At 70.1% G+C, this 44785-nt stretch carries 34 protein-coding genes and 2 pseudogenes (1 of these 36 only partly in view); 11 read left to right on the plus strand and 25 right to left on the minus strand.

The features are described from left to right. Both ACIA8X_RS10460 and ACIA8X_RS10465 read right to left on the minus strand, forming a co-directional pair. A protein-coding gene (locus tag ACIA8X_RS10460; protein ID WP_393445396.1) for a response regulator crosses the window boundary here: on the minus strand, positions 1-549 show its 5' portion. Its footprint begins 141 nt before the window's first position; 549 of the gene's 690 nt are visible here — the first part of the coding sequence; it begins with the start codon at positions 547-549; the stop codon falls past the left edge of the window. A 36-nt stretch (positions 550-585) separates the two neighbouring features. Next, on the minus strand, positions 586-1689 hold the full coding sequence (locus tag ACIA8X_RS10465) for a sensor histidine kinase (protein ID WP_399458181.1): 1104 nt from the start codon (positions 1687-1689) through the stop codon (positions 586-588). A 167-nt stretch (positions 1690-1856) separates the two neighbouring features. Between ACIA8X_RS10465 and ACIA8X_RS10470 the strand changes: the two genes are divergently transcribed. Continuing rightward, complete coding sequence (locus ACIA8X_RS10470; RefSeq protein WP_399458182.1) at positions 1857-2864, plus strand: carboxymuconolactone decarboxylase family protein; 1008 nt, start codon at positions 1857-1859, stop codon at positions 2862-2864. A gap of 150 nt (positions 2865-3014) precedes the next feature. Beyond that, positions 3015-3683, plus strand: a complete 669-nt coding sequence (locus tag ACIA8X_RS10475; RefSeq protein ID WP_393445403.1) for a hypothetical protein — start codon at positions 3015-3017, stop codon at positions 3681-3683. 69 nt (positions 3684-3752) lie between these two features. Here ACIA8X_RS10475 and ACIA8X_RS10480 read toward each other — a convergent pair whose 3' ends face one another. From ACIA8X_RS10480 to ACIA8X_RS10520, 9 genes are all read right to left on the minus strand, one after another. Continuing rightward, a complete protein-coding gene (locus ACIA8X_RS10480; RefSeq protein ID WP_393445405.1) occupies positions 3753-5300 on the minus strand; it encodes an NCS1 family nucleobase:cation symporter-1 in 1548 nt (515 codons plus the stop codon). A gap of 162 nt (positions 5301-5462) precedes the next feature. Continuing rightward, the gene (locus tag ACIA8X_RS10485) at positions 5463-6485 is read right to left on the minus strand and encodes a TIGR03842 family LLM class F420-dependent oxidoreductase (RefSeq protein WP_399458183.1); all 1023 of its coding nucleotides are present in this window, start codon (positions 6483-6485) and stop codon (positions 5463-5465) included. Between the two features lie 11 nt (positions 6486-6496). Continuing rightward, a complete protein-coding gene (hydA, locus tag ACIA8X_RS10490; protein ID WP_393445409.1) occupies positions 6497-7900 on the minus strand; it encodes a dihydropyrimidinase in 1404 nt (467 codons plus the stop codon). Between the two features lie 127 nt (positions 7901-8027). Further along, on the minus strand, positions 8028-8870 hold the full coding sequence (locus ACIA8X_RS10495; RefSeq protein WP_393445411.1) for a nitrilase-related carbon-nitrogen hydrolase: 843 nt from the start codon (positions 8868-8870) through the stop codon (positions 8028-8030). Positions 8871-9025: 155 nt separating this feature from the next. Next, entirely contained in the window at positions 9026-10618 is a 1593-nt protein-coding gene (locus ACIA8X_RS10500) for a PucR family transcriptional regulator (protein ID WP_393445414.1), read from the minus strand. 31 nt (positions 10619-10649) lie between these two features. Next, a complete protein-coding gene (locus tag ACIA8X_RS10505; RefSeq protein ID WP_393445416.1) occupies positions 10650-11933 on the minus strand; it encodes an aspartate aminotransferase family protein in 1284 nt (427 codons plus the stop codon). Beyond that, positions 11930-12772 (minus strand): nitrilase-related carbon-nitrogen hydrolase, encoded by an 843-nt coding sequence (locus ACIA8X_RS10510; RefSeq protein WP_393445418.1) that lies wholly within the window; start codon positions 12770-12772, stop codon positions 11930-11932. The genes ACIA8X_RS10505 and ACIA8X_RS10510 overlap by 4 nt, the downstream gene beginning before the upstream one ends. Before the next feature lie 238 nt (positions 12773-13010). Beyond that, positions 13011-14705, minus strand: a complete 1695-nt coding sequence (locus tag ACIA8X_RS10515) for a hypothetical protein (RefSeq protein WP_399458184.1) — start codon at positions 14703-14705, stop codon at positions 13011-13013. A gap of 132 nt (positions 14706-14837) precedes the next feature. Further along, positions 14838-15098 (minus strand): helix-turn-helix domain-containing protein, encoded by a 261-nt coding sequence (locus tag ACIA8X_RS10520; protein ID WP_393445422.1) that lies wholly within the window; start codon positions 15096-15098, stop codon positions 14838-14840. A gap of 32 nt (positions 15099-15130) precedes the next feature. Here ACIA8X_RS10520 and map point away from each other — a divergent pair, with 32 nt between their 5' ends. Continuing rightward, positions 15131-15898, plus strand: a complete 768-nt coding sequence (map, locus tag ACIA8X_RS10525; RefSeq protein WP_399458185.1) for a type I methionyl aminopeptidase — start codon at positions 15131-15133, stop codon at positions 15896-15898. A gap of 944 nt (positions 15899-16842) precedes the next feature. Continuing rightward, on the plus strand, positions 16843-19398 hold the full coding sequence (locus ACIA8X_RS10530; RefSeq protein ID WP_399458186.1) for an ATP-dependent Clp protease ATP-binding subunit: 2556 nt from the start codon (positions 16843-16845) through the stop codon (positions 19396-19398). 73 nt (positions 19399-19471) lie between these two features. On the opposite strand, the gene ggt is transcribed toward ACIA8X_RS10530, so the two are convergent. Next, entirely contained in the window at positions 19472-21271 is a 1800-nt protein-coding gene (gene ggt, locus ACIA8X_RS10535; RefSeq protein ID WP_399458187.1) for a gamma-glutamyltransferase, read from the minus strand. 142 nt (positions 21272-21413) lie between these two features. Between ggt and ACIA8X_RS10540 the strand changes: the two genes are divergently transcribed. Next, on the plus strand, positions 21414-22172 hold the full coding sequence (locus ACIA8X_RS10540) for a hypothetical protein (protein ID WP_399458188.1): 759 nt from the start codon (positions 21414-21416) through the stop codon (positions 22170-22172). Positions 22173-22288: 116 nt separating this feature from the next. Continuing rightward, entirely contained in the window at positions 22289-23857 is a 1569-nt protein-coding gene (locus ACIA8X_RS10545; protein ID WP_393445433.1) for a CocE/NonD family hydrolase, read from the plus strand. Positions 23858-24166: 309 nt separating this feature from the next. Here ACIA8X_RS10545 and ACIA8X_RS10550 read toward each other — a convergent pair whose 3' ends face one another. Next, the gene (locus ACIA8X_RS10550; RefSeq protein ID WP_093905695.1) at positions 24167-24574 is read right to left on the minus strand and encodes a DUF6278 family protein; all 408 of its coding nucleotides are present in this window, start codon (positions 24572-24574) and stop codon (positions 24167-24169) included. 255 nt (positions 24575-24829) lie between these two features. On the opposite strand from ACIA8X_RS10550, the gene ACIA8X_RS10555 reads away from it, so the two are divergent. Beyond that, entirely contained in the window at positions 24830-26596 is a 1767-nt protein-coding gene (locus ACIA8X_RS10555; protein WP_393445436.1) for an SGNH/GDSL hydrolase family protein, read from the plus strand. Between the two features lie 105 nt (positions 26597-26701). Here the strand turns inward: ACIA8X_RS10555 and ACIA8X_RS10560 are convergent, their stop codons facing one another. From ACIA8X_RS10560 to ACIA8X_RS10600, 9 genes and pseudogenes are all read right to left on the minus strand, one after another. Continuing rightward, positions 26702-27481: an exodeoxyribonuclease III gene (locus ACIA8X_RS10560; RefSeq protein WP_393445438.1), complete on the minus strand. Its 780-nt coding sequence runs from the start codon at positions 27479-27481 to the stop codon at positions 26702-26704. A 56-nt stretch (positions 27482-27537) separates the two neighbouring features. Beyond that, positions 27538-28173 carry an MBL fold metallo-hydrolase gene (locus tag ACIA8X_RS10565; protein WP_393445440.1) on the minus strand — a complete coding sequence of 212 codons (636 nt, stop codon included), beginning with the start codon at positions 28171-28173 and terminating at the stop codon, positions 27538-27540. A gap of 92 nt (positions 28174-28265) precedes the next feature. Further along, positions 28266-29564: a 4-carboxymuconolactone decarboxylase gene (gene pcaC, locus ACIA8X_RS10570; RefSeq protein WP_399458189.1), complete on the minus strand. Its 1299-nt coding sequence runs from the start codon at positions 29562-29564 to the stop codon at positions 28266-28268. An 869-nt stretch (positions 29565-30433) separates the two neighbouring features. Beyond that, on the minus strand, positions 30434-31288 hold the full coding sequence (locus ACIA8X_RS10575; RefSeq protein WP_399458190.1) for an urease accessory protein UreD: 855 nt from the start codon (positions 31286-31288) through the stop codon (positions 30434-30436). Next, entirely contained in the window at positions 31285-31974 is a 690-nt protein-coding gene (ureG, locus tag ACIA8X_RS10580; protein ID WP_393445446.1) for an urease accessory protein UreG, read from the minus strand. Before ureG ends, ACIA8X_RS10575 begins: the two co-directional genes overlap by 4 nt. Before the next feature lie 39 nt (positions 31975-32013). After that, positions 32014-32688, minus strand: a complete 675-nt coding sequence (locus ACIA8X_RS10585; RefSeq protein ID WP_393445448.1) for an urease accessory protein UreF — start codon at positions 32686-32688, stop codon at positions 32014-32016. 116 nt (positions 32689-32804) lie between these two features. Beyond that, complete coding sequence (locus tag ACIA8X_RS10590) at positions 32805-34811, minus strand: urease subunit alpha (protein WP_399458191.1); 2007 nt, start codon at positions 34809-34811, stop codon at positions 32805-32807. Further along, on the minus strand, positions 34808-35311 hold the full coding sequence (locus tag ACIA8X_RS10595) for an urease subunit beta (RefSeq protein WP_399458198.1): 504 nt from the start codon (positions 35309-35311) through the stop codon (positions 34808-34810). Before ACIA8X_RS10595 ends, ACIA8X_RS10590 begins: the two co-directional genes overlap by 4 nt. Then, positions 35288-35584 (minus strand): annotated as a pseudogene (locus ACIA8X_RS10600) (urease subunit gamma); the annotation flags it as partial. The gene ACIA8X_RS10595 and the pseudogene ACIA8X_RS10600, both read right to left, overlap by 24 nt. A gap of 424 nt (positions 35585-36008) precedes the next feature. Between ACIA8X_RS10600 and ACIA8X_RS10605 the strand changes: the two are divergent. Both ACIA8X_RS10605 and ACIA8X_RS10610 read left to right on the plus strand, forming a co-directional pair. After that, positions 36009-37589: a flavin-containing monooxygenase gene (locus ACIA8X_RS10605; RefSeq protein WP_393445453.1), complete on the plus strand. Its 1581-nt coding sequence runs from the start codon at positions 36009-36011 to the stop codon at positions 37587-37589. Continuing rightward, a complete protein-coding gene (locus ACIA8X_RS10610) occupies positions 37586-38665 on the plus strand; it encodes a Rieske 2Fe-2S domain-containing protein (protein ID WP_393445456.1) in 1080 nt (359 codons plus the stop codon). Before ACIA8X_RS10605 ends, ACIA8X_RS10610 begins: the two co-directional genes overlap by 4 nt. A gap of 453 nt (positions 38666-39118) precedes the next feature. Here ACIA8X_RS10610 and ACIA8X_RS10615 read toward each other — a convergent pair. From ACIA8X_RS10615 to ACIA8X_RS10625, 3 genes and pseudogenes are all read right to left on the minus strand, one after another. After that, positions 39119-40276 (minus strand): annotated as a pseudogene (locus tag ACIA8X_RS10615) (oxygenase MpaB family protein). Positions 40277-40353: 77 nt separating this feature from the next. Beyond that, positions 40354-41406 (minus strand): polyprenyl synthetase family protein, encoded by a 1053-nt coding sequence (locus ACIA8X_RS10620; protein ID WP_393445459.1) that lies wholly within the window; start codon positions 41404-41406, stop codon positions 40354-40356. Then, entirely contained in the window at positions 41399-41677 is a 279-nt protein-coding gene (locus ACIA8X_RS10625; protein WP_369167303.1) for a polyprenyl synthetase, read from the minus strand. The genes ACIA8X_RS10620 and ACIA8X_RS10625 overlap by 8 nt, the downstream gene beginning before the upstream one ends. A gap of 399 nt (positions 41678-42076) precedes the next feature. Here ACIA8X_RS10625 and ACIA8X_RS10630 point away from each other — a divergent pair, with 399 nt between their 5' ends. After that, on the plus strand, positions 42077-42310 hold the full coding sequence (locus tag ACIA8X_RS10630; protein ID WP_393445461.1) for a hypothetical protein: 234 nt from the start codon (positions 42077-42079) through the stop codon (positions 42308-42310). A gap of 456 nt (positions 42311-42766) precedes the next feature. Continuing rightward, the gene (locus ACIA8X_RS10635; protein WP_399458192.1) at positions 42767-44680 is read left to right on the plus strand and encodes a potassium transporter TrkA; all 1914 of its coding nucleotides are present in this window, start codon (positions 42767-42769) and stop codon (positions 44678-44680) included. Positions 44681-44785: the final 105 nt, after the last annotated feature.

Below are 44785 nucleotides of genomic sequence, written 5' to 3' on the forward strand. Positions count from 1 at the left end.
CATGTGCTCGGCGATCTCCTCGTTCGTCAGGCCCCGCGCGGCCAACGCCGTCACCTCGCGTTCGCGACGCGTCAGGCCCTCCAGGCCGGGAGCGGTGGCCCGGTCCGGTGGCCTCGACACGAACTCGCCGATCAGTGTGCGGGTGACCGACGGGGAGAGCAGCGCCTCGCCGCGTGCCACCACCTCGATCGCCTGGAGCAGGTCGGCCGGTTCGGTGTCCTTCAGCAGGAAGCCGCTCGCGCCGGCGCGCAGGGCCTCGAAGACGTACTCGTCGTGGCCGTAGTTCGTCAGGATCACCACGCGGACGGGCTCCAGCGCCGGGTCGGCGGCGATACGGCGGGTCGCCTCGATGCCCGTCATCACCGGCATCTGTACGTCGATCAGCGCGATGTCGGGAACCTGCGCGCGGATCAGCTCCAGGCCCCGCTCCCCGTCCGCCGCCTCGCCGACCACCTCGATGCCATCCTCGGAGTCCAGCAGGGCCCTAAAGCCCGCCCGCATCAGCGCCTGGTCGTCGACGAGCGCCACCCTGATCACGCCGTCCGTCATCCCGTCGCCCCCGCCTTCATCCCGTCGCCCCCGCCCTCATCCCGCCTCCCCCAACGGCAGCCGCGCCCGCACCGCGAATCCGCCCTCCGCGCGTGGGCCGGCGTCCAATGTGCCGCCGAGGGCCGTGACGCGTTCGCGCATGCCGGTGAGACCTATGCCGGGGGTGGGCGGACTGGAAGGGTCGGCCGTACCGTCGTCCTCGACCCGGATCATCAAGTCCCCCTCCCCATACGTCAGTTGTACCGCCACCTTCGCCGGCCCCGCGTGCCGCGCCGCGTTCGTCAGGGCCTCCTGCACGATGCGGTACGTCGCCCGGTCGACCGTCGCCGCCAGGGGCCGCTCCTCCCCTGTCACGGTCAGCTCGACCGCGAGTCCGGCCGCCCGCGCCCGCTCCACGAGGAGCGCGGGTGTGCCGGTCGGCTCGTCCGTGCGCAGCACCTCCAGCGTGGCGCGCAGTTCGCGCATCGCCTCACCGCTCGCCTCCTGGATGGCGAGCAGCGCGGGCGGTATCTCCTCGCCGCGTTTGCGGGCCAGGTGCACGGCGACGCCCGCCTGGAGCTTGACGATCGAGATGCTGTGGGTGAGCGAGTCGTGCAACTCGCGGGCTATGCGCAGGCGTTCCTCGCCCGCCCGGCGCAAGGCCGCCTCCTCCCGGGTGCGTTCGGCCTCCTGGGCACGCTGTTCGGTCTGGCGCAGATACGCCTGCCAGTTGCTGTCGGCCAGACCCGTCACCACCGCGCACAGGAACCAGCCGGCGAGGAGCAGCGCGTCCCGGGCGACGTCCGCGCTCGCCGAGCCCGCCGCCACATAGCCGCCGAGGAAGATGGCGGCGCCCGCCGCGGCCGTGCCCCGGTACCCGGTCCGCCCCGCTGTGTGCACCGCGCCCACGACGGGGACGGCCATGATGGTCGCGGGGCCCGCGTGGACGACCGCGGCGAGCAGGCAGCCGACGGTGACCGCGAGCACGACGCGCGGAGCGGTGCGGTGCGCGGTCAGGGCCAGCGAACCGACCGCCATCAACGCGAGGTCGAGCGCCCCCGCACGGTCGTCGGCCCGGGCGACGAGCACGACGATCACGCCGACCACGACCGCGCAGGCCGCGTCGACGAGCTGTCCGCGGGTGATCCGGTTCCCCCTCATGCCCGCACACTAGACCGCCCCACCGACAGTGACGTCACCCCTGTGGACGGCCTGCGGACTACTCCCCGCGCAGTAGTGCCCGGCACCCGCCGACCCCGCCGGCGCAGCCCCAACTCCCTTCGGCCGTACGACGACCCGGACGGCCCGGACGGCGCACGCTGCTGCCCATGTCCTCACCCTTCCGATACACCGAACCCCTCCCACCCAGGTCGTCCACAGGCACCGTCGCCGAGGTGTACACGCAGATCGCCCTCGACTTCGGCATCGCGGCACCCTCCACCTTCGTGGTCCTGTCCTCCGCCCCCGAACTCCTCGCCCCCACCTGGGCGTTGATGCGCGAGTCCCTCATCGCGGGGGCCGGCAGCCGTACCGGCAAGGAGCTGGTGGCCCTCGGGGTGTCGCTCGCCAACAAGTGCCCGTTCTGCGTGGACGCGCACACCGTGCTGCTGCACGCCACCGGCGACCACGCGCTGGCGGAGCGGCTGGCGCGCGGGGAGGCCCCGAAAGACGAGGAGCACGCGCGCGTGCTCGCCTGGGGACGGCACACGCGCGTGCCCGGCGCCGCCCTGGCCCCGTACCCCTTCCCCCGCGCGCACGCCCCCGCCTACCTCGGCACCGCGCTCTCCTTCCACTTCATCAACCGGGTCGCGTCGGCCCTGCTGACCGAGAACCTGCTGCCGGCGGGCGCCCAGCGGTTCCGCGCGGTACGCAGCCTCGCGGGCCGCACGCTCACCCGGTCCGTGCGCCGCCCCGCCCGCCCCGGCACCGCCCTCGCCCTGCTCGACCACGCCGATCCCGGCGAAGCCCCCGCATGGGCGGGCGGCACAGCGGTCGGCCTCGCATACGCCACGCTGCTCAGGGCGGCCCTCGCGGGCGCCGACCTGCTCGACACCGACGACCAGGACCTCGTGGAGGAGGTCATCCAGGACTGGGACGGGGCGCATCCGCCGCTCGACCTGAGCGGCTTCCCGGACCGACGGGAGCGTCCCGGCGCGCGCCTCGCCCTGCTGGCCGCCCTCGCGCCGTACCGCATCACCGACGAGGACGTGGCGGCCTGGCGCCGGCCCGAGCACACCGACCACTGCCTGGTGCACCTGGTCGCGTATGGGGCGTTCGTCGCCGTTGACCGCATCGAAAGCGCACTTTCCACTCAAATCGGCCATCAGGTGCTGTAACTCGCCCAGGACACCACGTAATTACGGGCCTGCCGTAACGGCGTCAGCACGGAGCGAGTTCGCCCTTCCGCCCCACAGGGAGTCATGTGACACTGGCGTCCCGTCCGCAGTGCGGACTCCCTCCGCACCGTCCCCCACGAAATGTGCGCCGTGCGTTCTCTTCCCTTGCCGCTCGCTCTCACCGCGCGCCTGTCGCCCGTCGTCGTGCTCGCCGCGGCGGGCTGGGCGCTGTCGTCCGGCCCGTACGCCGCGGCGCCGGCCGCCGACGACGGGGCGACGCAGCAGAGCGACGGCGAGTCGCCCACGGCCCCGGCGACGGCGGCGGTGTCGAAGACGTACTCCGCTGCTTCCGCCCCGTGCGACAGCCTGGGCACGAAGACGATCAAGTCGCTGGTGCCGGGCGCCAAGACGGCAGGCAAGGAGATCCCGTCCACCGACTCGAAGCTGCGCCGCACCTGCTCGTGGAACGCGCTCAAGGGCTACGACTACCGCTGGCTGGACGTGTCCTTCGAGATCACTAAGTCCGACGACGCGGCGCGGAAGTCCTTCAAGGAGCGCGTCGCGGCCAAGAGCGGCGGTGGTGACGTCCCCGGCATCGGCGACGCCGGCTACTCCGTCGTGAACCTCACCACCGAGGACAAGCAGCAGACCCGCGAGGGCGTGGTGCTGGTCCGCACGTCCAACGCGCTGGTGTCCATCACCTACAGCGGCAGCGACTTCGAGTCGAAGAAGGCGCCCGACACGGACGAGATCAACAAGGGCGCGATCAAGGCTGCCAGGGAGGCGGTCGCCGCCCTGGAGGACGGCCAGAAGGGCTGAGCCCCTCCGCGACCGCCCTCCACGAACGTCCTCCACGACCACCTTCCCCAGCCGCGCTCCCCCGCGGGATCAGGCTTCGGCGCGCTCCTTACGGCCGCCCATGAGGACCACGTACAGCACCAGCGAGGCGCCCAGGCCCACCGCCCAGCCGTAGTCGGCCAGCGGCTTGAGGAACGGGATCAGTCCGTCGGTCGGGAACGGTCCGCTCTTCGTGCCGTCGGCGCCGACGCCCGAGTACGAGCCGCCGACCGCGAGGATGCCGCCGACCAGGAACGCGGCGATCGCGCGCCAGTTCCAGCCGGACGAGTACCAGTAACGCCCGCCGGGCGTGTACAGGTCGGCGAGGTGCAGGACCGTGCGGCGGATGATCCAGTAGTCGGCGATGAGGATGCCCGCGACCGTGCCGAGCAGGCCGCCGACCACGCCGAGCCAGGTGAAGATGTAGAACTCCGGGGTGGAGATCAGCTTCCACGGGAAGATCAGGATGCCGACGACACCCGTGATCAGCGCGCCGGTACGGAAGTTGATGAGCTTCGGCGCCAGGTTGGCCAGGTCGTACGCCGGGGAGACCACGTTCGCCGCGATGTTCACGGAGATCGTGGCGACGAGCACGATGATCAGCGCGAAGAGCAGACCGAAGGCGCTGTCCGTCTTGGCGGCCAGCGCGACCGGGTCCCAGATCGCCTCGCCGTAGACGACCTCGGAGCCTGAGGTGACCAGCACCGCGAGAACGGCGAAGAGCGTCATGGTCGTAGGCAGACCGAGAGCCTGGCCCCAGGTCTGCGCCTTCTGGCTGGCGCCGAAGCGAGTGAAGTCAGGAATATTGAGGGACAAAGTGGCCCAAAAACCAATCATCCCCATCAGGGACGGGAAGAAGACCGGCCAGAAGTCGGGGCCCCAGCCCAGCTTCGAGGGCTGGTCGAGCAGCGCGCCGAACCCGTCCGCCTTGACCGCGATCCAGATCAGCAGCACGAGGGCACCGACGATCACGAAGGGCGCGGCCCAGTTCTCGAAGTGCCGCAGGAAGTCCATGCCGCGGTAGATGATGGCGATCTGCAGCGCCCAGAAGAGGAGGAAGCAGAGCCACAGCGGCCAGGGGTTACCGGCGATCTTCCCCGCGTTCTCCCAGTGGCCCCCGGTGAGCTTGGAGCCGAGGGCGAAGATGCCGCTGCCCCCGATCCAGGTCTGGATGCCGAACCAGCCGCAGGCCACCGCCGCCCGGATCAGCGCCGGGATGTTGGCGCCGCGCAGCCCGAACGAGGCCCGCGCCAGCACCGGGAACGGGATGCCGTACTTGGGCCCGGCGTGCCCGGTGGCCAGCATCGGCAGCAGCACGATGACGTTGGCCAGGGCGATGGTGAAGACGGCCTGCTTCCAGTCCATGCCGAGGGCGACCAGGCCGGAGGCCAGGGTCCAGCTGGGGATGCAGTGGGCCATGGAGATCCACAGGGCCGCGAAGTTGTACGTCGTCCACTTGCGCTCGGCGACCGGGACGGGACGCAGGTCGTCGTTGGCGAAGGGGCTGTTGGCGGGATACGCCTCGGGGGCGAGCTCGATCCGGCCGTCGGCACCGGCGAACTGGGATATCGGAGACCCCGTAGGGACTGTTTCGGTCATGAGCAGGCCAATCGACAGAGCGGGACGGGATGGAGACAGGCCGTGCGGGGGCCTTGGGCCCTCCCCGGGACGGCGGGGAGGGGAACAAGGTGGGGGGTCTGGTGGAGCGGTGCCGGTGTCTGTGTGTCTGTGTGTCTGCGTCCGTGAACTCGGCGACGAGGATCAGGCGTTGAGCGCGGGGATGACCTTCGAGCCGTACGCGTCGATCACGGCCTCCTGCGCGTCGTGCATGTCGTACACGGCGAACTGGTCGACGCCCAACTCACGCAGCGCGTTCAGCTTCTCGATGTGCTTCTCGACCGGTCCGATGAGGCAGAACCGGTCGACGATCTCGTCGGGCACGAACGCGGTGTCGGGGTTGTCGGCGCGTCCGTGGTGGGAGTAGTCGTACCCCTCGCGGGCCTTGATGTAGTCGGTGAGCTCGTCGGGTACGGCGGCGGAGTGCTCCCCGTACTTGCTGACCAGGTCGGCGACATGGTTGCCGACCATCCCGCCGAACCACCGGCACTGCTCGCGCGCGTGGGCGAGCTTCTCGGGCGAGTCGTCCTCGGTGACGTACGCGGGTGCGGCGACGCAGATCTTGACCTCGGACGGGTCACGGCCGGCCGCGACCGCCGCGTCCTTGACGGCCTTGACCATGTACTCGGTGAGGTACAGGTCGGCGAGCTGGAGGATGAACCCGTCGGCCTCCTCGCCGGTCATCTTCAGGGCCTTGGGCCCGTACGCCGCCATCCATACGGGGAGTTCGGCGCCGGGCTTGATCCACGGGAACCTGACGGTCGTGCCGCCGCCGAGGTCGGCCTCTTGGCCGCTGCCGAGTGCCCGGATGACCTTCATGGCCTCGCTGATCCGGGCCAGGGTGTTGGGCTTGCGGCCGGCGACCCGCATCGCGGAGTCACCGCGGCCGATGCCGCAGACCGTGCGGTTGCCGAACATGTCGTTGAGGGTGGCGAACGTGGAGGCGGTGACCTCCCAGGTGCGGGTGCCCGGATTGGTCACCATCGGGCCGACCGTCAACTTCTCGGTGTTCGCGAGGATCTGACTGTAGATCACGAACGGCTCCTGCCACAGCACGGCGGAGTCGAAGGTCCAGCCGTAGGTGAAGCCGCTGCGCTCGGCGCGCTTCATCAGGCTCACGACCCGCGAGGCGGGCGGGTCGGTCTGCAGGACGAGTCCGAAGTCCATGTGCTCCGCTCCTAGTTGAGGTACTGACAGGTGGAGCGGGGGGTGTAGACGCCGTGCCCGGCGCGACCGGTGTACTCCCGCTCGGTGATGACGAGTTCGCCGCGTGAGAGGACCGTCTCGACCCGGCCGGTGGTCTGCTTGCCCTCGTACGCCGAGTAGTCGACGTTCATGTGGTGGGTGACGGCGGACATGACCTGCTCGGCCTGCGGGTCGTAGATCACGACGTCAGCGTCGGCGCCCGGCGCGATCGTGCCCTTCTTCGGGTACATGCCGAACATCCGGGCCGGGGTGGCGCAGGCGATCTCGATCCAGCGGCGGCGCGAGATGTGGCCGTCGACGACGGCCTGGTGGAGCAGGTCCATCCGGTTCTCGACGCCGGGAAGGCCGTTGGGGATCTTCGAGAAGTCCCCGCGTCCCAGCTCCTTCTGGCCCACGAAGCAGAAGGGGCAGTGGTCGGTGGAAACGACCTGGAGGTCGTTCGTCCTGAGCCCCTTCCACAGGTGGGCCTGGTGCTCCTTGGGCCGCAGGGGCGTCGAGCACACGTACTTCGCGCCCTCGAAGTCCGGCTCGGCGAGGTTGTCGGTGGACAGGAACAGGTACTGCGGGCAGGTCTCGCCGAAGACGTTCAGCCCCTCGTCGCGTGCCTTGGCCAGCTCGGCGACTGCCTCCATCGCCGAGACGTGCACGACGTACAGGGGAGCGCCCGCGACCTGGGCCAGCCTGATGGCGCGATGGGTGGCCTCGGCCTCCAGCAGCGCCTTGCGCACCTCACCGTGGTAGCGCGGGTCGGTCTCCCCCTTGGCGAGCGCCTGCTCGACCAGCACATCGATCGCGATGCCGTTCTCGGCGTGCATCATGATCAGGCCGCCGTTCTCGGCGGAGCGCTGCATGGCGCGCAGGATCTGGCCGTCGTCGGAGTAGAAGACACCCGGGTAGGCCATGAACTGCTTGAAGGAGGTGACACCTTCCTCGACGAGGAGGTCCATCTCCTTCAGCGTCTCCTGGTTCACATCGGAGACGATCATGTGGAAGCCGTAGTCGATCGCGCAGTTGCCCTCGGCCTTGGCGTGCCAGGCGTCGAGTCCCTCACGCAGCGTGTGGCCCACGCTCTGCACGGCGAAGTCGACGATCGTGGTCGTACCGCCCCAGGCGGCGGCCCGGGTGCCGGTCTCGAAGGTGTCGGAGGCGAAGGTGCCGCCGAACGGCAGCTCCATGTGGGTGTGGGCGTCGACACCGCCGGGGATGACGTACTTCCCGGTGGCGTCGATGGTCTGTTCGGCCGTCCAGGCCTCTGCGGCCGGGGTGCCGCTCGCGGCGAGGGCGGCGATACGGCCGTCCTCGATCAGGACGTCGGCGTGCATCTCGTCGGACGCGGTGATGACGAGACCGCCGCGGATGACGGTACGGCTGCTCATACTTAACGCTCCGCTGGGTTGGGGTCGAAATGTGCGGGTCGTTTGTGGCTGGTCGCGCCCACGCGGCGGAAGCCGCATATCGGCACTGCCCCGCGCCCCTTGCGGGGCGCGGGATCCCACGCCCCTACTACGGTGCCGTCAGCGGGCCGTACGCCTCCGGGCGGCGGTCGCGGTAGAACTGCCAGCGGTCGCGGACCTCGCGCAGCTTGGCCAGGTCCAGGTCCCGGACGACGAGTTCGGTCTCCTTGTCGCTCGCCACCTCGCCGACGAACTGCGCCTCCGGGTCGACGAAGTAGCTCGTCCCGTAGAAGTCGTTGTCGCCGAGGTCCTCGACGCCGACCCGGTTGATCGCGCCGATGAAGTACTCGTTGGCGACGGCCGCCGCCGGCTGCTCCAGCTGCCAGAGGTAGCGGGAGAGGCCGCGCGAGGTGGCCGACGGGTTGAACACGATCTCGGCGCCTTCGAGGCCCAACGCCCGCCAGCCCTCCGGGAAGTGGCGGTCGTAGCAGATGTACACGCCGATCCTGCCTACGGCCGTGTCGAAGATCGGCCAGCCCACGTTCCCGGGGCGGAAGTAGAACTTCTCCCAGAATCCCGGCACTTGGGGGATGTGGTGCTTGCGGTACTTGCCGAGGTACGAGCCGTCCGCGTCGATCACGGCAGCCGTGTTGTAGAGGACGCCGGGCTGCTCCTCCTCGTACATCGGCAGCACGAGGACCAGGCCCAGCTCCTTGGCGAGCGCCTGGAAGCGCCGGACGATGGGGCCCTCGGGGATCTGCTCGGCGTACTCGTAGAATGCCTTGTCCTGGACCTGGCAGAAGTACGGCCCGTAGAACAGCTCCTGGAAGCACAGGACCTGGGCGCCCTGCGCGGCCGCGTCGCGCGCCGCCTGCTCGTGCACCTGGATCATCGATTCCTTGTCGCCCGTCCAGGCGGTCTGGAAGATCGCGGCACGAATCACTCTGCTCATCGGGACCTCCGGTCGCTAGGTGTGCGAGGAGCCTAGGAAGTCCGAAAGGCTGCTTTGAGTTGCACGGTGTCACGTCTGCGGGCGTGCGGCGTGTCACGGTGTCACCCTGTCGTGGGCCCATGTTTCACCGCCGTTTTCCCAGGTCGTTGGGTGTTTCAGCCCTGTTGCGCGTCGTGCGCGAGGAGCGCGATGTGTACGGAGGCAGCCTGCTCGAAGTCGTCGAGGTCGACGCCGAGGCGCGCCTGTATCGCCTCCAGTCGGCGGTAGAGCGCGGGCCGCGAGACGTGGTGGAGCTGGGCGGTGCGGGACTTGTTGCGGCCGGTGGCGAGATACGTCCGCAGCACGGTGAGCAGGGCGCCCGCCTCGTCGTCCGGCCCGCCCAGCAGCCCGTCCAGCTCGCGCTCCGCGAACGACTGCACCTGCGGGTCGTCCCGCAGCAGCCGGATCAGGCCGCGCAGATGAACGTCCTTGAGGCGTACGACGGCCGGGAGGTCGAGGACGGTGGAGGAGTCGGCGACGGCATCGGCGACGTGCTGGGCCTCGCGCACCCCGGCGGGTACGTCGTCCCAGGCGGTACGCGCGTCGGCGGCGGCCACGACGGTCCGCGCGTCCCCCGACTCCGAGCGCACCCGGGCGGCGAAGTTCGCGGCGAGCACGGCGTCGTCCTGGTCCCGGGCGAGGCTCAGCAGCACCGCGGTGGCCCCGTCGGCGAGTTCGGCGACGATCCCGGGCAGCCCCAGCATCCGTAGCACGCGCTCCAGTTGGGCCGGTTCGCCGTCCCGCACGACCAGCGGCACGAAGGTGCGCCGGTTGACCGGCAGCCCGGCGGCACGCGCGCGTGGCAGCAGCTGCCTGGCCGGTACGACCCCGCTGACCAGGTCGGTCAGCAGGCTCTGCGCGGACTGTTCCTCCCAGGTGTGCGCGGAGGTGCCGCCGAGCATGCGGTGCAGGACGAGCGCCTCGGCGGCGCGGTCGGCGAGCAGCCGCCCGGTCGCGGTGTCGCCACGGTGCCCGCACAGCACGATCCGGCCCCACCGCTCCCCGCGCCCGCCCAGTTCGGCCCGGATCCAGCCGTCGCCCTCGCTGCCGCCGGCCTGGCGGGCGATGCGCTCCCAGTCGCGCAGCACGTCGTCCACCGCTGACCGCTCCCCTGCCGTGGCGAGGACGCGATGGGCGAGGTTGGTGACGACGACGGGGCAGGCGCTGTGCGCGGCGACCTCGTCGAGCAGGCGTTGCAGCGGGGCGCCCGCGGTGATGAGTCCGGTGAGCGCGGTGCGTACGGACTCGGAGAGGCTGACGGCGGCGAACTTCCGCCGGACCAGCCGGGACTGGACCTCCTCGGTCAGCTCGGCGAAGGGGAACGGCCGGTGCAGGACGACCATGGGCAGCCCGCACCGCTCCGCCGCCCGGCGCATCACCTCCGGCGGCGAGGGAAACGCCCGGCCGAGGCCCAGCACGACGGCCGCCGCCTCGGCCCGGTGCAGGGACCGGATGTACTCGGCCTGCTTGTCCTCGTCCCCGGCGAGCAGCACCCCGGTGGTGAGCACCATCTCGCCGCCGCTGAGCATCACCCCGACGTCCGGCGCCTCGGCGACATGCACCCAGCGCACCGGCCGGTCGAGGTGACCGGCGCCGGCCACCACCTCGGGCTCCCCGGCGAGCACCCGCTCCAGGGTGAGGACCTGCCGGACCGACAGGGCGGGTTCCAGGGGTTCCGTCGGCTCCAAGGGCTCCAGGGTGGTGGTCATGGCGGCGTTTCCCTTGCTCAGGTGGGTGCTGCTAGATGCTCCTCAGAGCGTTCTCGAGGATCGCGGCGCCCTCCTCGGCCTCCGCGACGGTGAGGGACAGGGGCGGGGCGATCCGCAGGGAGCTGGTGTTGTGGCCGCCGCCCTTGCCGAGGAGGAGCCCGCCCTCGCGGGCCGCCTCCAGCACGGCGGACGCGGCGGCCGGGTCGGCCTCGTCCGTGCCGGGCTTGGTGAGCTCGATGCCCAGCATCAGGCCCCGGCCGCGCACCTCCCGTACGTGCGGCACGTGCGCCGCGACGGCCCGCAGCCGCTCGACGAGCAGCCCGCCGACGCGTCGGGCGTTGCCCTGGAGGTCGTGTTCCAGCAGGTACGACAGGTTGGCGAGGCCGGCCGCCATGGTGACCTGGGTGCCGCCGAAGGTCGAGATGCTGTTGGAGTCGAGGCAGTTCATGATCTCGGCGCGGGCGACGACACCGCCGATGGAGCTGCCGTTGCCGATGCCCTTGGCGAAGGTCAGCATGTCCGGCGGACCGGACTGCCCGTGCGCCTGCCAGCCCCAGAAGTGGTCACCGGTGCGGCCCCACCCGGTCTGCACCTCGTCGGCGATCCACAGGATGCCGCGCTCGGCGAGGACGTCCCGGAAGGCGGCGTACAGCCCGTCCGGCCCTGAGGTGAAGCCGCCGACCCCCTGGATGGGCTCGGCGATGAGGGCCGCGGGCGGCCGGGTGTGCCCGAGGAGGTCCTTCAGGTCCTCGACACAGGCGGCGATGAAGGCCGCGTCGCTCAGCCCGGCGTACGGGCCACGCGTGCGCACGCCGCCGTGGACGTACAGCGTCTGCAGCGGCGACAGCGAGGTCGGCGACCAGCCGCGGTTGCCGGTGATGCCGACCGCGCTGAACGAACGGCCGTGGTAGCTGTTGCGCATCGCGAGGATCGTGTTGCTCTGCCGGTAGGTCGTCGCGAGCATCAGGGCCGTGTCGTTGGCCTCGGTGCCGGAGGTGGTGAAGAAGACGCGGGCGTCCGGGATGCCGCTCAACTGGGCGATGCGCTCGGCCAGTTCGACCATGGGCCGGTTGAGATACAGGGTCGAGGAGTGGATGATCCGCCCGGCCTGCTCGCTCACCGCCTTGGTGACCTCGGGCAGCGCGTGCGCGGTCATCGTCGTGAGGATACCTCCGAAGAAGTCGAGGTAGCGGTTGCCCGCCGCGTCCCAGACGTGGCGGCCCTCGCCGTGGGTGATCTCCAGCGGCTCCTCGTAGTAGAGGGCGAGCCAGTCCGGCATGACGGCGCGGTGTCGTCCCAGCAGGTCCTTGGTCACGGCTGTACCAGTCCTTCGTAGGCGTCGGGGCGGCGGTCGCGGTAGAAGGCCCACTGCTGCCGCACTTCTTCGATGAGGTCGAAGTCGAGGTCGCGTACGACGAGTTCCTCGCTCTTGTCACTGGCGACCTCCCCGACAACCTGCCCACGCGGGTTGACGAAGTAGCTCGTCCCGTAGAAGTCGTTGTCGCCGTACGGCTCCTGGCCGACGCGGTTGATCGCGGCGACGAAGTACTCGTTGGCGACGGCCGCCGCCGGCTGCTCCAGCTGCCAGAGGTAAGCGGACAGGCCACGCGACGTGGCCGACGGGTTGTACACCAACTGGGCGCCGTTGAGCCCGAGTTGACGCCAGCCCTCGGGGAAGTGGCGGTCGTAGCAGATGTAGACGCCGACCTTGCCGACGGCGGTCTCGAAGACCGGCCACCCCACATTGCCCGGCTTGAAGTAGTACTTCTCCCAGAAGCCCTTGACCTGCGGGATGTGGTGCTTGCGGTACTTGCCGAGGAAGGTGCCGTCGGCGTCGATCACGGCCGCGGTGTTGTAGTAGAAGCCCGACTGCTCGACCTCGAAGACCGGAACCACGATCACCATGCCGGTCTCGCGGGCGAGCTCCTGCATACGACGCACGGTCGGCCCGTCGGGGACCGGCTCGGCCCAGCGGTAGTGCTCCGGCTCCTGGACCTGACAGAAGTAGGGAGCGTTGAAGACCTCCTGGAAGCCGATGATCCTCGCGCCCTGCCGGGCCGCCTCCCGGGCGTGCTCCTCGTGTTTCGCCACCATGGACTCGGTGTCGCCCGTCCAGGTGGCCTGGACCAGGGCGGCGCGTACGACGTTGGCCATGAGCTGCTCCTTCGACGGGACGTCAGAGCCTCTACGCCCGTAGAAGGGGCGGTAGAGGCTTGAAAGTAAGCCCCTGGAACAGCCTTGCCAAGACCATCGTCGTTAACCCGCTGAGTCGATCACGTTTCACACTCCGGTGGGGGATGGGTGGGGCCGGTGGGAGGGGTGCGGCTGGTGGTGCGTGTCGGGTGCGGCTGGCGGTGTGTGTCGAGGTACGGCTGCTGGTACGGCTGGGTCGTCAGGCCGTGAAGCCCGCCACGCGCAGGGCGTGCACGAGATCCCAGTGCCGCTCGTCCGAGACGCCCTGAGCGGCCGCCAGCAGGAGCGGCACGAGCGTCCGCGGCTCCGGTGCGACGCTGCGGGCGGCTTCCTCCGGGGTGCGGACGCGGACGTAGGCGTCCAGCAGTGCACGGACCTCGCGGCGCCGTCCCTCGCCGACCAGCGCCACCACGGCCTGCCCGATCTCGTGCGCGGGCCGCGCCACGCCCTGCCGCAGGATCTGCTCCCCGTCGCCGGCCCGCCCGGCCGCGGTCAGCGCATCGGCGGCGGCGACGAGCCGCTCGGCGGACAGCGAGGCGGTCTCCCACAGCAGGGTCGCCCAGTCGGCGCCGAGCCCGGCGCGCTCCATCTCGGCCGCGAGCGCCGGAAGGCGGACGGCGGGCCAGTACGCGGCCTCCACCAGCAGCACGTGCGCCTCGCCGCTACGACCCTCGGCGCGCAGCCGCACGATCGTCTCGACGGTCCGGGAGACCTCCCGCCGGTCCGCCCCGTCCATGGGTTCGGCCTGCGTCGGCTCCGAGCTCGTGGACACCTCGTCGGCGGCCCCGGCGAAACGGGCACCGCGCGGAGTGCGGCGTGTGGTGCCGGTCTGGGCGGGGAGGGTGGGGAGGACGGGTTCGGCGGTGGGCGGTACGACGACGGGGGTGGCCTCCTCCTCGACCATCCCGGCGAAGCGGGCACTGCCTCGGCGGCGTTTGCGCTGCTTGGGGGTGGGGGCGGGGTCGGACTCGGGGGCCGGGGTGACCGACCGGGCCTCGGGGTGGTCGCCGACCTGGGCGGTTCGGTCGGCGGCGTCCAGGGGGTGCCCGGCGGGGCGGCTCCCGTCGGTGCCGGCGCTGTGCGGGTCGCGCGGATGCGGCCCGCTCGGGAATCCGCTGCCGTAGGAACCGCCCGTACTCTGCTGGGTACCGGCCACTCCGGGCCTGTCACCTCGGGCCGGGTGGCCCCTGAACGCAGCGCCCCCGAGCTGGTCGCCCCCGAACCGGGAGTCCTCGAACCGGGAGTCCTCGAACCGGGAGTCCTCGAACCGGGAGTCCTCGAACCGGGAGTCCTCGAACCGGGAGTCCTCGAACCGGTCGTCTATACGGAACACCGACCCCTCCCCCGCCCGGTCCCGCCGTATCGCCTCGGCCCGCCCACTGGCCGCCCTGCGTTCCAAGTCGGCCATCCGGGAGCGGAGTTCGGCGCACCGGGCAGTGGCGCGCTCGTGGTCGTCGCGGGCCCAGGCGAGGTCGAGGCGGACGGTGTCGGCCTCCTCCCGACTGGTGGCGGAGGCGAGCAACCGGCCCAGTTCCGCCTGCCGTTCGGCGGCGTACCGCTGTTCGCGGAGCATGACGTCGAGGCGGTCACCGAGGGCGTCACGGCCGCCGGGCCGGGCGTCGTACGCGGCGAGGGCGGCGGCGTGCAGGGCGCGGGCGCGTTCCGTCTCGGGGCCGGCGCCGCCGGGACCGTACTGGGCGGCGAGGTCGTGCAGGAGTGACTCCACCACGTCCCAGGGCGGAACCTCGCGTCCGTCGAGGCAGGCCTGCATGCCCTCCGGGTCACGCTGCCAGAAGACCCCGCACCAGCCGCCGCCCTGATCCAGGCGCGCCAGAAGACCGTCCAGGTAGTCCACGAACTCCCGTACCCGGGCCGGGAGTTGTTCCACTGACATCGCCCAACTCCCGCCAGACCGGAGTACTCCGGTCCGTTAGGCAACACCAGCCATGTTACGAACGCGCTACGGGAAGTTTGCGGACTGGACGCAGAGTACGCCGGAGCTGTCGGAACGTGACGTGCGAACCGGTCAGGCGGCGACCTCGACGACCGGTGTGCAGCGCCCGGCCAGCTCGTCCATGGACAGACCGAGGGCCTGCGCCAGCGCGGCCACGGTGAAGAAGGCCGGAGTCGGGGCGCGCCCCGTCTCGATCTTGCGCAGCGTCTCGGCGGAGATGCCGGCGTTCGCCGCGACCTCCGTCATGCTGCGGCCGCCGCGGGCCTCACGGAGGAACCGGCCGAGCCGCTCGCCGCGTTCGCGTTCTTCGGGGGTGAGAGGGGTGCGCACCATGCCGTCATTCTAATACCGGTATAGTAATTGGCATGGTGGAGCTGAAGACGGATACGTCGATCGATGCGATGTACGCGGCCGGACAGGTCGTCGGCCAGGCCCTCACGGCCGTACGCAAGGCCGCTGACGTGGGGGTTTCCCTGCTGGAGCTGGACGAGGTGGCGCGCGAGGTGCTGCGCGGCGCGGGGGCGACGTCGCCCTTCCTCGGCTACCGCCCCTCCTTCGCCCCCACCCCCTTCCCCGCCGTCATCTGCGCATCGGTGAACGACGCGATCGTGCACGGCATCCCGACCGGCTACCGCCTGCGCGACGGCGACCTGGTGTCCATCGACTGCGGTGCCCAACTGGGCGGCTGGGCGGGCGACTCGGCGATCAGCTTCACGGTCGGCAGGCCGCGCCCCGCCGACGTACGGCTGATCGAGACGGCGGAGCGGGCGCTGGCGGCGGGCATCGAGGCGGCCGTGGTCGGCAACCGCATCGGCGACATCGCGCATGCGATCGGCTCGGTGTGCCGCACGGCCGGGTACGGCATCCCGGACGGCTTCGGCGGGCACGGCATCGGCCGCAAGATGCACGAGGACCCGGGGGTGCCGAACGAGGGCCGCCCGGGCCGGGGCCTGCCCCTGCGGCACGGCATGGTCCTCGCCATCGAGCCGATGCTCATCGCAAGCGGCGAGGACGGCTACCACGCGTCCCCGGACGGCTGGACCCTGTGCACGAACGACGGCTCCCGCGCGGCCCACGTGGAGCACACCGTGGCGATCACGGAGGCGGGGCCGCGGATTCTGACGGCTCGCTGAGGGGGCGCGCGGCGTTTGACGGGGATCCGGGCCCGGCGATCCAGGTGATGCCCAGGGCCTGGCGGGGAGCTGGGCTGCGCGGTCGCCGTCGCGCGGGCCCTGAGGGGGAGCCGGGTGGCAAGGCCGCCATCACCCAGGCGCTCGCCGGAAGCCGGGCAGCAAGGTCGCCGTCCAGCCCCGGGGGGAGCCGGGCGACAGGACCGCCACCGCCCAAGCCTCACCTCGCCCCAGGCGACAAGGCCGCCATCACCCAATCCCCCACCGGAAGCCGAGCGCCGAGGTCACCGTCACCGGGCGCGCCAGTGGGAGAACTGGGCGGCAAAGTCGCCATCGCCCAGCCCCTCACCGCAATCCGAGCAGCAAGGTCGCCGTCCAGCCCCCGGGGGGCCGGCGACAGGACCGCCACCGCCCAATCCCTCGCCCGAAACTGAGCGGCGAGGTCGCCATCCGCTCGAAGGGCGTGCCGCGCCCCATTAGCCCTGCTGGGCGGACAGCTCCCCGGCCCGCCACCACCTCACCGCCGGACGCGAGGTCGTCCCGGCCTGCCGCTTCCCCGCCACCGCACGCGGCCGGCCCGGCTCACCACTCTCCCCGCCACCACACTCTCCCGACCCGACCCGCCACTCCCCACCACCACACGAGACCAGCCCGCACGGACCGGCGTCCGCAGACACGCGGCGCGCTCGGCGACCTCGGCGACCTCGACGGGCCCAGCGGGCCCGGCGGGCCCGGCGGCGTCAGGCCTGCTCGTCGGCGGCTGATCGAGCGCGGGCCCGACGGGCCCTCCCCCACGTTCCCTGAAGGTGCCCCCGCCCACCGTTCGTGCGAAGGTGTTCTACGAACGCGAGGCCAGGTGTAACCGGCATTCGCTCGGGTTACCCGACTCCGGCACGCCGATCAGCGAGGGCGACCCTGCCCGCGCAGGGACGCCGGATGGGAACGCCATGACCAGCGGCTTCAATGGTGGTCCGGAGGACTACGACCCCTTCGGAGAATTCCTCGCCCGCTTCTTCGGCGGACCGCGCCCCGGCCCCCGCCAGATCGATATCGGCCGCCTGCTCAGCCAGCCGGCCCGGGAACTGGTGCGGGGCGCCGCCCAGTACGCCGCCGAGCACGGCAGCCGTGACCTGGACACCCAGCACCTGCTGCGCGCCGCGCTGTCCGCCGAGCCGACCCGGAGCCTGCTCACCCGGGCCGGCGCGGATCCCGACTCGCTGGCGACGGAGATCGACGAGCGCTCGGGCCCGGTCCAGCACCCGCCGGGCGAGGCCCCGCCGCCGACGTCGCTCTCCCTCACCCCGGCCGCCAAACGCGCCCTGCTGGACGCGCACGACCTGGCCCGCGCACGGGGCGCCGGCTACATCGGCCCGGAGCATGTGCTCAGCGCCCTCGCCGCGAACCCCGACTCGGCCGCCGGGCACATCCTGAACGCGGCCCGCTTCGCCCCGTCCGGCATGCCGCCCGAGGCTCCGGACGCCGCCCCTCAGCGGCCGGGTACCGACCAGCGGCCCCGCGTCGACACCGGCACGCCCACGCTCGACAAGTACGGCCGCGATCTCACCGACCTCGCCCGCCGGGGCCGTATCGACCCGGTGATCGGACGGGACGAGGAGATCGAGCAGACCATCGAGGTGCTCTCCCGGCGCGGCAAGAACAACCCGGTGCTGATCGGCGACGCGGGCGTGGGCAAGACCGCGATCGTGGAGGGCCTGGCCCAGCGGATCGCCGAGAGCGACGTGCCCGATGTGCTCAGCGGCCGCCGGGTGATCGCGCTGGACCTGACCGGCGTGGTCGCGGGCACCCGCTACCGGGGCGACTTCGAGGAGCGGCTCAACAACATCGTGGGCGAGATCCGCTCGCACTCCGACCAACTGATCGTCTTCATCGACGAGTTGCACACCGTCGTGGGCGCCGGAGGCGGCGGCGAGGGCGGCTCCATGGACGCCGGGAACATCCTCAAGCCGGCCCTCGCGCGCGGCGAACTGCACGTCGTGGGCGCGACCACGCTGGAGGAGTACCGCAGGATCGAGAAGGACGCGGCGCTCTCCCGCCGCTTCCAGCCCATCCTCGTTCCCGAACCGACCACCGCCGACGCGATCGAGATCCTGCGCGGCCTGCGCGACCGCTACGAGGCCCACCACCAGGTCCGCTACACCGACGAGGCGCTCGTCGCCGCCGTCGGACTCTCCGACCGCTATCTCACCGACCGCCGCCTGCCGGACAAGGCGATCGATTTGATCGACCAGGCCGGCGCCCGGGTACGGCTGCGCACGCGGACCAAGGGCACGGACGTACGGACCATGGAGCGCGAGGTCGAGCAGCTGACCCGGGACAAGGACCAGGCGGTCGCCGACGAACAGTACGAGCAGGCGACTCAACTGCGCGACCGTATCGTCGAGTTGAAGCAGCGCATCACGGACGCGTCCGGGGACGAAGAGGTCGACGAGGGCCTGAATCTGGAGGTCACCGCCGAGGCCATCGCCGAGGTCGTGTCCCGGCAGACCGGCATCCCGGTGAGCAGCCTCACCGAGGAGGAGAAGGACCGGCTGCTCGGTCTGGAGGAGCATCTGCACGAGCGGGTCGTCGGCCAGGAGGAGGCCGTGCGCGTGGTCTCCGACGCGGTACTGCGCTCCCGGGCCGGACTCGCCAGCCCCGACCGGCCGATCGGCAGCTTCTTCTTCCTCGGCCCGACCGGCGTCGGCAAGACCGAGCTGGCCCGGGCGCTCGCCGAGGCGCTGTTCGGCAGCGAGGAGCGCATGGTCCGCCTCGACATGAGCGAGTACCAGGAACGGCACACCGTCAGCCGCCTGGTCGGCGCCCCGCCCGGCTATGTCGGGCACGAGGAGGCCGGCCAGCTCACCGAGGTCGTCCGCCGGCACCCGTACTCGCTGCTCCTGCTCGACGAGGTCGAGAAGGCCCACCCGGACGTCTTCAACATCCTGCTCCAGGTCCTGGACGACGGCCGGCTGACCGACTCCCAGGGCCGGACCGTCGACTTCACCAACACGGTCATCGTGATGACCAGCAACCTGGGCTCCGACGCGATCAGCCGGGGCGGCTCCGGGATCGGATTCGGCGCGGGTGACGTGGAGGCCGACGAGGAGGCGCGGCGCGAGCGGATCCTGAGGCCGCTGCGCGAGCACTTCAGGCCCGAGTTCCTCAACCGCATCGATGAGATCGTGGTCTTCCGCCAGTTGACGCCCGACCAGTTGGAGCGGATCACCAACCTGCTCCTCGACAAGACCCGCCGTCTGCTGCACGCCCAAGGCGTCTCGGTGGACTTCACGGGCGCCGCCGTCGACTGGCTCTCCGAGCGCGGCTACCAGCCCGAGTACGGCGCCCGCCCGCTGCGCCGCACCATCCAGAAGGAGGTCGACAACCAGCTCTCCCGGCTCCTCCTGGACGGCCGGATCAGCGAGGGCGGCCGGGTGACGGTGGACGTGCAGGACGGGCGGCTCGCCTTCCGCACGGAAGACCTGCCGCCCGCCCCAGAGCTGTGAGACGCCGGGTGCGTTGAGTCGCTACGACGCGGGATGCTGGTGAGTCGCTACGAGGCGAAGTGCCGGTGAGTCGCTACGACGCCGGCCGCACCACCATCGCCGAGCCGCCGCCCCGCCGTACCGTCTCGGCGGCGGCCAGCCACTTGCCGCCCGGCAGCCGCTGCACGCCGGTTGCCGCGCCGATCTCGGGGTTGAGCTTGAAGGAATGCCCGACGGCCTCCAGCTCGGCCTTCAACTCACTGTTGTAGAGCCCGGGTTCCAGCTCGGTCTGCGCCGCGTTGCGCTGGCTGGCGCGCGGCGCGGCGATCGCGTCGACCAGCGGCAGGCCGCGGTCCAGGAACCCGGTCAGCGTCTGCAGCACGGTGGTGATGATGGTCGCGCCACCGGGCGAACCGAGCGCCACGACCGGCTTGTTGTGCTGGTCGAGGACGATCGTCGGGGACATCGAGGAGCGCGGCCGCTTGCCCGGGCCCGCCAGGTTCGGGTCGTGGACGGCGGGGCTGGCCGGGGTGAAGGAGAAGTCCGTCAGCTCGTTGTTGAGGATGAAGCCACGGCCCGGGACCGTGATGGCGCTGCCGCCGGTCTGCTCGATGGTCAGCGTGTACGAGACGACGTTGCCCCACTTGTCGGCCACCGTGAGGTGGGTCGTGCTGTCGCCCTCGTAGGTGGTCGGGGCGGCCGTGCCGCTCGCGTCACAGGACGTCGGATCGCGCGGGTCACCCGGCGCGACCGGGCTCGTCAGCACCGCGTCGTCCTTGATCAGGCACTCCCGCGAGTCGGCGTACCGCTGCGACAACAGCTCCTTCGTCGGTACGTCCTCGAAGGCGGGGTCGCCGACCCAGCGCCCGCGATCGGCGAAGGCGATGCGGCTGGCCTCGATGTAGCGGTGCAGGTACTGGGCCTGGCTCGCCTTCGAAAGGTCCGTGTTCTCCAGGATGTTGAGGGCCTCACCGACCGTCGTGCCGCCGGAGGAGGTGGGCGCCATGGAGTAGACGCCGAGTCCGTGGTACGAGGTCCGGGTGGGCGCCTGGGACCTGGCGCGGTAGGTGGCCAGGTCCTTGGCGGAGAGGTCGCCGGGGCGGGCCTTCCAGCCGGAACTCGGGTCCACGGGCGGGTGGTTGACCGTGTCGACGATGTCGTCGGCGAGGTCGCCCCGGTACAGCGCGCCCACGCCCTTGCCCGCCAACTCCGCGTAGGTGCGGGCGAGATCGGGGTTCTTGAAGGTGGAGCCGACGACGGGGAGCGCCCCGTTCGGCAGGAACAGCTTCGCGGTGTCCGGGAAGTAGCGGAACCGGGTCTCGTTGGAGGCGGTCTGCGCGCGGAAGGTGTTGTCGACGACGAAGCCGTCCCGGGCGAGCCGCTCGGCGGGCTTCAGCAAGGTGCCGAGCCCCTTGCTCCCCCACTTGTCCAGTGCCTGCTGCCAGGTGGCGGGCGTGCCCGGGGTCCCGACGCTCAGGCCGCTGGTGACGGCCTCGGCGAAGGGGATCGCCGTGCCGTTCTCCACGAACAGGCCGGAGTCGGCGGTCAGCGGCGCGGTCTCACGGCCGTCGATGGTCCGCACCGTGCGGGACTTGGCGTCGTAGTAGACGAAGTAGCCACCTCCGCCGATGCCGGCCGAGTAGGGCTCGGTGACGCCGAGCGCGGCGGCCGTGGCCACGGCGGCGTCGACGGCGTTGCCGCCCTTGCGCAGCACCTCGATACCGGCGGCGGAGGCGTCCGCGTCGACGCTGGACACGGCGCCGCCGTAGCCGACGGCCACCGGTGCCTTCTCAACGGGGTCGGCACCGGCGGCGGGCGGCGCCGCCGCCCCCACCGAGACCATGGCGGCCGAGACCGCCAGGACCGACAGCTTCCGCGCGACAGGGCGACGCATCCACACCTCCAGTCAGGACCGTCCGCGCAGCGTAACCGCATTGCGGGGGACCCGACAGACCCTCTCCGAGACCCGTAACGCGAACGCCACACGTCGAACACCGGTACGTACCGGCCACATGGGCCCGCTAGCATGCGCGCCCATGAATGACGACGTGCGCAACATCGTCCTGGGCGTGGTCGCGGCCGGTATCAGTGCCGCGCTCGGCTGGCTTGCCCGCACCTACTTGTGGAAGCGCAAGCTCCGCCGCAAGCAGGCGTTCTTCGGGCTGCCCGCCAACGCGGAGTCCTTGCTGGTGGTCAACCGCGGGGCCGGCGGACCCGAGCTGACGGTGATGCGGTACGACGTGTTCGCCCTGCTCGAACTCGCCGCCCTGATCAAGGACTGCAACGCCCACGCCCAGATCGTCCCGCACGACACGGCACGCCAGGGCTTCGGCGAACGTACCGAGTTCTGCGTCGGCGGCCCTGCCTCGAACCGCCGTATGACGGCGCACCTGGCCTCGCTGCTGCCCGGGGTGCGGGTGAACGTCGATGCCGAACCCGGCCCGGACCGGGGCGCCTTCCAGGTCGGCTCCGAGCGCTACCGGGTGGAGGTCGGCAAGGAGGAGTACGCGCTGCTCGCCCGGCTCACCGTCGGGCAGAGCCAGGAGACCCGCCCCGTCTTCCTCTTCTGCGGGCAGACCGCGATCACCAACCAGGCCTCGACCCGCTACCTCGCCCGCAACCACGAGCGGTTGTCCCGCAAGCACGGCAACAGCTCCTTCGTCCTGCTGCTGAAGGTGGTCAACTCGCAGGCGTACGGCCCGGATGTGGTGGAGCTGGTCGCGGATGTGACACGGGCGGCGCAGACGGCGCTGCCGACACCGGAGACTCCCCGCAATACCCACCGAGCCTCCTGAGGTTCATCACATTCCGGTAATCGTTACTGCCACGTAACTTACCGGCGGGTTACTTGCGGTAAGAGGTCGAGGTTACCGTTCGGTCACTTTGCACTGACACGAGTGAGGAGTGACCCGTGGGAACCCATCGCAAGACCCTGCGTACGACCGCCGTGGGCGCCGTCTCCGCGACTCTGATCGCAGGCAGCGCCCTCGGATTCGCCCCCGCCGCCCAAGCGGCCCCGAACGACGTCCGCTTCGTCGACATCACCGGCGACGGCGGCACCACCCTCAAGGCGAACGTCATCACACCGGCCGGCGCCGACGGCACGCGCCGCTACCCGCTGCTCGTGCTGCCCACGAGCTGGGGCCTGCCCCAGATCGAGTACTTCGCGCAGGCGCAGAAGCTCGCGAACTCGGGCTATGTCGTGGTCAGTTACAACGTGCGCGGTTTCTGGCAGTCGGGCGGCGAGATAGAAGTGGCGGGCCCGCCCGACATAGCCGATGCGTCCAAGGTCATCGACTGGGCACTCGCCAACACCCCGGCCGACGCGCGGCACATCGGCATGGTGGGCGTCTCCTACGGCGCCGGGATCAGCCTGCTGACCGCCGCGCACGACAAGCGCGTCAGGGCGGTCGCCGCCCTCAGCGGCTGGGCCGACCTCATCGGCTCGATCTACTCCGGCCGCACCCAGCACGTCCAGGCGGCCGGACTGCTGGACGGCGCGAGCCTGGTCACCGGCCGCCAGAGCGCCGAAGTCCGGCAGATCTTCAACGACTTCTACGCCTCCAACCTGTCCAAGGAACAGGACATGATCAACTGGGGGAAGAAACGTTCGGTCGCAACATACGTGGACCAACTGAACAAGAACGGCGCCGCGGTCATGATGGCCAACGCCTGGGGCGACACGATCTTCCCGCCCAACCAGTACGCGGACTTCTACGAGAAGCTGACCGGCCCGAAGCGGCTGGAGTTCCGGCCAGGCGATCACGCCACCGCCGAGATGACCGGACTGTTCGGCCTGCCCAACGACGTGTGGACGGACACCGAGCGCTGGTTCGACCACTACCTCAAGGGCGAGGCCAACGGCATCAACCGCGAACTGCCCGTGCGGCTCAAGTCCCGCTCCACGGGCGGCTACGAGGGCTACCCGGACTGGAAGTCGGTCGGCGCGACCAACAGGAAGATCGCCCTCGGCGGTACGACCACCATCCGCACGAACGTCAACTCGGGCGCGGACGGCGGGGTCGTCTTCCTGTCCAGCATCCTCGACCAGGTGGCCCAGCTGCCCCCGGTGGCCTCGATCCCGCTGATCCCCCGGCTCTGGGCGGGCGTATGGCAGTCGGAGAAGTACGCCACGGCCCAACACGTGCGCGGCACGGCCAAGTTGCACACGACCGTCACCCCGACCAAGGAGAGCGGCACCCTCGTCGCCTACCTCTACGACGTGGGTCCGCTCGGCCTCGGCAAGCTGGTCAGCAACGCGCCGTACACCTTCCACGGACGTACACCCGGAAAGCCGTTCGGCGTAGACCTGGAGCTGTACTCCACGGCCTACGACGTCCCGGCGGGGCATCGGCTCGCCCTGGTCGTCGACACCGTCGACCCGCTCTACATCGAGCACAACCCGTCCGGCGCGCGGCTGACCTTCTCCTCGCCGGCGAACGACCCGTCATACGTGTCGATTCCACTGCGCGAACAGTGATCTCCGGCCGGCGCCGGACGGGTATGGCTCTATGACTGCTGCCCCCTGCTGCCCCTGCGCCCAGGGGCCGTGGGGGGATCCCCACCCGGCAGCAGCGTCCCTGGTCGCGGCCGGGGCGACCGCCACGGCCTTGGGGACGGACGGAACATCGTAGTCGAGGTCGGACACGGCAAGGATTTCGGCGTAGTGATGGCCGCAAACTATCCAGACAAGGGCAGACTTAGTGCATGACACGCACTTTTCGGACATAAGCCGTATTTATGCGGCTCTTATGCCAATCCGCCCCTGAGGTGCTCGCCTTTCAGGACCTCACGCCTCCGCGACCTCCGCGTACAACTGCGACAGCTCCGGCACCCCGTTCGCGGCCCACTCCTGCCCCGAGGTCACGACATCGAACTCACGGCCGGAGGCGAGCCGGACGACCGGCTGACCGTCCGGCCAGATCTCCCAGGCGGCCCCGGGAACGGTGCGCACGATGACGGTGCCGAGATACAGCCCGGCGTCGTTGCCCAGCCAGGGCAGGACCTCCTCGTCATCCCTCCAGCGCGGCACCATCTGATCCAGCGCCTCCAACGAGGCCGCGGTGTCGTCGAGTTGGATCCCCGCCCGGGACGCGTGGGAACGCAGGAGTTCGCACTCGGAGAGCAGTTCGGCGATGCCCTCGGGATCGAGGGCCCCGCGCTTCTCGGGCCGGTGGCCCAAAAAAGGGATCTTCATACGCCAAGCGTGTCATTCGCACTGCCGAACGCACCACAGGCGCGCGGGCCGTCGATTCCGGTCGAGTTCACGCCGACTTCGGGCATGGCTCGTTGACGGGTCACGGGTGCCTCTCTACTTTCTCGGTGCGTCTTGCGTCTCGTCTGAACGGCTCGTTCGAACGTCCCGACTGAATGTCCCACCTGAAGTCTCACCCGAACTTGTCATGCGCAGTCATACGCCGTCCTGAACGGTCGTGAACGGGAGGAGTCGGAGTTGCGCCGATGTGTGTGGGGTTCCACGGTCGTCATCGCTCTCTTCGCGGCCCTGGTGCCGGGGGTCTCCGCACAGGCGGCCACCGAGCGCAGAGCCACGCCGCTCCCGCTGGAGCGGCTCTTCGACAACGTGGCCGTGAGTGACGACTCCCGGCCCGCCGAGGCCAACTTCGACGGGGCGGGCGCCTCCCTGTCGGCGCAGGACCTCGCGGCGGCGGGCTGGACGTCGGGCCGCGCGCTCACCGTGCAGGGCGCCCGGCTGACCTGGCCGAAGCGGCAGCCGGGCAAGCCGGACAACGTCCGGGCCGGCGGCCAGGACGTGCGGGTGCGCGGCCGTGGTGACGCGCTCGCGTTCCTCGTGGCGGGCACGGACGGCACCGACACCGGCGGAACGGGCACGGTCCAGTACGTCGACGGCACCCGGTCCGCCTACCGCCTGACCGCCCCCGACTGGCGCACCGGCCCGCTCGCCACCAAGGCGGTCGCCCTGCCGCACATCAACACGCCCGCCGGTCAACTCACCGAGCGGGCACGGCTGTACGTCATGACCGTGCCGCTCGTGGTGGGGCGCGAGGTCGCCTCGGTACGGCTGCCGCACGCGATCGGACTTCATGTGTTCGCGGTCTCGGTACGGGCCCCCGCTCCGGGCTGGACGGGGAGTTGGACGGCAGCGACGGGCGGCTATCCGACCGTGGGGCCGTGGACCGACCGGACGTTGCGGCTGGTGGTGCACACCTCGGCGGGCGGGCCGCGGGTACGGCTGCGGTTCGACAACACCTTCGCGGCGGCGCCGGTGCGGATCGGAAGCGCCACGGTGGCGGTGCAGCAGACGGGCGCGGCTGCGCGGGGCACACCGGTCGCGGTGACCTTCGGGGGCGCGGCGGGCGTCCAGATCCCGGCGGGGGCGCAGGCGTACAGCGATCCGCTCGCCTTCAAGGTGCCCGCGGACACCAATCTGCTGGTCAGCTTCCATCTGCCGGGGACCGTGCCGGCGGCACCCGTGCACCGGCTCGCACAGCAGCGGTCGTATGTGAGCGGGCCGGGCGACCATACGGCGGACGGCTCGGCGGCACAGTACGGCACCGTCCTGACCAGCTGGCCGCTGCTGACCGGCGTCGATGTGGGCGGTGGTCCCGGGTCCGTGGTGCTGCTGGGGGACTCGATCACCGACGGCGACAAGTCCACGACGGACGCCAACCGGCGGTGGCCCAATGTGCTCGCCACACGGCTGCTGAACCAGAGTGTGGTCCCGCACTATGGGGTGCTCAACCAGGGGATTTCCGGCAACCGTGTGGTCAGCGACCGCTATCCCGGTGACGGGGTGTCGACGGACACGGCCGGAGTGAGCGCCCTGTACCGGTTCGATCGGGATGTCGTGGCGCAGACGTCGGCGCGTACCGCCGTGGTGTTCGAGGGCATCAACGATGTGCGGTGGCAGACCACTGCCGAGCAAGTCATCGCGGGGCTGCGGGAGATCGCCGACCGGGGGCACGCACGCGGGCTGCGGATGTTGGTGGCGACGATCCTGCCGTGCGAGGGGGAAGCGCGGTGCACGGCGTTGGTCGATGCGGAGCGGGTCAAGGTGAACGAGTGGATCCGCTCCGGCGCCGGGTTCGACGGTGTGGTCGACTTCGACGCGGTGGTACGGGATCCGGCGCGGCCCTCCCGGATGCTTCCCGCGTACGACAGCGGGGACCATCTGCATCCGGGCGACGCCGGGCTCGCTGCGCTGGCCGACTCGGTGGATCTGCGGGCGTTGGTGCCGTGACGTTGGCCGACGTCGTGGTGGCCGTCCGGGGGCTCCGCCCCCGGACCCCCGTATCGGCCTGAACGGCCTCGTCCTCAAACGCCGGACGCGCTGGAGGGCACTGCCCTACACGTCCAGATCCACGACCACCGGCGCGTGGTCCGACGCGCCCTTGCCCTTGCGCTCCTCGCGGTCCACGTAGGAGTCGGTGACCGCCTTCGCGAACGGCTCGTTGCCGTAGACCAGGTCGATGCGCATGCCGCGGTTCTTGGGGAAGCAGAGCTGGCGGTAGTCCCAGTAGGTGTACGGGTGGTCGTACTTGAGGGGGCGCGGGACCACGTCGGACAGGCCGGACTCGCGCAGGGATGCGAGGGCGGCGCGCTCGGCGGGGGTGACGTGGGTGAGGCCCTCGAAGGCGGCCACGTCGTAGACGTCGTCGTCGGCCGGGGCCACGTTGTAGTCCCCCATCACCGCGAACGGGCGGCTGCCGCCCGCGTCGCCCGCGACGGCCGCCTTGAGGGCCTCGAACCACTGGAGCTTGTAGGCGTAGTGGGGGTGGTCCACCTCACGGCCGTTCGGCACGTACACCGACCAGACGCGGACCGGGCCGCAGGTCGCGGAGATGGCGCGGGGCTCCACGACGCCGTCGTAGCCGGGATCGCCGGGCACGCCCTTGACGACGTCCTTGAGTCCGACGCGGGAGAGCACCGCCACGCCGTTCCACCGGCCGGTGGCGTTGACCGCCGCCTCGTAGCCGAGGTCGCGCAGCGGGTCGATCGGGAACTGGTCCTCGGCGACCTTGGCCTCCTGGAGGCACAGCACGTCGGTGCCGCTGCTCTCCAGCCAGGCCAGGAGCCTCGGCAGGCGTGCGGTGATCGAGTTCACGTTCCAGGTGGCGATGCGCATGCCTGACAACCTACCGGGCGGGACTGACAACCCGGCCCCGCCCGGGGTGGGACCGCTCACACCTGCGCCGAGTCCCCCGGCGTCAGGCGCAGATGCTCCGCGCCGCCGAGACCGCCGATCTGGCGGTCGTAGATCGGCCGGGCCAGGTCGGTGAGCAGGGCGTCGTGGATGTCGTAGGCGCGCTGCGGCTTGACCTCGCGGACGTAGTCGATGACCTCCGCGATCTTGTTCCAGGGGGCCATGACCGGCAGCATCAGCGTCTCGACGGGGTGGTCGGGAACGGTGAGGGCGTCCCCCGGGTGGAAGACGCGGCCGCCGTCAATGAGATAGCCGACGTTGGTGATGCGCGGGATGTCGCGGTGGATGACGGCGTGCAGCTCGCCGTGGACCTGGACGTCGAAGCCGGCGGCCGTGAAGGTGTCGCCGTGGCCGACGGTGTGCACACGGCCCGGGAAGGCCGCCGTCAGCTGTTCCGCCACGGACCTGAGCGTCCAGATCTCTGCGGCGGGGTTGGCCTCCAGCGCCGCCCGCAGGCGCGCCTCGTCGAAGTGGTCGGGGTGCTCGTGCGTGACGAGGATCGCATCCGCGCCGACTGCGGCGTCCTCCTCGCTGAATCCTCCGGGGTCGAGGACGAGCGTGCGTCCGTCCTTCTCCAGGCGGACGCAGGCGTGCGACTTCTTCGTGAGCTTCATGGCACCATCCTGCCTCCGCGGACGGGGCGGCGGGCGGCACAGGGTGGTGGCGTCGACACCTGCCTGACGATCACTCCGTACCTCCCCGATGATCACTCCGTGGGAGTCGTCTCCTCCCTTATGACCTGCTGCGCCACCTTGAAGGCGCTGTTCGCCGCCGGTACGCCGCAGTAGACCGCCGCCTGGAGCAGGACTTCCTTGATCTCGCCCGGAGTGAGGCCGTTGCGCAGGGCGGCGCGGATGTGGAAGGCGAGTTCGTCCAGGTGGCCGCCCGCGACCAGGGCGGTGAGGGTGACACAGCTGCGGGAGCGCCGGTCGAGGCCGGGTCTGTCCCAGATCTCGCCCCACGCGTACCGGGTGATGAACTCCTGGAAGTCCCCCGAGAACTCGTCCGCCTGCGCCAGCGCCCGGTCGACGTGCGCATCGCCGAGCACCTCGCGGCGGACCTTGATCCCCGCGTCGTAGGGGTCCGGCCGGCCCGCCGTCTGGGGCAGTGCGACGGCCGGGGCGATCTCGGCGACGGGCGCGGGCTGCGGGGGCGCGGCGGCCAGGACCGGCTTGACCGGGGCGGCCGGGATGGCGATCTGGCCGGTGGAGGAGTCGTAGGCGGGCTGCCAGGCGGTGGAGAAGTGCCGCACCAGCAGGTCGGTGACGGCGGCGGGCTGCTCGACGGGTACGAGGTGGGAGGCGCCGGGGACGACGGCGAGGCGGGCGTCCGGTATGCCGGCGACCAGGGTGCGGGCCTCGGCCGGGCCGGTGACCTGGTCGTCCGAGCCGACGAGGACGAGGGTGGGCACGGTGACGCCGCCGAGTTGTGACCGCACGTCGAAGGAGGCGAGTGCCTCGCAGGCGGCGATGTAGCAGCCGGGGTCGGTGGTGCGCACCATCTGCACCGCCCACTCGGTGATCGCGGGCTGGGCGGCGGCGAAGCCGGAGGTGAACCAGCGGTCCGGCGATGTGCGGGCGATGGGGTCGAGCCCGTTCGTGCGCACGATCACACCCCGCTGCCGGAACTCGTCGGCCGTGCCGAAACGGGGCGAGGCGGCGATCAGGGCGAGCGAGGCGAGGCGCTCCGGGTGGCGCAGGGCGAGTTCGATGCCGAGGGCACCGCCGAGCGCACAGCCCGCGTAGCCGAAGCGCTGCACGCCGAGGCCGTCGAGGGTGGCGAGCAGCCGCTCGGCGAGATCACCGACCGAGCCCGCCGGGTACGCGGGCGCACCACCGTGTCCCGGCAGGTCGAACCGGAAGATGCGCCACTGCTGGGCCAGCTCCGGGACCTGGCGGTCCCACATGTGCCATGTGGTACCCAGGGAGGGACCCAAGATCAGGACGGGAGCCTCTTCTGGCCCGTCAAAGCGGTATTGCAGGGTGTTCGACGGTGTCTCACTCACCCGCCTAAGCCTCTCATCTGTCACGACAGCCCCTATGAGCGGGGTCCTGACTGTAGCTGTCCGACCAGGTGGAAGACCTCGCGGGCAGCCTCACGGCTCGCCACTTCCTGGCCCGATTGCGTATCCACTCCCAGCACCACCTCCCCCGCAGGGCGACGACGACGGGTCTGCGGAGCACGCGGCGTACTGGACATGCCCGTTCTCCTTCCGGTCCGATAGCGCGTCGCGTTGCCGGCACCGGGCCGCGTCGGGCGGTCAGAATCGTGAGGACGCCACAAGAACCGGCAAGCCCCTATCGGGACACACCCCGCCAGCCCGGCACCGACAACGCACCATCCCCAGCCAGCGGCCGACACTGTGACACCAGGACACTTCGGTCAAAGAAATCATGAGTCAGGCCCCGGGCCCGGGACAGCACCCACCCATCCTCCCGCCCGTCGCGGCATCCCCACCCAGAAATACTGAGCATGCTCAGTCCCAGCTCTTGGGACATCCTGGATCTGACTCCGGCCGATCGTCATGCGGCGCAGAGGCCGACATCTTGGCTCAGGTTGCTTCACGACCGGTGCGGCTTCTCCACGGCTGTGTGCGCCATGGGGCAGGGCACCAACGTGCTGGCGTTCGGGTCGATCTGCAGTGGGTGGCCGAGCAGCGGCGCCGCCTGTTGTGGGCCCTCGAGGCGTTCGCGGACGCGACAGCCCATCCCGCCGGGGTGGCGGCCGCGATGCGGCCGAGGTCGCTTGGCCCTCCAGCCCAGGTCCACACTCGGCCTTGACGCCCTGCCGGAGGGAAGTTGGCAGCAACACCTGAGGCCGTGAAGACTCGGCATCGACTGCGCATTGCGATATCGAAAGCAGTAGCCCACCGCATTAGCGGGCGACGGCGTGTGCGTGTGCCTCGTCGAGCATTTTGCGCAGTTGTGAGGTGCTGGGTGCGACTGCGGTGGCGAGTAGCGCCGGGCCGTTGGCCAGCGGCGCGAGGACGGCACACCCGTCTCTGACTCCTTCGCCGAGCAGTACGGGGTCTCGTCGGACGGCGATGCGCGGGTCAACGATGAGGAGCTGGCCGACGGCCCGGTGTCCGTTCAGGACGGCCGGGCCGTCCCAGCCTGGTTCTGGGGCCCCGTACGCCGTGTGCTGGTCGAGCAGCGTGCGCCCGCCGCGGTGGACCAGGATCCGGGTGACGAGGTGGCCGGATTCCTCGTCGGCCCGGCCCAGGAGTTGCTCTTCTCGCAGTACGAGCCGTGCGGTGGCGGCGAGTTCGACGGTGTAGGTCTGGCGCAGGTTGCTGCCGGCGGCGCTGATCAGGGGCTGTGGCAGCCAGCGCAGGCTGGCGTGCTCCGCGGCGGTGAGCCGCACGTCGTAGGTGGCCGCGTCGGTGGTGGCGCCGCGTAGGGCGAGTGTGGCGGCGGCTGTGGTGACTTCCAGCTCGGCCCGGTCCTCGGCGGTGATGTCCAGGGTGAGCCGGTCGCCGCCGAGCGGGGCGCTCATCGCGCCGATGATCCCCACCGTGGCGGCGTTGCCGTGGGTGCGCATGCGCCGCAGGTGGAAGGGGCCGTCGCTGCGCAGTTGCGGGAGGGTGGTGACGCGTCCGTTGTGCGCGGCGCGGATGCGGGCGGTGGCTCGCACGCCGTCCGGGTGTCCGGCGGGCTCCTGGTCAGCGGCGGGGGGAATGTCGGGGTCGGACGTGGCGCGGGCGCCGGCGAGTTGGGAGAAGGGGCTCATACGGTTGCCCCGGTGCGCCACTGGGTGAGGTGCCCGGTGACCCAGTCGACGACTTCGCGGATGCCGTCGTCGGAGGTGAGGCTGGTGAAGATGACGGGCAGGTCGCCGCGCTGTCGTTTCGCGTCGATGGCCATGGTGTCCAGGTCGGCGCCGACGTGCGGGGCGAGGTCGGTCTTGTTGACGATCAGCAGGTCGGCGGTGGTGATGCCGGGGCCGCCCTTGCGGGGGATGTCGTCGCCGCTGGCTACGTCGATGACAAAGATCTGCACGTCGACGAGGCCCTTGGAGAAGGTGGCGGTCAGGTTGTCGCCACCGGACTCGATGAGCACGAGGTCGAGGGGGTGGAGGGTTGCTTCGAGGTGTTCGACGGCTTCCAGGTTCGCGGAGATGTCGTCGCGGATCGCGGTGTGCGGGCAGGCGCCGGTCTCGACGGCGGTGATGCGCTCGGGCGGCAGGACGGCTTCGCGCAGCAGGTACTCGGCGTCCTCGCGGGTGTAGATGTCGTTGGTGACAGCGGCGATGCACCAGCGGTCGCGCAGGGTGCGGCAGAGCGCGGCGACGGTCGCGGTCTTGCCTGAGCCGACGGGGCCGCCCAGGCCGACGCGTAGCGCGCGGCGGCTGCCGTCGGGCCGGGTCGCCGAAGCGCTGGAGGCGTGCTGGTGAGGCAGAGAGTGGTCGAGGTGCATGGCAACTCCGTTGGAGAATCGGGATGTTCAAAGGACGGGTCAGGAGGCGAAGAGCCGGACGGTCCAGGCGGCGTGTTGCTCCCCGGTGATGTCCAGCAGGGGTGAGGAGGCCGACGGCAGGGCGTTAAAGCCCTCGGCCATGGCGCGGGTCGCGGCGTCGGCCGCGGCTTGTGCGACGTCGTCGGTTTCGGGGGCGAGGCGGGCCAGCAGCCCGGAGGCTTCGAGCGGGTCGAGGCTCAGCAGGCGCACCGCTGCGGTGGCCGGGCCGCTGATGTTCTCGTACGCGGCGGCATGGGCGGCGTCCACCGGGCCGAGCCCGGCGGCGCGGGCGGCGAGGCCCAGAACGATGGGCTGGTGGGCGCCCTGGGGGCGCGCGGCGGCCAGGTGGTCGAGTTCTGAGGACGGAAAGGTGGCGCGGGCGGCGCGCATCATCTGCCGGCCGAGCCTGCGGGCGACGGCACGGAGTGCGGGGGCGGGGGTGCGCGCGTCGGCGGCGTCGTCGAGCAGCAGCGGGTTGTATCCGCCGGCGGCTGCGGCGGCCAGGGCAGCCGCCGTTAGGCCGGTGGTGTGCAGGCGCCCGCGGCAGAACGCCTCCAGGCTGTGGGTGTCGTGTACGGCTTTGTGGGCGACGGCGGCCTCGACGCCGCCGGAGTGGGCGTGCCCGCCGGCGGGGAAGCGGCCGTCGGCCAGCAGGAGCAGGGCTGCGCGGCTCATGGGTGAGCGGCTGCCTTTCGCAGGGTCGGAAGTTATGCCGAGCGCGGGCGGGCATGGCGTACCCGCCCGGGGGCCCGGCCGCGGTGCTGTTGCTCCGGCGGTCGGGCATTGGCGGTTCAGAAGAGGAAGTACCGCTGTGCCAGGGGTACTTCGTTGACATAGGAGCGTGGGACGGTCGCACCATTGAGTTCGGTGCGGGCGTCGGCCGTGGTCGCGCCGCCGATGGTGACCTCGAAGCTGTTGTGGTCGACTTCGAGGCTTTCAGGCACCGTGTCGTTCAGCTTCATGTCGGCCTTTGTGACGTGCCGGGTGCTTGTGATGTCCACGAAGTCCTTGTCGAGACCGAGACCCGGATTGCTGCTGGTGCCGTCTCCGTTCAGTTTGCCGGCCACGCCCGGAGCCACGAAGTTGACCGAGTTGCGTCCCGGGGAGCGGCCGGTGGAGCCCCAGACCGGGCGCGGCAGGTAGGGCTGCGGCGTTGTGATCGACGCGTTGGCGTCGCCGACCTGGGCGTAGGCGAGCTGGCCGCCCTTGAGGAGCATGTGCGGTTTGACGCCGAAGAACTTCGGCTCCCACAGCACCAGGTCGGCGAGCTTCCCGGTCTGCACGGAGCCGACGTGGCCGTCGATGCCGTGTGTGATCGCCGGGTTGACCGTGTACTTGGCGACGTATCGGCGCGCGCGGAAGTTGTCGTTGGGCTGCAGCTGCTGGTCGTTGAAGGAGTGGTTGGTGTCGTTGGTGTCGTTGGTGATCGTGCGGACCTTCGCGGCTTCGAGGTCCTCCTTCAGTGCCCCGTAGCGGCACTTCATGACGTGCGCGGTCTGCCAGGTGCGCATGATCATCTCGCCGATGCGGCCCATTGCCTGGGCGTCGGAGGACATCATGGAGATGGCGCCCATGTCGTGGAGGAGGTCCTCCGCGGCCATGGTGGACGGCCGGATCCGGGAGTCGGCGAAGGCCATGTCTGCCGGAATCTCCGGGTTGAGGTGGTGGCACACGATCATCATGTCGACGTGCTCCTTGACGGTGTTGACCGTCAGGGGACGCGTCGGGTTGGTCGAGGCCGGGAGGACGTTCGGTTCCTTGACCAGCTCGATCATGTCCGGCGCGTGACCGCCGCCGGCGCCCTCGACATGGAAGATGTGGATGGAGCGTGCCTTCTTCGTCGTGAACTTCCCCCCTGCGTCCCTGCCATCGCCTGTGAAGGCTGCCCGTGTGCTCTCCAGGAACCCCGACTCGTTCAGTGAGTCGGCGTGCAGGGCAAGCTGGACACCACGCTCTTCACAGATGTCCAGAGCCCGGTCGATCACCGCGGGCGTGGCGCCCCAGTCCTCGTGAATCTTGAAGCCACAGACACCGGCGTCCACCTGCGCGTTGAGCTCGTGCTTGTTCATCGTGCTGCCCTTGCCGAGCAGGCCGATGTTGACCGGGAACTCGTCCAGCGCCTCGAAGACCCGGGTGATGTGCCACGCGCCCGGGGTCACGGTGGTCGCCGTGCTGCCCTCGGCGGGGCCGGTGCCGCCGCCGATGAGAGTGGTCACGCCCGAGGCCAGGGCCTCGTGGATCTCCTCGGGGCAGATGAAGTGAACGTGGGTGTCCACACCGCCCGCGGTGAGGATCCGGCCGTTGCCGGAGATCACCTCGGTGCTCGGCCCGATCACGAAGTTTGTTGGCGTCACCGGCGGGGCTTCCTTCGTGGGCCCACGATCCGGCATCTCGAAGCTCGAGATCTTGTCCATCGTCTCGGGGTTGTACGCCTTGCCGATGGCATGAACCTTGCCGTCCCTGATGCCGACGTCGGCCTTGACCACACCCCACCAGTCGAGGATCAGCGCCCCCGTGATGACGGTGTCCACAGGGAGGCGAAGCTCGTCGCCGCCCCCGTCCCTCGGGATGTGGGACATGCCCATCGACTCCCGGATCACCTTCCCGCCACCGAAGATCATTTCGTTGCCGCTGTGCTGCGGTCCGCCGCTCCAGTCGGCTTCGATCTCGATGGTGAGATCGGTGTCGGCGAGGCGGACGCGGTCCTTGGTGGTGGGCCCGTACAGAGCGGTGTAGTCCGCCCGCTTCAGCACGTTGCTCGGCCGCTTCGGGCGCGTCTGCCCCGGCTGGCTGCTCATCGGACGATCCCGTCGCGCAGTCCCTGGATCTTGCTGGTGTCGCTCTTGGCGTCGCCCTCGATCTTCACCAGCTCAACGCAGCACACATCTCCCGGTTCGAACCGTACGGATGTGCCCGCGGCGATGTTGAGCCGTCGCCCCTTCGCCTCGGCGCAGTCCATGAGCTGGTCATCGCTGACGGGCGTGCCGACGGGGTTCTCGATCACTTTGAGGCCGGGGTTGACCTCGGCGAAGTGGTAGTGGGAGCCGACCTGGATGGGGCGGTCGGAGGCGTTCCTGACCTTGATCGTCTTTTTGTCGCCCTGCAGGTGCTTGTTGAACGCGATTGCCTCGTGCCAGGACGCGGCGTCCTCGCACGCATCGCAACAGGCGGATGAGTCGGCGTCGTCGCCGTCGATCGGGCACTGCGGCCTGCGCGCCGGCTGAGGGTGTTCGACCTTGCCCGGGTAGACCTCGGGTTCCTCCGTGGCCTCCGGGATGGGGTCGTGGATCGTGACCAGCTTGGTGCCGTCCGGGAAGGTCGCCTCCACCTGGACGTTCTTGATCATCTCTGGGACGCCGTCCATCACGTCGTCACGGGTGAGCACCCGTCGGCCCGAGTCCATGATGTCGCTGACCGTCTTACCGTCGCGCGCCCCCTCGAAGACGTGAACGGTCAGCAGAGCCATCGTCTCGGGATAGTTGAGAAGCAGCCCCCGGTCATGGCGCCTTCGTGCCACGTCGGCCGCGACGTGGATCAGCAAGCGCTCCTGCTCATGCGGAGTCAAATGCACGATGACTCGTCTCTGTTGGTCGGATGGTGCGTGCGGCCGGGCATGCCAACGGCGCGGACACCGTTCCCCCCGGAAGGCGACGGCCGCTCTACGAGCATCAGCGGGGAAGAACGGCGAGACGACCGAACGGCGGTTGATCTACACCATCTGGTGAATCCGCGGAGTACTCCGTTTTCACCCCGCCGGACAGGAGAAGCCCGGTCCCGAAATCGGGACGAATTCTGTGAGTTGGGCGGCTACCTGGACTGGCATTCTGAGCGTGTCCTCGGCCGGAACGTTTCCTTTCCGCGCGTCCTCCGGGGCGCTCACCACTTCGCTCGTGCGCCGGTTTCGCGCCCTGACGGCGTCCTTCCGGTTTCCCCCACACTGGGCCTGCCGCCGGTCCCGGGGAGGGCCTCGCGGTTCTCGACACCATGGGGGAACTGTGTCGTTTCTGCCTGAGCCTGCACGTGATGCCCGGCCGCGCGGCGGCGGGGATGTGCAGGCGGTGGTGGTCGGCGCCGGGTTCTCCGGCATCGGTGCCGCGATCCGGCTGCGCCAGGAGGGCTGGCGTGACCTTGTGGTGCTGGAGAAGGCGTCGCAGCTCGGGGGAACCTGGCGGGAGAACACCTACCCGGGGTGCGCCTGCGATGTCCCGTCCTCGCTGTACTCCTACTCCTTCACCCCCGACGCGCGGTGGAGCAGGATCTTCGCCGGGCAGCGGGAGATCCATGACTACCTGCGCACGACCGCGGACCGTTACGGAGTCGGTGAGGTGTTGCGGTGTGGCGTCCGTGTTGTCGAGGCCTGGTGGGACCAGAACACGGGGCGCTGGCTTGTGCAGACCACCGACGGCGAGTACCGCGCCAGGGTTCTGGTCGTGGCCGCCGGACCATGGCATGAGCCACGGCGGCTCGACGTGCCGGGGCTGGACGAGTTCCCCGGGCCGGTGTTCCACACCGCTGAATGGGACCACTCCGTAGATCTCACGGGCCGACGTGTGGCCGTCGTCGGCAGTGGCGCCTCCGCTGTCCAGCTCGTCCCGGCCATCGCGGACCGGGCGGCGGCCGTACACCTCTTCCAGCGCACCCCACAGTGGCTGCTGCCCAAGCCCGACCTGCCGGTTCCGTCGGCCCTCAACTGGGGTTTGGACCACATTCCCGGCGTCCGGCGCACCCTGAGGACCGGCCAGTACGGCCTGCAGGAGGGCCTCGGCTACGTTCTCCGCCACCCACGGCTGGCAGGGCCTCTCCAGGCCGCGGTCAAGGCTCATCTGCGTCTCACGGTCCGTGACCCGGAGCTGCGCCGGGCGCTGACGCCCGACTACCGCCTGGGCTGCAAGCGTCTGCTGACGTCGAGCACCTTCTACCCGGCCCTGGTCCAGCCCCACGTCCACCTCCACTCCACCGCCGTGTCCTGCGTACGCGGCCGGCACCTCATCGGTGCCGACGGCACCGCGATCGAGGCCGACGTGGTGATCACCGCCACCGGCTTCCGCGTCGGCGAGTTTCCGCTGGCCCGCAGCCTGCACGGCACGGACGGCCGGACGCTGCACGAAACCTGGGCCGGGGACGGTCCCCAGGCATACCTCGGCACCAGCGTCAGCGGGTTCCCCAACCTCTTTCTCCTCCTGGGCCCCAACCTCCTTTCCGGCTCCACCTCCGCCATCAGCGTCGTCGAAGCCCAACTCGCCTACCTGGCTGCCGCACTCAGGCACCTGCGCCGCGAAGGCCACGCCTCCATGGACGTCAGACCAGCTGTCCAGGCCGCCTACAACACCGCGGTCCAGGAAGCACTGCGGACCACCGTGTACAACGCGGGCGGATGCTCCAGCTACTACTTCCACTCCAGCGGGCGGAACACCTTCTGCTGGCCCTGGTCCACCGGCCGGCTCACCCGCTCGCTGCATCGCTTCGATGCCGCTGCCTACACCTGCCGCACGGCCTCCACCCCTGCTCCCGTGCCCACACCCCGGGCGGCGGCGGAAGGCAGCTTCCCGGCGGATGAGGAAGGAATCACCGCATGACCAGGCGGCGCCCCAGGCCACAGCCGTACGACCGGGAACTTGACCATCTGCTTCCCTTCGGGGGCGGTGGCGAGCAGGACCCCTGTCCCACCGGCTGGTACTTCGCCCGGTTCAGCAGGCATCTTCGCCCCGGCCAGGTGGTTCCCGTCACCTACATGGCCCGGCAATACGCGCTGTTCCGCACACGCGGCGGGCAGGTCGGGATGATCGACAGCCAGTGCTGTCACATGGGCGCCGACCTCAGCCGGTGCGGCCGGGTACGCGAGGAGAGGCTGGTTTGCGGCTTCCACGCCTGGGAGTTCGACACGGACGGAGCGTGCCGGAACATCCCCCGCGCCGACCGCATCCCCTCCCGGGCCGTGCAGCACAGCCTCCCCGTGACCGAACAGGGAGGCATCATCTGGTTCTGGCACGGCTCACCGACCCCGGAGCCCATGAGCCAGCTGCGCTTCACCGAGGACCGCCGTCGCCACCTCTGCCTGGCCGGTGAGGTGCTCATCTGCCACGCCGATCTCCGCCCCATCGGTGAACACGTGACTGACGTCTCGCACTGGCCCTACACACACAGCCCGGGGCGAACCATGACCGCCGTCCAACTGCGCGACGAAGGACGCCACTTCTCCTTCCGAATCCAGCCCGCCGAGGAGGACGGCACCCGTATCCACCACTTCCGCCCGTACGTCCTGGTCGAGATGGCGAGCCCGACCACCGCGGTGGCCACTCCGCAGCCGGGCCCGTACCCGGACGGCAAGCCACCCCGGATGGCCTTCGTCGCCGCCGTGAGCCCCGTACGTCCCGGCGTCACGATCGCGACATGGAGCCTGATCGTCCGCAAACTCGGACCCGACTGGCTGCTCTGGCCGGCCAACCGCCTCTGGGCGGCCTTCCTATGGCGCCTGGTCAGGCACAACCACCATGCCGACTTCGAGATCCTGCGCTGGATGCGCCCGGTGGCCAAGGACCTGTGGTCGGTCGCCGACGGGCCCACTCTCCGCGCTTATCGGCGTTTCTACCGGCGCAATCTTCCCCCGGCCACGGAGGGATCCACGGAGAAACGCACCTCCGGAAACACCTGACGACTGGACAGCCCACGAGCATCAGCAAGGACTCACCGCCTGGCGCCCGCCCCGCTACTGCTCTCGCGAGCGCATCCGCGCAAGCTGGAGCCTCATCCGGAGGACGTGGAGTTCAACGAGGGCCAGGAGCCTGTGGACATGCTCGTGAGCACCCCTCGGACCGTCCGGTCCAGACCGGATCGCACCATCACTTCGCCCTCGAGCCCGTCCTGGTCCCGCCGTACGGACCGACGCCAATCGGCCGGGCGGTGTCACCATCGCCTGATCGCCTGTCCCAGAGCCTTGTCCAAGGGCCCTGTCCCAGAGTTCGGCTGCGGCCGGATGGGCACCACGCCCGCCCGGCCTCGTCGCCCCCGTTGAAGACCACCATGACCGGCGTGGACCTGATTTCGCGGCCTCGAGGCAGATGTCGACGTTGGTCGCGGCTGCAGGTGAGGTCCGTGCGATGCCGCGTCAGAGGGTGGTGGGGGCGGGCGGGATCCAGCGGTGCTTTCGGGACACCGTTCGGGAGACGCCGTAGTCCTTCTTGAGTTGCTCCGGGATGGCGTAGTGCATGACGCGGCCACGGGTGCGGGAGGACAGCTCGAAGACGGTGGCGAGGTGGCCGACGCGGTCCAGGGCCCACGCACCGAGTGGAGAGCGGTCCTCGACGGTCTCCAGGACGCCGAGGAGGTGCGGGACGGCCTTGACGAGGGTGTCCCAGGAGGTGCGGGGGACCTGGAGCCAGTCGCCACAGGTGTCGCCGATGAGGTAGCGGATGAGAGCGGAGACCATCGGGTCGAAGAACGTGCCGGGCACGACCTCCTCGTACAGGTCGATCAGCTGCCGCATCAGGTGCGCGCCCTCCTCGGAGGGCCCCATGTGCCGGATCATGTACAGGTCCAGGAACTGACGGGCCTGCTGGAGGTCCTGGGGGACGGCGTCCTGGTCGACGCCCAGCATTGCGCCGACGATCCGCCAGGCGTAGGAGTACGCCTGCGCGCCTGCGGTACTCATGTGGATGCCGAGGCGGTTCAGGGAGTCCAGGACGAGCAGGGAGAAGAACATCTGCCCGCCGATCATGTCCTCCTGGCAGATCGGCACCCCCAGCGCCTCGGTGTCCCATTGGTTCTCGCGCCCCAGATGGTGGCGGATGGAGGCGTGCAGGAGGCGGACCTTCTGCGCGGCGGGGATGAAGCGGCTACCCGCTTCGAAGGCGCCGGGCTGCATGAGATAGACGGTGAACTGCCCGGTCTCCGCCATGCGTTTGGAGGGGTACTTCAGCGAGTGCGTGGCCGACAGGAGTCTGGCCACGTGCGGGACGACGTAGCAGGCGGGCATCGAGGCGAAGGACAGCGGTGGAGATGTGCACGTTGTTGTCGATGAAAAACAGCCTCGCCTTCTCCATCTCCCCCCAGTCGACCCACGACGGCGGCGCGCTCGTGGCCTCAGGTACTCCCGCGCCACCTCCGGCAACCCGTTAGGCAGTGGCGCACCGGCGGTGGAGACATACCGCATCAGGGCGTTGAACTTCCCCACCTCCCCGCGCTCGAACAGAGTGGCCACGGTGGCGTCGGCGAGTTCGTCCCCCACCTGTCGCAGCGTGTCCATCGACGCCTCTGTGTAGGTCATGACGGGGCTCCTCGTCCTTTCGCGACAAGCGGGAAGTGATCACCGGCGGGACGCAGGGCTGTGTGCTCGCCGAGGCGTCAGTGACGGCGGGCCACCGCGGAGTGTGCAAGGGCTGTCAGGGCCGCGGCAGCAGGTGCGGGCAGGTCGAGGGCGTCGAGTACACCGAGAGCTTCCCTGACCCGTACTGTGATCATTTCTTCGATCCGGTCGGGAGCCTTCAGCCGGCGCATTACCTCGCGCACCGCCTCCAGTCCGTCCGTGTCCAGGTCGCGCCGCCCCAGGAGGGCGCGCAGGTGTTTCCGGTCGGTGTCACTGGCCACCCGCCAGGTCTCGGCCAGCAGGGCGGTGGGCCGGTGTGCGAGCAGATCGTCCAGGTTGGCCTTCCCTGTGCGGTCCGGGTCACCGAAGAGGCCCAGTAGGTCATCCCGTAGCTGGAATGCCTCGCCCAGCGCCAGCCCGTAGCGGGTGTAGCCCTCGCGCAGCCGTTCGCCGGCGCCAGCCAGGGCACCGCCGATCAGCAGGGGCTGCTCTACGGTGTACTTGGCGGTCTTGTACCGGATCACCTGCAAGGACGCCGAGGTGTCCGGGGCGGCCCCGGTGCGCAGGATCTCCAGGCACTCACCCGCGATCAGTTCCCTGGCCAGCGCCGCCCACAACGGGCGGGCCCGCGCCAAGTAGGCGGCTGGCAGACCACTGGCGGCGAACAGCTGCCCGGCCATCGCCATCAGCAGATCCCCGACCAGCATGGCCAGTGACCGGGCGGCGGTCGCAGCCCGCGGACGGCGACGCACAGCGCTACGCAGGGCGACGTGCGCGGTAGGACGACCGTGACGCAGCGGACTGTCATCGATGAGATCGTCATGCACCACCGCCGCGGCGTGCACCAGCTCCATGGAAGCCGCAGCACGCACCATGGCGTCACTGTCCGGTTGCCCGACCGCCCGCCAGCCCCAGTAGCAGAACGCCGCCCGCAGCCGCTTACCCCCGGCTACCGCCACCTCGACCTGATCGGCCACCGGCCCCAGATCCGCATCCACCGCGACGAGCTGCTCGGCCTCCTGCGCCGCGAAGCCGCGCACCACCTCGTCGATACGCTCTTTGAACGCGGCCGGCTCGTACGGGTCAGGCACCGCCACGGGCCTGCCGCGCCACCACGTGCCGGGCGAGAACCTCAAGATGGGCTGGCGGCACGGCCGCGTACCGGTCCAGCACCAAGCGTCCGCGCGCCGTCAGCTCCTGCTCCGCATCCGCCGCCAGCTGCGCCGCGTCCGAGCGGCGCAGCAGCCCCCGCACCGTCCCCACGGCCGACCCCACCGTGCTCACCGCCAGATCGGCAAACCCTGCCGCCAGTAACACAGCCTGCTCGTGCGGGCCCCCGCGGCGCCCGCCTTCTCCCGTCATGCCATCTCCCCCACAGGACCTCCGGACGGCTCAGGTCGCCCTCCATCCTTCACAGGCTCGCGCCGCACCGGGCCGGAGAAACGGGGAACTCACCAACGAGTGATCACACCGCACGCATGTCCGCGTATCTGTGACAGGGGCCATTTCTCCGGAGGGCGGACGTCTGGTCCACTCCTTTCTCATAACCGCGAAGTGCAAGTGAGCGCGGACTGCTGCCTGCTGCGGGCGGACGAGCCGTGGGTGGCGGAAGAAGAAACCGAAGCCCTCCTCATTGCGACCCGGCAAGTGGCGCACCGCTGCCACTTGCTCTTGGACGGCCAGGGCCAACTCCACGGCCGAAGCCCGCTTCCCATCACGGCCACGCGGTGACCTTCGACAGTGACGGCCGTTGATCAGATCATGAAGAAGATCAGCATCCTCACTACTTCAGTTCTCGCCGTTGGCGCGGCCCTCATTGGCGCTGTACCAGCACACGCGGGAATCGCCGACGGCGTCGTAAACAATGCCCACGTCCTCGCCGACATCTCGTTGCTGAACACGAGCATTAACAGCGACTCACAGCTGAGCGAGAACAACAACGCCAACACCCGCGCCGACGGGCAGGGGAACAACGCCACCGGCCAGCACGAGTAAGGCACCCGGCACAACTGCCCGCTGTCTGGTCTACCTGGCTGGGCACGTACTCGGTGCCCGCACCCACGTCCCACACGTCCTCACCGCGATGGCCTGCAACGTTGCCCACGTCGCCGAGACCGGCACCGCACCCAGAACACGACGACGGGCCACGCACCACCGCCCCCTGCGCTCAGCCGCCGCATGACCTACCCAACATCACCAGCAGAGTCAAGAGAAGGGGCGGCGGCAGCGGGGAGTCGTTCGGCTCATCCTCTGCGGTATGCACCCCTGCGCCCCCTCCGTCCCCTGCACCCCCTGTGTCCCCGCGATTAAATGATCGTGTCGACGGTAGGAATGACGGTGCTCAGGGGAGGGCCACCGGCGGCGGAGGGAAGGTCTTCGGCAGTGTGCGTGAGACTGCGGGAGCGGTTGCGTTACTGGTTCGACGGGACGATGGACCGGGGGACGCAAGCCTTGATCGGCTGGCTTGGCCTGGCCTCCGTCGTGTGGATCGTCCTGGTGACGTCTCTCGTGGTTGCGTTCACCAACGAGGACACCGAGAAGAACGGCGGCTGGCTGGGCGTTGCCTGGATGAGCCTGCTGCGTGCGCTCGATCCCGGCACGATGGGCGGGGACACCGGAGGGCCGCTGTTCCTCGGCCTCATGCTGGCCGCGACCATCGGCGGGATCTTCATCGTGAGCGCACTCATCAGTGTGCTGACCGCCGGCCTGGAAGCCCGGATCCACGAACTGCGACGGGGCAAGTCCCGGCTGATCGAGTGCGGGCACACTGTCGTGCTCGGCTGGTCAGAACAAGTCTTCACGGTGATCGCGGAGTTGGTCGAGGCCAACCAGAGTGAGCGGCGTTCGTGCGTCGTGATCCTCACCGAGCGCGACAAGGTCGAGATGGAGGACGAGATCCGCAGAAGGATTCCGGACACCGGACACACGCGGGTGATCTGCCGCTGCGGCAGCCCACTTCAGCGGGCGGATCTGGAACTGGTGAGCCTGGACGCAGCCAAGTCCATCATGGTGCTACCGCCCGTCACGGACGACGGGGACACCGATGTCATCAAGACCCTGCTGCTCCTGAACAACCGGTCATGGACGGGCCCGCGCCCGAACATCGTTGCGGCCGTGCGCAGGTCACCCAATCTGGCAGCAGCCCGCCTCGCGGCCGGCGAGGACGCCCTGGTGATCGACGTCGACGACATCGCCGTGCGCCTCATCGTGCAGTCGCACCGGCAGACGGGCCTGTCCACCGTCTTCAACGAAATGCTCAGCTTCGTCGGCAACGAGTTGTATCCCTACCCCGTAACCGGGCTGGCAGGCGCCACGTACGGGGAGGCGCTCAACAGATTCGACCTCGGAGTCCCGGTCGGACTGCGAAGGAAGGACGGTGAGTCACTGGTCAACCCGCCGATGAACACGGTCATCGCCCGCGATGACGAGGTGCTCGTCCTGGCCGAGGACGACCTGCTCATCCGGCCGGCAGACATCCGGCCCACGATCGTCGGCTCGGCGATCACCTCCGCCCCCGGCCGGCCTCCGACACCCGACCACACACTCATGATCGGCTGGAACTCCCGCTCGGCAAAGATCATCACGTTGCTGGACTGCCTGGTCGAGCCCGGATCGCTGATCGACATCGCGGCAACTCAACGCCCCGAGAACGACCTCCAGGAGCACTTGGAGAACCTCACAGTCGGCTACAAACCCTGCGAACCCACCCTGCGGCCATCGCTGGAGTCCCTGGCGCTGGACGGCTACCGCAACATCATCGTCCTGACCGATGACGACATCGCCCCCGAAACGGCCGATGCCCACACCTTGGTGACGCTGCTTCACCTCCGCGACATCGCCATCCGGTACGGCAGTCCGTACTCGATCGTCACCGAGATGAACAACGACGCCAACCGCGAGATCGCCCAGGTCACCAAGGCTGACGACTTCATTGTCAGCACCAAGATAATCAGCCTCCTGCTGACCCAACTCGTCGAGGACCGCCACCTCCACGCCGTGTTCACCGATCTCTTCGATCCGGCGGGATCGGAGATCTACCTCAAGCCGGCCACCAATTACCTCTTCCCGGAAACACCGGCGAACTTCGCAACAGTCATCGAGGCGGCCCGGCAACAAGGAGAGACAGCCATCGGCTACCGAATCGCGCGGCACAGCGATGAACCTCCGACCTACGGCATCTTCCTCAATCCCGCCAAGACCGCGCCGCTGTCCCTGAGCGAGGACGATGCCATCGTGGTACTCGCCGAGAACGGTCGCCCGGCCGTCAACATGCCCGCGGCCCGAGACGGACACGGCACGGGTGGCGCGGAGGCAGTACCGCCGTTCAGTTCCGGCCGCGGTCCGTCCGCACCGGGTCCTTCTTGAACTTGTCCTTAAAGAGCGTTTTGTCCCGCCGAGATTGTTTGGTGGCGCTTTCGGTGTGGGCTGACTTGAGCCGGCTGAGACAGGTGCGCTCAAGGCGTCGCCTGT

The organism is Streptomyces sp. NPDC051738 (assembly GCF_044453205.1).
Classification (GTDB): domain Bacteria; phylum Actinomycetota; class Actinomycetes; order Streptomycetales; family Streptomycetaceae; genus Streptomyces.

What these genes read in the sequence shown, in the direction of transcription:
- ACIA8X_RS10465 (WP_399458181.1), bottom strand. Translation starts at nt 1,689, where the DNA reads ATGAGGGGGAACCGGATCACCCGCGGACAGCTCGTCGACGCGGCCTGC.
- ACIA8X_RS10470 (WP_399458182.1), top strand. Translation starts at nt 1,857, where the DNA reads ATGTCCTCACCCTTCCGATACACCGAACCCCTCCCACCCAGGTCGTCC.
- ACIA8X_RS10480 (WP_393445405.1), bottom strand. Translation starts at nt 5,300, where the DNA reads ATGACCGAAACAGTCCCTACGGGGTCTCCGATATCCCAGTTCGCCGGT.
- ACIA8X_RS10485 (WP_399458183.1), bottom strand. Translation starts at nt 6,485, where the DNA reads ATGGACTTCGGACTCGTCCTGCAGACCGACCCGCCCGCCTCGCGGGTC.
- hydA (WP_393445409.1), bottom strand. Translation starts at nt 7,900, where the DNA reads ATGAGCAGCCGTACCGTCATCCGCGGCGGTCTCGTCATCACCGCGTCC.
- ACIA8X_RS10495 (WP_393445411.1), bottom strand. Translation starts at nt 8,870, where the DNA reads ATGAGCAGAGTGATTCGTGCCGCGATCTTCCAGACCGCCTGGACGGGC.
- ACIA8X_RS10500 (WP_393445414.1), bottom strand. Translation starts at nt 10,618, where the DNA reads ATGACCACCACCCTGGAGCCCTTGGAGCCGACGGAACCCCTGGAACCC.
- ACIA8X_RS10510 (WP_393445418.1), bottom strand. Translation starts at nt 12,772, where the DNA reads ATGGCCAACGTCGTACGCGCCGCCCTGGTCCAGGCCACCTGGACGGGC.
- ACIA8X_RS10515 (WP_399458184.1), bottom strand. Translation starts at nt 14,705, where the DNA reads ATGTCAGTGGAACAACTCCCGGCCCGGGTACGGGAGTTCGTGGACTAC.
- ACIA8X_RS10520 (WP_393445422.1), bottom strand. Translation starts at nt 15,098, where the DNA reads ATGGTGCGCACCCCTCTCACCCCCGAAGAACGCGAACGCGGCGAGCGG.
- map (WP_399458185.1), top strand. Translation starts at nt 15,131, where the DNA reads ATGGTGGAGCTGAAGACGGATACGTCGATCGATGCGATGTACGCGGCC.
- ACIA8X_RS10530 (WP_399458186.1), top strand. Translation starts at nt 16,843, where the DNA reads ATGACCAGCGGCTTCAATGGTGGTCCGGAGGACTACGACCCCTTCGGA.
- ggt (WP_399458187.1), bottom strand. Translation starts at nt 21,271, where the DNA reads ATGCGTCGCCCTGTCGCGCGGAAGCTGTCGGTCCTGGCGGTCTCGGCC.
- ACIA8X_RS10540 (WP_399458188.1), top strand. Translation starts at nt 21,414, where the DNA reads ATGAATGACGACGTGCGCAACATCGTCCTGGGCGTGGTCGCGGCCGGT.
- ACIA8X_RS10550 (WP_093905695.1), bottom strand. Translation starts at nt 24,574, where the DNA reads ATGAAGATCCCTTTTTTGGGCCACCGGCCCGAGAAGCGCGGGGCCCTC.
- ACIA8X_RS10560 (WP_393445438.1), bottom strand. Translation starts at nt 27,481, where the DNA reads ATGCGCATCGCCACCTGGAACGTGAACTCGATCACCGCACGCCTGCCG.
- ACIA8X_RS10565 (WP_393445440.1), bottom strand. Translation starts at nt 28,173, where the DNA reads ATGAAGCTCACGAAGAAGTCGCACGCCTGCGTCCGCCTGGAGAAGGAC.
- ACIA8X_RS10575 (WP_399458190.1), bottom strand. Translation starts at nt 31,288, where the DNA reads ATGAGCCCCTTCTCCCAACTCGCCGGCGCCCGCGCCACGTCCGACCCC.
- ureG (WP_393445446.1), bottom strand. Translation starts at nt 31,974, where the DNA reads ATGCACCTCGACCACTCTCTGCCTCACCAGCACGCCTCCAGCGCTTCG.
- ACIA8X_RS10585 (WP_393445448.1), bottom strand. Translation starts at nt 32,688, where the DNA reads ATGAGCCGCGCAGCCCTGCTCCTGCTGGCCGACGGCCGCTTCCCCGCC.
- ACIA8X_RS10590 (WP_399458191.1), bottom strand. Translation starts at nt 34,811, where the DNA reads ATGAGCAGCCAGCCGGGGCAGACGCGCCCGAAGCGGCCGAGCAACGTG.
- ACIA8X_RS10610 (WP_393445456.1), top strand. Translation starts at nt 37,586, where the DNA reads ATGACCAGGCGGCGCCCCAGGCCACAGCCGTACGACCGGGAACTTGAC.
- ACIA8X_RS10625 (WP_369167303.1), bottom strand. Translation starts at nt 41,677, where the DNA reads ATGACGGGAGAAGGCGGGCGCCGCGGGGGCCCGCACGAGCAGGCTGTG.
- ACIA8X_RS10630 (WP_393445461.1), top strand. Translation starts at nt 42,077, where the DNA reads ATGAAGAAGATCAGCATCCTCACTACTTCAGTTCTCGCCGTTGGCGCG.